General features: G+C 39.2%; 52 protein-coding genes and 1 tRNA gene. 33 read left to right on the top strand and 20 right to left on the bottom strand.

The window, feature by feature from the left end:
- The first annotated feature begins 5 nt into the window (after positions 1 to 5).
- Both pnuC and H5163_RS10920 read left to right on the top strand, forming a co-directional pair.
- A complete protein-coding gene (pnuC, locus tag H5163_RS10925; protein WP_145237027.1) occupies positions 6 to 629 on the top strand; it encodes a nicotinamide riboside transporter PnuC in 624 nt (207 codons plus the stop codon).
- An 8-nt stretch (positions 630 to 637) separates the two neighbouring features.
- Complete coding sequence (locus H5163_RS10920; RefSeq protein ID WP_182735130.1) at positions 638 to 1,444, top strand: phosphotransferase; 807 nt, start codon at positions 638 to 640, stop codon at positions 1,442 to 1,444.
- Here H5163_RS10920 and H5163_RS10915 read toward each other — a convergent pair.
- Positions 1,441 to 1,623, bottom strand: coding sequence for a helix-turn-helix domain-containing protein (locus H5163_RS10915; RefSeq protein WP_145237033.1), 183 nt, complete (start codon positions 1,621 to 1,623; stop codon positions 1,441 to 1,443). The two genes, H5163_RS10920 and H5163_RS10915, sit on opposite strands and share 4 nt — an antisense overlap.
- A gap of 255 nt (positions 1,624 to 1,878) precedes the next feature.
- Between H5163_RS10915 and H5163_RS10910 the strand changes: the two genes are divergently transcribed.
- Together H5163_RS10910 and H5163_RS10905 are read left to right on the top strand one after the other, a co-directional pair.
- A tRNA-Arg gene (locus tag H5163_RS10910) sits at positions 1,879 to 1,953 on the top strand.
- Positions 1,954 to 2,306: 353 nt separating this feature from the next.
- On the top strand, positions 2,307 to 4,412 hold the full coding sequence (locus H5163_RS10905; RefSeq protein ID WP_145237036.1) for an ATP-binding protein: 2,106 nt from the start codon (positions 2,307 to 2,309) through the stop codon (positions 4,410 to 4,412).
- Positions 4,413 to 4,418: 6 nt separating this feature from the next.
- On the opposite strand, the gene H5163_RS10900 is transcribed toward H5163_RS10905, so the two are convergent.
- On the bottom strand, positions 4,419 to 5,390 hold the full coding sequence (locus H5163_RS10900) for a zinc transporter ZntB (protein WP_182735129.1): 972 nt from the start codon (positions 5,388 to 5,390) through the stop codon (positions 4,419 to 4,421).
- A gap of 149 nt (positions 5,391 to 5,539) precedes the next feature.
- Between H5163_RS10900 and H5163_RS10895 the strand changes: the two genes are divergently transcribed.
- Genes H5163_RS10895 through H5163_RS10885 form a run of 3 tightly spaced genes read left to right on the top strand, consistent with a single transcriptional unit; the run spans position 5,540 to position 7,929 of the window.
- Positions 5,540 to 5,968 (top strand): ATP-dependent zinc protease, encoded by a 429-nt coding sequence (locus H5163_RS10895; RefSeq protein ID WP_145237042.1) that lies wholly within the window; start codon positions 5,540 to 5,542, stop codon positions 5,966 to 5,968.
- A gap of 10 nt (positions 5,969 to 5,978) precedes the next feature.
- Positions 5,979 to 6,884 carry a 30S ribosomal protein S6--L-glutamate ligase gene (gene rimK, locus H5163_RS10890; protein WP_145237045.1) on the top strand — a complete coding sequence of 302 codons (906 nt, stop codon included), beginning with the start codon at positions 5,979 to 5,981 and terminating at the stop codon, positions 6,882 to 6,884.
- Complete coding sequence (locus H5163_RS10885) at positions 6,871 to 7,929, top strand: succinylglutamate desuccinylase/aspartoacylase family protein (protein WP_145237048.1); 1,059 nt, start codon at positions 6,871 to 6,873, stop codon at positions 7,927 to 7,929. Before rimK ends, H5163_RS10885 begins: the two co-directional genes overlap by 14 nt.
- A gap of 72 nt (positions 7,930 to 8,001) precedes the next feature.
- Here the strand turns inward: H5163_RS10885 and H5163_RS10880 are convergent, their stop codons facing one another.
- The 4 genes from H5163_RS10880 to recQ form a co-directional block, all read right to left on the bottom strand.
- Complete coding sequence (locus H5163_RS10880; protein ID WP_145237051.1) at positions 8,002 to 8,568, bottom strand: mechanosensitive ion channel domain-containing protein; 567 nt, start codon at positions 8,566 to 8,568, stop codon at positions 8,002 to 8,004.
- 52 nt (positions 8,569 to 8,620) lie between these two features.
- Positions 8,621 to 10,327: a hypothetical protein gene (locus H5163_RS10875; RefSeq protein WP_404936311.1), complete on the bottom strand. Its 1,707-nt coding sequence runs from the start codon at positions 10,325 to 10,327 to the stop codon at positions 8,621 to 8,623.
- A gap of 69 nt (positions 10,328 to 10,396) precedes the next feature.
- A complete protein-coding gene (locus tag H5163_RS10870; protein WP_145237057.1) occupies positions 10,397 to 10,696 on the bottom strand; it encodes a DUF3630 family protein in 300 nt (99 codons plus the stop codon).
- Positions 10,697 to 10,711: 15 nt separating this feature from the next.
- The gene (gene recQ, locus H5163_RS10865) at positions 10,712 to 12,535 is read right to left on the bottom strand and encodes a DNA helicase RecQ (RefSeq protein ID WP_182735127.1); all 1,824 of its coding nucleotides are present in this window, start codon (positions 12,533 to 12,535) and stop codon (positions 10,712 to 10,714) included.
- Between the two features lie 110 nt (positions 12,536 to 12,645).
- Here recQ and H5163_RS10860 point away from each other — a divergent pair, with 110 nt between their 5' ends.
- Positions 12,646 to 13,101 carry a thioesterase family protein gene (locus H5163_RS10860; RefSeq protein WP_182731614.1) on the top strand — a complete coding sequence of 152 codons (456 nt, stop codon included), beginning with the start codon at positions 12,646 to 12,648 and terminating at the stop codon, positions 13,099 to 13,101.
- A gap of 52 nt (positions 13,102 to 13,153) precedes the next feature.
- Positions 13,154 to 14,077 carry an EamA family transporter RarD gene (gene rarD / locus H5163_RS10855; protein ID WP_182735126.1) on the top strand — a complete coding sequence of 308 codons (924 nt, stop codon included), beginning with the start codon at positions 13,154 to 13,156 and terminating at the stop codon, positions 14,075 to 14,077.
- Here the strand turns inward: rarD and H5163_RS10850 are convergent.
- Together H5163_RS10850 and H5163_RS10845 are read right to left on the bottom strand one after the other, a co-directional pair.
- The gene (locus tag H5163_RS10850; RefSeq protein WP_182735125.1) at positions 14,074 to 15,309 is read right to left on the bottom strand and encodes a response regulator; all 1,236 of its coding nucleotides are present in this window, start codon (positions 15,307 to 15,309) and stop codon (positions 14,074 to 14,076) included. The two genes, rarD and H5163_RS10850, sit on opposite strands and share 4 nt — an antisense overlap.
- 89 nt (positions 15,310 to 15,398) lie before the next feature.
- Positions 15,399 to 15,773, bottom strand: coding sequence for a DUF413 domain-containing protein (locus H5163_RS10845; RefSeq protein ID WP_145237075.1), 375 nt, complete (start codon positions 15,771 to 15,773; stop codon positions 15,399 to 15,401).
- Positions 15,774 to 15,864: 91 nt separating this feature from the next.
- Here H5163_RS10845 and H5163_RS10840 point away from each other — a divergent pair, with 91 nt between their 5' ends.
- Together H5163_RS10840 and H5163_RS10835 are read left to right on the top strand one after the other, a co-directional pair.
- Complete coding sequence (locus tag H5163_RS10840) at positions 15,865 to 16,740, top strand: LysR family transcriptional regulator (RefSeq protein ID WP_145237078.1); 876 nt, start codon at positions 15,865 to 15,867, stop codon at positions 16,738 to 16,740.
- Positions 16,741 to 16,899: 159 nt separating this feature from the next.
- Positions 16,900 to 17,817: a porin gene (locus tag H5163_RS10835; RefSeq protein ID WP_182735124.1), complete on the top strand. Its 918-nt coding sequence runs from the start codon at positions 16,900 to 16,902 to the stop codon at positions 17,815 to 17,817.
- Positions 17,818 to 17,867: 50 nt separating this feature from the next.
- On the opposite strand, the gene recG is transcribed toward H5163_RS10835, so the two are convergent.
- From recG to asnC, 3 genes are read right to left on the bottom strand one after another with little or no spacing between them, the layout of a single operon-like run.
- Positions 17,868 to 19,949, bottom strand: a complete 2,082-nt coding sequence (gene recG, locus H5163_RS10830; protein WP_182718081.1) for an ATP-dependent DNA helicase RecG — start codon at positions 19,947 to 19,949, stop codon at positions 17,868 to 17,870.
- Between the two features lie 60 nt (positions 19,950 to 20,009).
- Entirely contained in the window at positions 20,010 to 20,696 is a 687-nt protein-coding gene (trmH, locus tag H5163_RS10825; protein WP_182735123.1) for a tRNA (guanosine(18)-2'-O)-methyltransferase TrmH, read from the bottom strand.
- A 54-nt stretch (positions 20,697 to 20,750) separates the two neighbouring features.
- On the bottom strand, positions 20,751 to 21,209 hold the full coding sequence (asnC, locus tag H5163_RS10820) for a transcriptional regulator AsnC (RefSeq protein WP_145237092.1): 459 nt from the start codon (positions 21,207 to 21,209) through the stop codon (positions 20,751 to 20,753).
- Positions 21,210 to 21,407: 198 nt separating this feature from the next.
- Between asnC and asnA the strand changes: the two genes are divergently transcribed.
- Positions 21,408 to 22,403 (top strand): aspartate--ammonia ligase, encoded by a 996-nt coding sequence (gene asnA / locus H5163_RS10815; protein ID WP_145237095.1) that lies wholly within the window; start codon positions 21,408 to 21,410, stop codon positions 22,401 to 22,403.
- A 51-nt stretch (positions 22,404 to 22,454) separates the two neighbouring features.
- Here the strand turns inward: asnA and H5163_RS10810 are convergent, their stop codons facing one another.
- From H5163_RS10810 to gmk, 5 genes are all read right to left on the bottom strand, one after another.
- Positions 22,455 to 24,059, bottom strand: a complete 1,605-nt coding sequence (locus H5163_RS10810) for a DUF342 domain-containing protein (RefSeq protein ID WP_182735122.1) — start codon at positions 24,057 to 24,059, stop codon at positions 22,455 to 22,457.
- 153 nt (positions 24,060 to 24,212) lie between these two features.
- A complete protein-coding gene (locus H5163_RS10805) occupies positions 24,213 to 24,605 on the bottom strand; it encodes a RidA family protein (protein ID WP_145237101.1) in 393 nt (130 codons plus the stop codon).
- A gap of 12 nt (positions 24,606 to 24,617) precedes the next feature.
- Complete coding sequence (gene spoT, locus H5163_RS10800) at positions 24,618 to 26,723, bottom strand: bifunctional GTP diphosphokinase/guanosine-3',5'-bis pyrophosphate 3'-pyrophosphohydrolase (protein ID WP_145237104.1); 2,106 nt, start codon at positions 26,721 to 26,723, stop codon at positions 24,618 to 24,620.
- A gap of 128 nt (positions 26,724 to 26,851) precedes the next feature.
- Entirely contained in the window at positions 26,852 to 27,127 is a 276-nt protein-coding gene (gene rpoZ, locus H5163_RS10795; protein WP_064667923.1) for a DNA-directed RNA polymerase subunit omega, read from the bottom strand.
- A 117-nt stretch (positions 27,128 to 27,244) separates the two neighbouring features.
- Entirely contained in the window at positions 27,245 to 27,865 is a 621-nt protein-coding gene (gene gmk / locus H5163_RS10790; protein ID WP_182718084.1) for a guanylate kinase, read from the bottom strand.
- A gap of 342 nt (positions 27,866 to 28,207) precedes the next feature.
- Between gmk and H5163_RS10785 the strand changes: the two genes are divergently transcribed.
- From H5163_RS10785 to H5163_RS10775, 3 genes are all read left to right on the top strand, one after another.
- Positions 28,208 to 30,403, top strand: a complete 2,196-nt coding sequence (locus H5163_RS10785; RefSeq protein ID WP_182735121.1) for an LruC domain-containing protein — start codon at positions 28,208 to 28,210, stop codon at positions 30,401 to 30,403.
- Positions 30,403 to 30,867: a hypothetical protein gene (locus tag H5163_RS10780; RefSeq protein ID WP_182735120.1), complete on the top strand. Its 465-nt coding sequence runs from the start codon at positions 30,403 to 30,405 to the stop codon at positions 30,865 to 30,867. The genes H5163_RS10785 and H5163_RS10780 overlap by 1 nt, the downstream gene beginning before the upstream one ends.
- An 89-nt stretch (positions 30,868 to 30,956) precedes the next feature.
- A complete protein-coding gene (locus H5163_RS10775; RefSeq protein ID WP_259397372.1) occupies positions 30,957 to 31,919 on the top strand; it encodes an endonuclease/exonuclease/phosphatase family protein in 963 nt (320 codons plus the stop codon).
- An 81-nt stretch (positions 31,920 to 32,000) separates the two neighbouring features.
- Here H5163_RS10775 and H5163_RS10770 read toward each other — a convergent pair whose 3' ends face one another.
- Positions 32,001 to 32,927, bottom strand: a complete 927-nt coding sequence (locus H5163_RS10770; protein WP_149980658.1) for a glycosyltransferase family 2 protein — start codon at positions 32,925 to 32,927, stop codon at positions 32,001 to 32,003.
- Positions 32,928 to 33,137: 210 nt separating this feature from the next.
- On the opposite strand from H5163_RS10770, the gene H5163_RS10765 reads away from it, so the two are divergent.
- The 14 genes from H5163_RS10765 to H5163_RS10700 all read left to right on the top strand — a co-directional run bounded on the left by H5163_RS10765 (position 33,138) and on the right by H5163_RS10700 (position 50,528).
- Positions 33,138 to 34,289, top strand: a complete 1,152-nt coding sequence (locus H5163_RS10765; RefSeq protein WP_182732247.1) for a glycosyltransferase — start codon at positions 33,138 to 33,140, stop codon at positions 34,287 to 34,289.
- 9 nt (positions 34,290 to 34,298) lie between these two features.
- Positions 34,299 to 35,711 (top strand): lipopolysaccharide biosynthesis protein, encoded by a 1,413-nt coding sequence (locus tag H5163_RS10760; protein WP_182735119.1) that lies wholly within the window; start codon positions 34,299 to 34,301, stop codon positions 35,709 to 35,711.
- Positions 35,704 to 37,056, top strand: coding sequence for an O-antigen ligase (locus H5163_RS10755; RefSeq protein WP_182735118.1), 1,353 nt, complete (start codon positions 35,704 to 35,706; stop codon positions 37,054 to 37,056). The genes H5163_RS10760 and H5163_RS10755 overlap by 8 nt, the downstream gene beginning before the upstream one ends.
- 4 nt (positions 37,057 to 37,060) lie before the next feature.
- Positions 37,061 to 37,765 carry an acyltransferase gene (locus H5163_RS10750; protein WP_182718090.1) on the top strand — a complete coding sequence of 235 codons (705 nt, stop codon included), beginning with the start codon at positions 37,061 to 37,063 and terminating at the stop codon, positions 37,763 to 37,765.
- A 4-nt stretch (positions 37,766 to 37,769) separates the two neighbouring features.
- Positions 37,770 to 38,906 (top strand): glycosyltransferase, encoded by a 1,137-nt coding sequence (locus H5163_RS10745; protein ID WP_182735117.1) that lies wholly within the window; start codon positions 37,770 to 37,772, stop codon positions 38,904 to 38,906.
- 131 nt (positions 38,907 to 39,037) lie between these two features.
- A complete protein-coding gene (locus tag H5163_RS10740) occupies positions 39,038 to 40,531 on the top strand; it encodes a GNVR domain-containing protein (RefSeq protein WP_149980664.1) in 1,494 nt (497 codons plus the stop codon).
- Position 40,532: 1 nt separating this feature from the next.
- Positions 40,533 to 41,609 (top strand): glycosyltransferase, encoded by a 1,077-nt coding sequence (locus H5163_RS10735; protein ID WP_182735116.1) that lies wholly within the window; start codon positions 40,533 to 40,535, stop codon positions 41,607 to 41,609.
- 10 nt (positions 41,610 to 41,619) lie between these two features.
- Positions 41,620 to 43,419, top strand: a complete 1,800-nt coding sequence (locus H5163_RS10730; RefSeq protein WP_182735115.1) for a sugar transferase — start codon at positions 41,620 to 41,622, stop codon at positions 43,417 to 43,419.
- 166 nt (positions 43,420 to 43,585) lie between these two features.
- Entirely contained in the window at positions 43,586 to 43,894 is a 309-nt protein-coding gene (locus H5163_RS10725; RefSeq protein WP_182735114.1) for an STAS domain-containing protein, read from the top strand.
- A gap of 20 nt (positions 43,895 to 43,914) precedes the next feature.
- Positions 43,915 to 44,769, top strand: a complete 855-nt coding sequence (locus tag H5163_RS10720; protein ID WP_182732254.1) for an OmpA family protein — start codon at positions 43,915 to 43,917, stop codon at positions 44,767 to 44,769.
- Positions 44,770 to 44,773: 4 nt separating this feature from the next.
- Positions 44,774 to 46,858, top strand: a complete 2,085-nt coding sequence (locus H5163_RS10715; RefSeq protein ID WP_182735113.1) for an SLBB domain-containing protein — start codon at positions 44,774 to 44,776, stop codon at positions 46,856 to 46,858.
- Positions 46,855 to 47,559, top strand: coding sequence for an AAA family ATPase (locus H5163_RS10710; RefSeq protein ID WP_182732256.1), 705 nt, complete (start codon positions 46,855 to 46,857; stop codon positions 47,557 to 47,559). Before H5163_RS10715 ends, H5163_RS10710 begins: the two co-directional genes overlap by 4 nt.
- A 7-nt stretch (positions 47,560 to 47,566) precedes the next feature.
- Complete coding sequence (locus H5163_RS10705; RefSeq protein ID WP_149980671.1) at positions 47,567 to 49,027, top strand: SpoIIE family protein phosphatase; 1,461 nt, start codon at positions 47,567 to 47,569, stop codon at positions 49,025 to 49,027.
- Between the two features lie 97 nt (positions 49,028 to 49,124).
- Positions 49,125 to 50,528 carry a sigma-54 dependent transcriptional regulator gene (locus tag H5163_RS10700; protein ID WP_182718099.1) on the top strand — a complete coding sequence of 468 codons (1,404 nt, stop codon included), beginning with the start codon at positions 49,125 to 49,127 and terminating at the stop codon, positions 50,526 to 50,528.
- On the opposite strand, the gene H5163_RS10695 is transcribed toward H5163_RS10700, so the two are convergent.
- A complete protein-coding gene (locus H5163_RS10695; protein WP_149980673.1) occupies positions 50,523 to 51,548 on the bottom strand; it encodes a glycosyltransferase family 4 protein in 1,026 nt (341 codons plus the stop codon). The genes H5163_RS10700 and H5163_RS10695 overlap by 6 nt on opposite strands.
- 21 nt (positions 51,549 to 51,569) lie before the next feature.
- Here H5163_RS10695 and H5163_RS10690 point away from each other — a divergent pair, with 21 nt between their 5' ends.
- Positions 51,570 to 51,902: an Hpt domain-containing protein gene (locus H5163_RS10690; RefSeq protein WP_149980674.1), complete on the top strand. Its 333-nt coding sequence runs from the start codon at positions 51,570 to 51,572 to the stop codon at positions 51,900 to 51,902.
- Here the strand turns inward: H5163_RS10690 and yvcK are convergent.
- Positions 51,899 to 52,771 (bottom strand): uridine diphosphate-N-acetylglucosamine-binding protein YvcK, encoded by an 873-nt coding sequence (yvcK, locus tag H5163_RS10685; RefSeq protein ID WP_182735112.1) that lies wholly within the window; start codon positions 52,769 to 52,771, stop codon positions 51,899 to 51,901. The genes H5163_RS10690 and yvcK overlap by 4 nt on opposite strands.
- Positions 52,772 to 52,939: 168 nt before the next feature.
- On the opposite strand from yvcK, the gene H5163_RS10680 reads away from it, so the two are divergent.
- A complete protein-coding gene (locus H5163_RS10680; RefSeq protein WP_182735111.1) occupies positions 52,940 to 54,937 on the top strand; it encodes a response regulator in 1,998 nt (665 codons plus the stop codon).
- 66 nt (positions 54,938 to 55,003) lie between these two features.
- Here H5163_RS10680 and H5163_RS10675 read toward each other — a convergent pair whose 3' ends face one another.
- The gene (locus tag H5163_RS10675; RefSeq protein WP_182735110.1) at positions 55,004 to 55,864 is read right to left on the bottom strand and encodes a YicC/YloC family endoribonuclease; all 861 of its coding nucleotides are present in this window, start codon (positions 55,862 to 55,864) and stop codon (positions 55,004 to 55,006) included.
- A gap of 178 nt (positions 55,865 to 56,042) precedes the next feature.
- Between H5163_RS10675 and rph the strand changes: the two genes are divergently transcribed.
- Both rph and pyrE read left to right on the top strand, forming a co-directional pair.
- Positions 56,043 to 56,756 carry a ribonuclease PH gene (gene rph, locus H5163_RS10670; protein ID WP_145237114.1) on the top strand — a complete coding sequence of 238 codons (714 nt, stop codon included), beginning with the start codon at positions 56,043 to 56,045 and terminating at the stop codon, positions 56,754 to 56,756.
- Between the two features lie 20 nt (positions 56,757 to 56,776).
- The gene (gene pyrE / locus H5163_RS10665; protein ID WP_182735109.1) at positions 56,777 to 57,421 is read left to right on the top strand and encodes an orotate phosphoribosyltransferase; all 645 of its coding nucleotides are present in this window, start codon (positions 56,777 to 56,779) and stop codon (positions 57,419 to 57,421) included.
- Positions 57,422 to 57,671 lie beyond the last annotated feature (250 nt).

Below are 57,671 nucleotides of genomic sequence, written 5' to 3'. Positions count from 1 at the left end.
CAATTATGGAATTTATTACAGAAACTCTCGCAGGGTTTACTGCAATGTCGCACTGGGAATATATCGCAGTGGCGCTCTCTATGGCATATTTGCTATTAGCAATAAAAGAAAATCTGTGGTGTTGGCCTGCGGCATTTTTTAGCACCCTTATTTATACCATAATGTATTGGAATGGTGCTTTATTAATGGAATCGCTATTGCATTTTTACTATATGTATATGGCGGTTTATGGGTGGGTAATATGGCGAAAAGGCGACGCTAATAAACATCAATTAGTGATTACCTCATGGTGCTTGCATCAACACTTATTCATTATTATTGCGACTTCGATTGTGGCATTAATATTTGGTTATGTGATGAACAATCACACCCATGCAGACTTTGCTTATTTAGATAGTTTTACAACCTGTTTTGCTGTTGTTACAACGTATTTAGTTGCGAAAAAAGTACTGGAAAATTGGCTGTATTGGATTGTTATTGATGCGGCTTCGATGTATTTGTATTACGAGAAAGGCTACTACCCAACATTAGCGCTGTTTATTTTCTACACCATAATGGCAGCATGGGGGTTTAAAACCTGGTATGAAGAGTATGAGCAAAATCAAGCTAAGCCTTTGGCGCAATTATAAGAAGCAGTATGACAGGTAAAGAAATTAGCGGCATTTTTGCCGCTTTTGATCCACAACTAAAGGTATTGAGCAATGAGCGGCTATTTAGCGGTTTAAGTAACGATAACTTTTTAGTGCGTACTGCACAGCAGGCTTTTTTATTAAAGTGCTATCGCGAGCATTGGCCAGCGCAAGGCTTGGCAGCACAAACTGTATTTGCACAGCAGCAGGTATGCCCCAAACCACTGTGGACTGATGAAGTTAACAAGCTGGCGATTTTTGAATACCTAGAGGGGGATATTGCACAAGGGGATTACACTTTAGAGTTGTTGCAAAAGTTGATTGCTTTTCATTGCCATGATGTTGTTACTGAGGCGATGGATATAAAGTATGAGCTGGATTTTTATAAAAAAACTCGCTTATACCAGCAATATCAAGCAAGCGTTGAGGATGCATTAAAGCAAATCGCGTTATTACCCCGTGATGAAGGTTTTTGCCATAATGATTTAGTAAAAGAAAACATTATTGTGAATAGCGAAGGCATGTTTTTAATTGACTTTGAGTACGCTAAAAGTAATGACGTATACTTCGATTTAGCAGCACTAACTGTTAGCTTTGCGTTGAATGATAAGCAAAAAAATAGCTTACTTTCAAACTACCAACAGCAATTGCCTGCTATTCAAAAATTTCACTATTCACTGCAAAAGCTTGAATGCTATCAGTTGGTGTTTTTAGTGTTGTGTATTTGTTGGTATAGCGCACGCTCAGTCGATAATAAAGTGACTGAGTTGCGTACGCAGTTGGATTGTTTGATTAGCTCAATGGAGCATCGTTAAAGACCACCAAAACGCGCCGCAAGTTCTTTGTATTTTGCAACTTCATCTGCATCAAATAGTGGTTCGCCGTTTTCATCAACAGATTTCGATATTAATAAACTTTCCCGGGCAAGACGCTTTACACGTTCAACTTTAACCCCTAAAAACTCCGCTACTTGCTCGGTTGACATTAAACTCATAGATACTTCCTCATGTTAAACCTTTTACAAGCGCCTTAAAAGTCGTTAAACGGGCATTTATATGTTGCAAAATGGTTAGTGATTTTTATTAAGTATAATTTAATAGCTGTTTTTTGCTTGCTTGTGAAGTAATTTATTATAATTTGCTGAATTATTAAGCATCTAAGCGATAGAAGCTAGCATTTAATTGCATATGCCTTTATTATTGCTCGGCCTAAGCACTGATATCGCGAGTTGGTGTGGTGGCACAAATGTGCTCTCGTGGTGAAATGGATATCACGTGGCCCTCCGGAGGCTGAGTTGTAGGTTCGATCCCTACCGAGAGCGCCATTTGCAATAATGCCCAGCCTTTCATCAAAGGCCATCAATAATAACTCTCTATCTTACTCCACTGTGTTTGCCCTCAATCACACTCTTTTAGTACTCATGATGTAAATAAACCCCTACTAATATTTTGAATTAAATAAATTGCACAAGTGGTAAAACTGACAACTGGGCTATACTCATAATTCATTATCTTAGGGAATTGTATTATGCACTACAGCTCGCCTCCATTAAAAATGGGGGGATTACAGTTTCATGTCCTTTTGCATACTAAGTAAGTCGAGCACAGTTGTTATTAGGCAATGCCTGTGAGTGTTGTGTTAAATGAGCTCTTTAGCAAAGGGTACTCTGGAGATTGAATGAATATTAAAACCCGTATTCTGGTGTTTGTCATTTTGTTTGAGATATTGGCTTATTCAACCCTACAGTTATTCAACACGCTAATTTACAAAGAATCTTTGGATGAATTTAAGCAAAATGAAATTCAGGCTGTGTTTAATGGCACTATTTCCCGTATCAATCATCTTACAGAACAAATGCAAGGTCATGCGATCGATCTGGCTCTAAGTGGTGAACAGTTATACTTTCTGCGTCATCAAAAATCTACTCCCATGGCTGATATCAAGGAACTGGCTCAGCGCACGTTACAAAACAAGTTTACTAGTTTTGAGCAAGCTATGGGCGGAGGGCTTTGGTATCAACCGCAGGTACTGGATGAGCAGTATCGTTATTTTGGCCCATATGTATATAAAGAAAATAAACAGCTGCAATTTACGTGGGATCTCAATACACCACAGTACGATTATTTTTCTCAGGATTGGTACCAGCTTGCTGTACAGCAAGGGTGGGGATTAAACCAATCAAGCTATCGTCCTATATTTTGGACTAACCCTTATTACGATGATGCAGGCTCATTCTCGTTGATGATGACCATAGATGCGGTGATGCTTGACGATAACCGCAGTCCGATTGGTATGGCTACGCTCGACTGGTCTTTAGCTGAGTTAAGTGAGTTTTTAGTCAGCATTAAAGTGACCGAAAATGCACAATCATTTTTATTTCACCGGGATTCTGAGTTAATTATTGGCTTTACAGACAAGCCTCAAACGGTACAGCAGTTGACCGATGACTTTCCTTGGGCGGCAACATTAGTAGCTCAAAGTCGGTTAAGTAAGGTCAATAGCTTTGGGTTTGAGCAGCTAGCAATTGAAGATAAGTATATTTTTTATCAGCTTAGTGAGAGCGGTTTTATCTTTGGCTCATTAGTTCCTAAAAATGATTTAAGTAAACAAGTTGATAAAGTGTCTTCTTGGGCTTTAATCACAGGCAGTGGCATAGGGCTCGGCTTTATTATACTGATGATTTTTATCCTCAAAGCTTTGTTTAGCCCTTTTGATCAGGTATTAAATATCATAAAAAGCTCTATTCGTTATGGTAGTAATAAGCAAGTTAATCTACTGCCAGTTGAGTATGCTAAACGCAATGAGTTTACCCCAATTATTACTGCTTTAAATGATGTGTACTTACAAGTAAAAAGCTACGTCAGTGAGATTGAAGATGCGAATACCAAGTTGATGTCTTCACAGCAACAAGTAAAACAGTTAAATGCGGTACTTGAGCGTAAAGTGGCTCTGCGTACTGCTGAGCTTGAGACTAAGACCAAAGAAGCAACATTATCGCTGGAACAGCTAAAACGTACTCAGCAACAGTTAATTGAAAATGAAAAGCATGCGTCGTTAGGACGATTAGTTGCTGGAGTTGCTCATCAAATAAATACCCCATTGGGCATTTGCGTCACGGCTGCATCAGTACTGGAAAGCACCTCGAAAACTATTCATGGCAAAGCGGCTGCGGGTAACATGTCGAGAGAGGAGTTTAATCAGGCCTATGATCATATAATACAAAGCACAGAGTTATTGAGCGTTAATCTCCACAGAGCTACAAATCTAATCAATAACTTTAAACAAGTTGCGGTAGACAACGATACACAGGAAAATCGCTGGTTTAACTTAGGTGAGTATATCGATAATATTCTGCTGTCAATCCACTCACGTGTTGACCAAACCCCTCATAAAGTTAAATGCCAATACCAGCAAGAAATTCGTTTTTTTGCCTCACCAAGTGCATTCTCGCAAATTTTAGGGCAGCTAGTGGAAAATGCCTTAGTTTACGCTTTTGATGATTCAACGCCTGGGGAGGTGAACATTACAGTGAGTAAACATGATGAACAACTTCAGCTGATAATCAGCGATAATGGTAAAGGCATGCCAGAAGATGTCCGCAAGCAAGTATTTGACCCGTTCTTTTCTACGAATAACGCACAACTGAGCTTAGGTTTGGGGTTGCACATTGTTTATAATTTAGTAATACATAAACTAGCCGGTACGATAGAGTGCCAGAGTCAATTAGGTACTGGCACTACTTTTATCATTACTATACCAATTAATGTAATTGAACAACCGTGAGTATTTTTAAAGCCACTTTTTATTTTTGAAGTAAACGCCGATGGCACCGGTGATCACGACTAAAAATATAACAAAAAAACTAAATGCGTAAGGGCTCTCTGTACCAGGGATACCGCCTACATTTACGCCAAGTAAACCGGTTAAAAATCCTAGCGGTAAAAACAGTGCCGCAACCACCGACATCACATACATACGCTGATTTAATTGTTCAGAAACCTGATTAGTAATGGTTTGTTGAATAATTTGCGCACGTTCAATAGAGCTGTCTAATTCTTCAATAAAGCGGATCAGTAGATTGGTGGTTTCGTTTAACTTGGCTTTGTCGTTTTCACTAAGCCAGCTGTATTTGTTTGCCATTAAAGTACTGAGCGCTTCTTTTTGTGGCCTTAAGTAGCGTTTTAAACCAATTGATTGACGGCGTAACTGCGACAGTCCTTGGTTATCAAAGCGCTTGGTCGGCTCGTCAATTTCATCTTCAAAAATATCTAGAGTGTCATCTAAACCATCAATTACCCCTTGCATACGTGAGGTAAGATTTTGTGTAAGTTGGCAAACTAATTCAGAAATGCTAACTGGCCCATTTTTTTCTTCCAGTGCAGCTAAAATATCTTGGACTGAAAGTAAACGGCGTTTTCGGGTAGTGACCACTACATTTTCATTGATAAATAAACGAATTGAGACCATGTCTTCAGGGCTCTGCGCAGGATTTAAATTCACGCCTCGTAAAAACAACATACAACCGTTAGTTACTTTGGTGATACGAGGGCGTGTTTCATCGGCTGTTAATGATGCAAGTTCATAATCAGTCAACAATTCACTGTTTTGTAACCAATCTATGGCTTCACTTTGGCTATAATCAAGATGAACCCACAATTTACCTTGCTCAGGCTGCCAGTTATGTAGGTCTGCGCTATTATCAATTGTGCGTGCGCCGCCTTGTTCATCAAGTATAAGTGCGTGTAGTAAACCATTGAACATAGTAAATTCTCATTAATCCTGTATGTTAATATAGTTGACTATTGAGTGACTTAGGTCAATTAAATTAGCTTATCATTTGGATAAAATTATTTCATTTGTGTTTTTATCCGTGTAGCGTATAAGACAGTTTTTTATTAAAGGGCACATTTATGACGGCAAAGATAATTGTTGGTTGGCGTGAGTGGTTAAGTTTACCTGAGCTTGGCATTAATCAAATTAAGGCTAAGATTGATACGGGCGCCCGTACGTCATGTATTCATGCTCTTAATATTGAAGAATATGAGCGAGAAGGCGAAAAGTGGGTTAAATTTATTGCTCAGCCTTTGCAAGAAGATGAGCACACTCAAATTGAGTGTGATGCTAAAGTAAAAAAGATGAAATATGTAACCAGCTCAAGTGGGCAGCGTGAGTTACGGTATTTTATTGAGACTAAGCTCTGCGCTGGTGATAAAAGTTGGCCAATAGAAGTCACTTTGACCAGCCGAGCGAGTATGAAGTTTAGAATGTTATTAGGGCGCACAGCCATGGAAAATCGTATAGTCGTTGATCCGGCTTTATCTCATTTATTAGATAGTTAAGGTTTTAACTATGAAAATTGGTATTTTATCTCGTAACAAGAATTTATATTCAACGCGTCGTTTAATTGAAGCAGCTGAGATGCGTGGTCATGAAGTAAAAGTGATCGATGCATTACGTTGTTACATGAACATTAACTCTGAGCAACCAGAGATCCATTATCGCGGTGAAAATTTAAAAGATTTTGATACCATAATCCCGCGTATTGGTGCTTCAGTTACTTTTTATGGTTGTGCAGTACTGCGTCAGTTTGAAATGATGAATGTATTTCCTGTTAATGAATCAGTTGCTATTTCACGTTCGCGAGATAAATTACGTTCGTTACAGTTGTTATCACGTAAAGGCGTTGGTATGCCGGTAACCGGTTTTGCTAGCAAGCCAGATGACGTTAAAGACTTACTTGAAATGGTTGGCGGTGCACCTGTAGTTATTAAGCTGTTAGAGGGTACTCAAGGCATTGGTGTGGTGTTAGCTGAAACACGTAAAGCTGCTGAGAGTGTTATTGAAGCCTTTATGGGCTTAAAAGCTAATATCATGGTACAAGAGTATATTAAAGAAGCTGGTGGTGCTGATATCCGCTGTTTCGTACTTGGTGACAAAGTGATTGCCGCAATGAAGCGTCAAGCACAAGATGGTGAGTTCCGTTCTAATTTACACCGCGGTGGCAGTGCAACATTAGTGCGTATTACGCCAGAAGAACGTAGAACAGCAGTAGCTGCAGCTAAAGCAATGGGCTTGAACGTAGCTGGGGTTGATTTACTTCGTTCATCTCGCGGACCTTTGGTAATGGAAGTTAACTCTTCACCAGGTCTTGAAGGTATCGAAGTAGCAACAGGAAAAGATATTGCAGGTATGGTGATCGAATTTATCGAAAAAACCGCTGCAACCAAAAGGACCGCAACGCGTGGCAAAGGTTAGAATCAATAGTGCGTTTACTTTATTAGGTGAAACGGTGGGTGTCGGTGAGCGTAAGACGCTGGCCCTAGAAGCAGCTAAGCTGTACACCCATTCGCCGTTGAATATCCCAATAGAGGTAGTGAATGGAGTTCAAGCAGGGCCTGTTTTAATGGTCTGTGCGGCTATTCATGGTGATGAACTCAATGGCGTAGAGGTCGTACGCCAATTATTAGCAAAAATAGATGCTAACCAGCTGCGTGGTACGCTGATTGCTGTACCGATTGTTAACGTATTTGGTTTTATTCATAAGTCACGTTATTTACCTGATCGCCGTGATATGAATCGCAGCTTTCCAGGTTCTATTCGTGGATCGCTTGCTGGACGTATGGCACATATGTTTTTTTCGCAAGTGGCCATTCATTGTACGCATATTATTGATTTACATACTGGCGCAATACATCGCACCAATTTACCGCAAATTCGCGCAGATTTGAGTGATGAAGCAACGGCACAAATGGCGAATGCATTTGGTACACCAGCCGTTATTGATGCCTCACTTCGTAATGGTTCACTGCGAAGTGAGGCCGCGAACTTAGGTATTCCGGTGATCACATACGAAGCTGGAGAAGCGCTGCGGTTTGATCCAATTGCAATAGCGGCTGGTATGCAAGGCGTTGATTATGTCATGCGTCATTTAAAAATGATCCGTGGCAAGCGCGCTAAAAAGTTACCTGAGCCAATTATTGCCAGCTCAACCAGTTGGGTGCGTGCTGAAGTCGATGGCATTGTGCGTGCGCAAGTATCATTGGGTGAGCGAGTAATGAAAGGGCAAATATTAGCTTATATCAGTAGCCCGCTCGGTGATTCTGAGCTGGAATTATTAGCGCCAAGAAGTGGTATAGTGATTGGTCAACAAACTATGCCACTGGTTAATGAAGGTGATGCAGTGTTTCATTTAGCATATTTTGCTCACGCAAACAGCTTGGTAGAACAACAGCTTGAAACCTTTATTGATGAAATAAGTGATATTGAAGATGAGTTAAAAACAGCGGAATTAAATAATTAATTGCTGATTGTAACTGATCAAAAAAGCCGTTTAAGGATATTCTTAAACGGCTTTTTGTTATGTGCTTTTCGTTTATTGCAGCTTTTTAGGTCCAATAGCGCGCTTAACCGCGATTGCTTTAGTAGGTTTCGGCTCTTTATTTAAAACCATCACCGGGCGAGTAACAAATAGGTTATTAGGATAAATAACTCGGTGCCCATCAACATGTTCTAATACCACATTCATCAAGCCCATCTCGACAATACGCCCCTCAACAAAGTTCGCGCCGTCAATAACTCTAACCCAATAACCAACACGACAGTCATTTTGAATAAACATTAGCAAAAACGAGGTTAGATTGCTTAATAGCGACCAAGCTGCAAATAGTGCAACACCTAGCATGGCAAACAAAGATGAGCCAAGTACCAGTAAACCCCGTAATTCAATACCCCAAAAAACTAACACTAAGCACAGCATTACAAATGCGAGAATAATTTTCAGTAATAGTTCGGCACGATATTTACGGTGAATATCGACTTTGCCCTTAATAGTTTTTTCGAGTAATTTTTTAGTCAGTTTTAATAGTACAGGAAAAAGTAACAGAGCAACTAAAGTGACGACGAGTTTATACTGCGTGCTAAGAATATCTAACAGTTCCACAATCAATCCAAATGCGGTTTAGGAGCAACTAGTTTAGCGTTTTTAGCACACTTTAAAAGGAATTTTTTACAGTGACTAGCCATTGAATAGAATCAACATCATCACTTTTATCAAGTGGAGCGGCGATATCTAAATGGATCACAGTTCCTGCATTTGCTCTGCTTGGAGCGAGCCGTAACCCGATACCTATATTTTTCAATACTTGGCCATTTTTACCGTTATTTTGGTCATTAAACCAAGCGCGACCAATATCAAAAAATGCAGCTCCACCAACTTTAAACAGCTGAAGCAGGTCGTATTCCCAATAATAGCGTTTTTCAAGATTAACTAAAAAACTACGATCGCCTTGTTGGTAGTCTAGCGGATAGCCACGTAGGCCATTTTCGCCGCCTAAGATTAGCTGTTTGTCGGGAGTTAGGTTTTTAGCATAGTCTAAGCGTATTTTGGCATACCACGATTGTTCAAAACTGGTGTTTAAATAATACTGCACTTGAGTGCTCGCGAGTAAGTTCTCTACTTTGCTTTGTTGTTCGTTCCAATTACCATCTAGGCTAGCATGAAAGCGCCAAAGGGTATTATCGCCACTAAAATGAGCTTTTTTCGCATCAAAAGAGTAAATAGCGCGGCTATCGTCATTGCTTAGTTCTTCACTTGCATAGCCTAATAAACCTTGCACATTCCAACCAAGATTTAAATCTTCAGTACGATAAATACTGTCGAAATTACGCACTTTTATGTAGTGATCCTCAAACCAATGACCATTGATATATGGATAGCTTAGCTCCCGTTTTTCAGCCAATGGTGTGACGGTATTTACTGTGCTCTCAAAAGCTTGCTGTTCATGGGTATAACCGACGCTAATGCGTTGAGTCCAATTATTAGCAAGCTGTTTAGAGTGGCCAAAGTGAATGCGATTATAGTCTGTTTTCTGGATAAATTGACTGAATACTTCACCACGTTTGTAAAGAGATTCAGTTCGTTGATCAGAAAAGCTTAATAAACCATAGCTGTAAGGTGTCTCAATAGAGTAAAAAGGGTAGCTAAGCTCGAATAAATGGCGTTTACCATCGTCGTTATCAGAGTATTCTATGCGACCACGGTAGCGGCTAGAAAGTATATTAGGATCATCATAAACAAACAGGTAACCATTTCGTTCAGCATCAGTAGTGCGAGCGAGTGATAAACGTTTACCCCAGCCAAATAAATTGGATTCACGAAAACCAATACTCGATTTATTTTCGCCACCGCTGCGGCTAAAGCTAATTTCTGGTAGTAACGTCCATAAGTCGCGGGTGATCACTTTCACATCTATGTCACCATTGCAGTTAGTTTCTGCTTTTATTCTGGCATCGTATAGATAACTTTGGCGACGTAATAAGCGCTCTGATTCGGCGAGTTTTTTCGGCTCATAGTGATCACCAGGTTCGAACAATAAAATACTTTTTATAACATTAGGCTCTGTGGTCATATGAACGCGATTAGCAAAGCGAAATAATGCGTTATTTTCTGCTTCTAAATTGGTATTGAAAACGTTGAGTTGCTCAAGTTCGACCTGGGCTATTTTTGCATTATTAGTTTTTTCTGGCAGCTGTATATCAACATCAAGTTGGCGACGTAGATTTTTTTCAGTGGGTGTAGTTGTGCGCTGATTACTGCAACTTTGCTGCCCGTCATTAAACGATTGCGCTAAGCCATAGGATGAATAGAGCAAAGTGCTGCAACAGCTAGACAATAAAAGTGCATAAGCGTTATTTATCACCATTGAAATCCTTGATTATGGGTTTTTAGCGTTTACCCACTACACACTAAGTTAGTGTATAAGTCTACCTCATTGTTGCAATAGTGTAAGAAAATAGTGTGCTAAAGCTGCTAATAAATGCTCAGCTTCAATGCCTTCGCCATTAATCCAAATGCTGTTACTGTAATGTTCAAAGTTTAAATTAAAGCTCTGCTGCGCATACGTAAAGCGGCATTGGTGGCGATCCGCTCCCGCTGCAAATTCACCAATTACTATTTCTGGGCCATGTAAAAATAACTGCGCCCAAAGCTCGAAATCATCATCGTTGGGCATTTCGCTGGGGATAATAATAATAGCATTATGTTGATTATCTAGTTGCAGCTGAGTCATCAATTTTCTCTTTATTTAAGACTGGGCTAAGTAGTCGCGTATGGCGTGTAAAAAAGGGCTGCCGTACTTATTGAGTTTAGTAAAGCCAACTCCTGACACTTTGAGAAATTCACTGTCATTGGTTGGCATTAGTTGCGCCATTTCTGCGAGGGTTTTATCGTTAAACACCACATATGGTGGCACATCATCCGCATCGGCAAGCTCTTTACGTAAGGCACGTAGTTTGGCAAATAGCTTTTTATCGTAATTAAACTGAGCGAGCTTGTCTTGGTATACGTGCTTCGCTTGCAGACGTGGTTCAGCCATTTGCAGCGCGTATTGACCTTTCAAAATAGCGCGAGCTCCTTCGGTTAAGCGCAGTGCTGAGCCTTGGGTGATATCTTGACTCAGTAAGCCTTGGTGAATCAGTTGGCGTAAAATACTGAGCCAAAATTCACTACTGTGGTCTTTACCAATGCCATAAGTGCTGAGTTGGTGGTGATTGTTATCCCTAATGCGGCTGGTATTTGCTCCGCGCAGTAGCTCAACTATGTAGCCTAAACCAAACCGTTGTTCGGCACGATACACACACGAAAGGGCTTGTTTTGCCACTAAAGTACCATCAAAACTTTTTGGTGGATTTAGGCAAATATCGCAGTTACCGCACGGTTCGCGTTGATATTCACTAAAATAGTTAAGAAGTATTTGTCGACGACATGTTTGTGCTTCTGCGAAGCTGGCCATGGCGTTAAAACGTTGCTCTTCGACACGACGACGTTGTTCATCTTCAATGTCTTCAAAAAATCGCCTAACACGGCCAATATCGGCCGGATCAAAATACATAATAGCTTCAGCGGCCAAGCCATCACGGCCAGCACGGCCAGTTTCTTGATAGTAAGACTCGATACTTTTGGGAATATCATAATGCAGTACAAAACGGACGTTGGGTTTATTGATGCCCATGCCAAAGGCTACAGTAGCCACCACAATTTGGATATCATCACGGGCGAAACCGGTTTGTACAAATTGGCGTTGCTCGTTACTCATACCAGCATGGTAAGCCGCTGCGTTCATTCCCGCATCAGCGATCTTTTCAGCTATTTCATCAACTCGTTTTCGACTGGTGCAATAAATAATACCACTTTGATTTTGTTGTTCTTTTAAGTAGCGAAGTAATTGCGCCAGCGGTTTGAATTTTTCTTCAATGGTGTAACGAATATTTGGTCGATCGAAACTACCAGTGTGTATATAGGGGGCATTTAAACCAAGCTGCTGGACGATATCAAACCGCGTGGCTTTATCAGCTGTCGCTGTGAGCGCCATCATAGGCACATCTGCAAAGCGTTGTTTTAGTTCGCTTAAGCGGCAGTAGTGAGGGCGAAAATCATGACCCCAATGTGATACACAGTGAGCTTCGTCAATCGCAAATAAACTAATATTAAGGTGACTTAAGCGCTCTTTAAATTCATGTTGCAGCACTTTTTCAGGTGCAACATACAGTAGCTTAAGCAAACCACTGTGCAGTTGTTGATATATTTGCTGCTGTTCGTCGCGGTTTAAACTGTTATTGATATACGCCGCTTTCACCCCGAGCGCTTGCAATTGTGATACTTGATCTTGCATAAGGGAAATTAATGGCGAAATAACGACTGTCAGACCGCTTAAGGCAAGCGCGGGCACTTGGTAGCATACTGATTTACCGCCGCCAGTTGGCAGCAATACTAGCGAATCTTGGCCGTTAAGGGCTGCATTGATCACCGTTTCTTGGCCATCACGAAATTCGCTATAGCCAAACACTTGTTTGAGTATAGCTGCGGGACTGCGCACTACGGTGCTTGCTGTGGGATTTGGTGTATTCATCGCGGACATTTTAGAGCTTTTAGGCGACCTTGCATAGGTGCTTTTTATCGCACTTTCTTTTTAGTTGTGCTTTACTCATCTTACCAGTTATAAAGTTGCGGATAATAATAATGAATAAAGCCCAATTAATTGACCAAGTTGCTAAAGTTTTTGTAGAGCAAATGCCGTTTAACCAGTTTTTACAAATAAAAGTTAAATCACTAGATGCGGAACAAGCGCAAATAAGCTTTCCTTGGCAGGATGTCTTTATCGGTAATCCCGCTCAAAAAATTCTCCACGGTGGTGTGATCTCTGCGGTGCTTGATAATGTGGGGGGGATGCTCGCTGCGGCGGCGATGATAGATAAGCTCACTGAGCTTAATATAGTTAGTATTCAAACCAAGCTAGCGACGCTCGGCACCATCGATTTGCGCACTGATTACTTGCGTCCAGGCAAAGGACTTGAATTTACCGCTAGTGCCAAGCTAATTCGCTCCGGTAATAAAGTATGCGTATGTCGGATGGAGCTCCATAACGAACAAGGTACTCAAATAGCTTTTGGCACGGCAACTTATTTAGTTGGATAAAGCGTAGCTGGCAGGTAAACTAGCGGCCTTTCATCTACATCAGAAACAATCTATGCCAACTAATCCTGAACAGCGTAAAGGTGTTATCTTAGCCTGTATGGCTTTTTTTATGTGGGGCTTAGCACCTATTTATTTTAAATTACTACAGCATATATCAGCTTTTGAAATACTGATGCATCGTGTGGTTTGGTCGGTATTATTCATCGTCATCATTGTTGCAGTAATGAAGCAATGGCATAAAGTGCAGCATGTGCTTAAACACCCTAAACTAATTGCTATGCTGGTTATTACGGCCACCTTACTTGGCTTTAACTGGGGGCTATTTATTTGGGCGGTTAATAATGATCATATGCTTGATGCAAGTCTTGGTTATTATATCAATCCGTTATTAAACGTACTGCTAGGTATGCTTTTTTTAAGTGAAAAACTACGCAAATGGCAAGCGCTAGCGGTTGCTCTGGCGTTATGTGGTGTGGTGATCCAAGTTATTAGTTTTGGCTCATTTCCGGTGGTCGCACTTTCATTAGCAGGGTCATTTGCGGTGTATGGCTTACTTCGTAAAAAGTTACCTATCGAATCATTGCCGGGGTTACTACTAGAGGCATTAATATTATTGCCAGTTGCTTTAGTATATTGGTGGTTAATGGCGCCATCGAATAGCTCTGATTTCGTAGCGAATGATTGGCATACTAATGTATTGTTGATCAGTGCAGGCGTTATTACCACACTGCCACTACTTTGCTTTACAGGTGCTGCCAAGCGATTGCAGTATACTACCTTAGGGTTTTTCCAATATATTGGGCCAAGTTTAATGTTTGTGTTGGCGGTGGTATTTTATGGTGAAGTATTTAGTGCTGAACGAATAGTAACATTTGCTTGTATTTGGAGTGCGCTGGCTATCTTTAGTTGGGATTCCTATCGACAATCACAAAAGCGTAAACGTGAAAATATCCCTGCACCCACTAAGCCTGTTTAAGCAATGACTTTATTGCGGCCAGTTGCTTTAGCCTCATAAAGCTTAATATCGGCCTGTTTTAATAATTCATCAATTTGATAAACAGGCCCGTGTGCGTAACCAATAGAAAGCGTGAATTGAATTTTTTCTTTGCTAAATTCAGGGCTATTGAGCTCAACAAAGTGACGAAAATTATTCAGACGTTTTAATACTTCATCTTTATTTGTGTCATTAAAATACACAGCAAACTCTTCACCGCCTAAACGAGCCGCCAAGTCTTTTGTAAAGTATTTTGCGAAACAAATTGAAAGCCCTTTTAGTACTTCATCACCAGCATCATGGCCGTAGGTATCGTTGATTGCTTTGAAATGGTCAATATCGAGCATCGCCAAAGAGGGAATTAACTCTTTTTTCTGCATTTGCTTTAATGATTTTGTGGTTTCTTCAAAGAAGTAGCGACGATTAGGTAGTTTAGTTAAATAGTCAGTGTTCGCTTGCAAGCGAATGGTGGCAATTTGTTCCAGCATGTCAACGTTCTGGCTCAAACGGCAATAAAATTCTTCGTTATTAAATGGTTTGCGTAAATAGTCGTTTGCGCCATTTTTCAAAAAACGCGCCGAAAGATGCGCTGCATTTGAGCCGGAAATACCGATTATTGCTTTTTCATCATTACTGTATAAGCGACGAATTTCACCGCATAACTCATCACCATTCATGTTAGGCATTTCGTTATCTGCAATTATAACGGCTATATCGGGTGTTTGTTCGAGCACAGCAAGTGCTTCAATGCCATCACAGGCTTGTAATATTTGATATTTATGACGTTTAAGCAAGCTGCATATATGCAGTCGTGCTGATGGTGAGTCATCGACGACTAATACTTTAACGTTTTCGTTGCGAGGTAAGCGCTGTAGTTGCTTTTCTAAATAATGGTAGGCTTGCTTGTTCTCTTTAGTGATGTAATCAATTATTGGATATTTTTCGACGATATCACGGGTCTTTTCATCTATATTGCCGGTCATTACTATGGTAGGAATTTGAGCTTCAATAGTGCAGGGTACAGCCTCTCCTTGTGGTGCGTCAGGTAGAATAAAGTCTACTACAGCGCAAAAATAGTTATTTTTACTAATTAACTCTTTTGCTTGCGCTAAAGAACAGGCTATATCTGCATCATAGCCAACTTTAATTGCAATGTGTTTTTGCACTCGCGCTATAGTTGGCGTATCTTCAATGATGAGTATTTTTCGTGTCACGTAACACCTTGTTTTTGGCATAACCAAGTTTATTCAGTTATACAAGTTGTAACTGTTAAAACACGAAAAAGCAAATAACACCATTACTTTTATAAACTATCAGACTCCGAATAGTAGTCTGGATTTTGTGGTGCAGGACTTGAAATTTTAGAACGCCCAAACAGAGTATGAAACTTTGCTTTACAGGTCGTTAGCTTTAGGTATTTAATCCACGCACGTTCAATTGCGTTGGTTGGTTCTTGATTACCAGAGACAACGGCAAAAAATTGTTCTTGGATTTCATTTTGTGGTTCAAGGGTTTTATTATATAACCCTTTTAGAACAACACCGTGTTGTTCAAGGATACTGGCTTCTAGTAAGGTGAAATTACCGCTGCGGCCGAATCCGCGCGGAAAGTTTTGATCATCATAAAACTGACGTTGGCTTACAAATGCTTGGCGAAGTAGTGAAATATCATTGCTCATTGCTGTTTCCTCATACCCTATTTTCAAGCTGGAGTATGGATCAAGTTGCGCAATTTATTAAACAAAAAATTTTTATCGTGAGGATAAATAATTGGATATAGATTTATTGAAAACCTTTGTCGAAGTGGTACGTACTCGTCACTTTGGTAAAGCGGCTGAAAACCTTTACATTACGCAGTCTGCGGTGAGTTTTCGAATTCGTCAATTAGAACAAGGACTAGGGGTTAATTTATTTATCCGCCAACGTAATAACATCCAATTGACTGCACCAGGGGAGCGCTTATTACCCCATGCGCAAATGATTATTACTGGTATGCAACGAGCTAAAGTCGATGTTGCTCTTGCTGATAATATGCATAAGCAAGTAAGTTTAGCAGGGACGCCCAATATTTGGGATGCTTTTTTACAGTTTGGTATCACTAATATTGTTTCTGCAATGCCAGGGGTATCGCTGGTGGCTGAAGTTAAAGCACAGCAAGAAAGTACAAGGTTATTATTAGAGCGCACCTTAGATCTAGCGATTTTATTTGATCCACCAAAAGTGGATGAATTAGTAGTTGAGCGTATTTGCACCTTGCCAATTATACCTATCAGTGCATTTGAAGGAGCTGCTAATGATAACTTTTTTGATAATCAATATGTCTATGTTGACTGGGGAACTACCTTCTCACTTTGGCATGCACGGCAATTTACTGGCCACACTCCACCATATTTTCGTACCAGCACAGGACGCATTGCATTAGATTTGATACTACAATGTGGAGGTAGTGCATTTATTCCTGAAGTTTTAGCGAAAAGCCATATAGATAAAGGGGAGCTACATCGAGTGTCTGATGTGGAACATACTTCTCGGGATATTTTTGTCGCTTATCACAGAGATAATGAACAAAAACCCTTGCTTGAGACGTTGGTTAATTTATTACTGGAATTAACACCAACAATAAGCAGTGAATTTAGTGCTAAGTAAGCTATATATGACAGTTTTGTGTTGATTTGATGTCTTTTGTTGTTCCTTTTTATGAATAATATGAGTCATAAATATTTCTGTTGTAATATTTCTGTCATTTACCGCAGGCAAAATGCAGCGAATTAAAAATTAGTCTGTTGCGTTTATTGAGGAAATAATATGAAATTTGCAAAGTCGAGCCTATTACTAGCTGTGTTAAGTGGTTTATCTTTTTCTGCATTTGCTGATGTTGATGTGTATGGTAAAGCAAATGTCTCTGTGCAATCTTCGGATGACGGTGAAGGGTCATTCAGCGAAATTAAAAGCAATGCATCGCGAATCGGTTTTAAAGGTTCTGAAAACATCAGTGATGGCTTAGAAGCTATTTATAAGTTCGAATTTCAAGTTAATGTTTCTGATGATTCAAAAGACACGGTTACATCACGTAATCAATACGTTGGTTTAAAAGGTGGATTTGGTCAACTAGTGATTGGCCGTAATGATACTGCTTTAAAGCAATCACAAGGAAAGTTGGATTTATTTGATAACCTTGAAGGTGATATCAAAAATTTATTTAAAGGTGAAAACCGTCTTAGTGATACAGTTACTTATTCATCGAAGGATTTAAGTGGCTTTAAAGTGCTTGCAACTTACGTTGCAGAAAAAGACAGTGATGGCGATAGCGGTTATTCATTAGCACTTACTTATGGCGATGCTGGACTGAAGAAAAGCAATGTTTATGCATCAGTTGCTGCCGACAGTGAAGTTAATGGTTATGATGTTGTACGCGCTACCGTGCAAGGGAAGGTAGCTGATTTTAAATTAGGTGCAATGTACCAAAGCCAAGAAAAAGTGGATGGTAGCGGTGATGCCGATGGTTATTTAGTTAATGCGGCTTACACTCTTGATAGCAATACATTTAAAGTTCAATACCAAGTAATGGATTTTGATGCGGGTGATAAAAAGTCTGCCATCTCTGCAGGTGTTGATCACTCCTTGAGCAAAAACACCAAGTTATTTGCCTTCTACACTAATTTTGATATGGACAGCAATGTTGATCAAGATTACTTAGGTGTTGGCATGGAATACAAGTTTTAGTCTTTAGACTGTTGAAAAAGCCTTACTTATTACAGTAAGGCTTTTTACTATTAAGCTTGTGCATACACTGATTTACCCGCAAGCCAGCGATTGATTAGTTGTTCTACTTGTTCAGGATACTGGCGGAGCATTTGTAGTGCGATAGGTCTGACTAAGTTGAGTGTGTGCTTATCTCTGGTTAAGTCAGCAATTTTAAATTCCGCTAAACCTGTTTGTTTTGTGCCGAGCACTTCACCTGGACCACGAATTTCCAAATCACGTTCTGCAATTACAAAACCATCATTGCTATCTCTTAGAACAGCCAAACGTTTTTGTGCAGTATGAGACAGCGGTGCGTGGTATAAAAGCACACAATGGGATGCGATTGCACCACGACCAACTCGACCACGTAACTGATGTAATTGTGCAAGGCCAAGCCGTTCAGGATTTTCAATGATGATCAAACTGGCATTCGGCACATCTACACCGACTTCAATGACCGTTGTCGCCACTAATATATGAATTTTTCCAGCTTTGAACTCGCTCATAATAGCTTGCTTTTCTGCTGCTTTCATACGGCCATGAACTAATCCTATAGTTAACTCTGGCAGTGCATGAGTTAATTGCAGTGCGCTATCTTCTGCTGCTTGGCATTGCAATGCTTCCGATTCATCAATTAAGGTGCATACCCAATATACTTGACGACCTTGCTCGGTACAGGCTGTTTTTACACGAGCAATAATTTCATCACGACGCGTATCAGGTAGTGCAATGGTTTTAATTGGGGTACGTCCTGGTGGCAACTCATCAATCACGGACGTTTCTAAATCGGCATAAGCTGTCATCGCCAGTGTACGTGGGATCGGTGTTGCTGTCATAACCAGTTGATGGGGATAGCAATCACCAAAACGGCCTTTTTCTCGTAGCGATAAGCGCTGATGGACGCCAAAGCGGTGTTGTTCGTCAATAATAATAAGCACTAGGTTATTAAATGTTACTTGTTCTTGAAATAACGCATGAGTCCCAACAATCATTTGCGCTTCACCTGATGCTATTTTTTCAAGCGTTGCGCTGCGTTCTTTTCCTTTGGTTTTACCACCGAGCCATGCTGTAGTTATACCTAAAGCCGTAAACCAATTTTCGAAAGTAATGCCATGTTGTTCTGACAGAATTTCGGTGGGTGCCATTAATGCCACCTGATAGCCCTGTGCGATAGCTGTTAAGGCGCTCAGTGCCGCAACCAGGGTTTTACCTGAGCCAACATCGCCTTGTACTAAGCGCATCATTGGATAAGGAGACTGCAAATCGTTTTTTATTTCAGCGACGACTTTGTTTTGCGCGTTGGTTGGAGCAAAGGGGAGCTGCGCTAAAAAATCATGCTCCAGATGATTAATAGGGTTCAGAGCAACTGCTTTTACTTGCTGTCCTTGTTGACGTAATTTTAATAAGCTCAAATTTTGCGCCAGTAACTCTTCAAACACTAAACGTTGTTGAGCCGGGTGCAGGCCTTGCTCTAATGCGGTGATATCTACATCATTAGCGGGGCGATGTAAAAGTAGCAGTGCTTGAGTTAAATCCATACCAGCGTGTTGGAATTGCACTGGCAATAACTCTTCTACCTGATATTTTTCAAGTAATGCAATCGCCTGATCACTTAATGCACGGATCGACAGTTGTTTTAACCCTTCCGTTGTCGAGTAAACAGGCGTTAGTGTGGTTGCTGTTGGTTGTTCGCTCGGTGTATCGCTGAGGCTGTATTCAGGATGAGTCATTTCATAACCGACTCTGCCACGTCGTACCTCGCCAAAACAGCGGATCACCTTACCGCTACTTAAGGTATTCTTTTGTGCTGCAGTAAAATTAAAAAATCGCAGGGTGAGTCGTCCAGTACCATCGTTAACTTGGCAAACGAGCATTTTACGTTTACCAAAGGTAATTTGGCTGGTTTCTATGGTGGCTTCAATACTGACATGACTATGCACAGCTAAATCACTGATAGCATAAATACGGGTGCGGTCTTCATATCGAAGCGGTAGATGAAAGAGCATATCTTGCACTGTGCTAATGCCGAGTTTTTTTAGCCGCTCGGCCATCTTTGGACCAACGCCTTTGAGGTCAGTGATTGGGTAGCGGCTTAAAGTTGGCTTTGACACAATACGCTCAAATCTTTCATTTTTAGATACTTTTTAGTTTACGTGCGAACAGGCCTGTCATCAAGCATGTTTTAATTTGTGCCAAAACTCATCATCAGCGATGATTTCACCATTTGCATCGAGGGCTGGATAGGGTTGCGATTTTTCTTTGCATTTTTGTGCAATGATTGGATGGCAACCTTCAAATAGCATCTTATGTTTTATGCTCTCATCCAGCATAGTGCGCTCATATAAGCCGGCTTGCAGGCGTTGGTTTTGTGCCTCAAATAATATCAGTGCAGCGGCCACAGACACATTCAGAGACTGCGCCATACCTTGCATTGGAATAATAATGTTTTTATCTGCGTGGGCAAGTGCTTGTGGAGAGATCCCGGTTTTTTCTTGGCCGACAATAATGGCTGTTGGTAGAGTATAATCAATCTCACGGTAGTCAACAGCATCAGGGCATAAGTTAGTAGCGAGTATTTGTACTTGCGGATTATGCAGGCGCATCATAGCCACAGCGCTGTCGATATCTTTATGTAAGTGAGTTGCGATCCAATTTTTACTGCCCCCAGAGGTATTATTGGTGAGCCATTTTTGGTTTTGTGGCCATACTGCATGAACATTATGGCAACCCACAGCATCAGCGCTGCGAACAATTGCAGACAAGTTATGGTGTTTGTGCACATCTTCTAAGCACACGGTTAAATCGGTTTGACGACGATCTAGTACGTGTTTAATGCGATGATAGCGGGTGTTTTCCATTTTTAGCCTTGTCTGAACTCATAAAATTGCCGCTATTATACGGGAATTACCGTCTTAAGGCATTACTGAGCGGCTAATTGGGTTTTGCAGTGATATTAGCGTTTCGGTTGACTGAATAGCTTCGATAGCTTGAATCTTATTGATCAATACATCTTGTAAATGATCAATTGAACGGGTCATTACCTTAATAAAAATACTGTAGTTACCGGTTGTGTAATAAGCCTCAACGACTTCTTCAAGTTCCTTTAGGTGCAATAAGGTTTGTGGGTAGTCTCGAGCATTATTGAGGTTGATGCCAATAAAACAACATACATCGTAGCCTAACTGCTTCGCATTGACGCTAACTTGGGTGCCTGTAATGATCCCGGCTTGTTTCATTTTTTCAATCCGTACATGAATTGTACCTGCGCTAACGGCGAACCGTTTGGCTAATTCTGCATAGGCTGTGCGGGCATTATCCATTAATGCGTGGAGGATCTGTTTATCAAGATTATCGATTTGATAATTTTCCATATAAATATCATCTTTAAATTATTGAATCATCATTTTTTATACCACTAAATTAATCAAATTAATATGGTAAAGGTGTTTTTGTTATTGGTTATTGAATTAAAGTGCAAAATGATTGAGGATTGCTTTAACGACATGGTTGCTCATAGTGCAATCATGCATTTATGCAAGTAACAATAACTGGGAATGAGGCCAATTATTATGAGTTCACACTTTGTCCAGCAACAGCTGCAAATTAGTAAAGTTAAACAGTATTTTTCACACCAGCTAGAACAACAGCTAGGGTTAATTGAAGTACAAGCGCCTATTTTGGCTAAAGTAGGCGATGGTATCCAAGATAACCTAAGTGGCACTGAAAATGCGGTTGCGGTAAAAGTTAAAACTATTCCAGCGAGTCAATTTGAAGTGGTTCACTCTTTGGCAAAATGGAAGCGAAAAACACTAGCTGAGCACGGCTTTGCAATTGGTGAAGGTTTATACACACATATGAAAGCGTTGCGCCCGGATGAAGAGTCATTAAGCCCCATCCATTCTGTTTATGTTGATCAGTGGGATTGGGAGAAAGTAATTTGTGCCAGTTCTGAGCGCTCTCTTGATAAGTTAAAAGAAACAGTACAAGCCTTGTATAAAGGCTTAAAAGCAACCGAGCAATTTGTTGCTGATGAATTTGGTATATCACCATTTTTACCCGCTGATATTACTTTTGTACACAGTGAACAGTTACGTCAAATGTACCCTGATTTTACCGCCAAGCAGCGCGAAAAAGCGATTACACAAGAATATGGTGCGGTGTTTTTGATAGGCATTGGTGGGGCATTAGCCGATGGTAAGATTCATGATGTACGCGCACCTGACTACGATGATTGGTCGACTCAGACCTGCGAGCAATACAGTGGCTTAAATGGTGATATTTTACTGTGGAACCCTGTGCTTGAAGATGCTTTTGAAATTTCATCAATGGGTATTCGCGTATCACCAGAAGCATTAGTTGCACAGCTTGCAATTACCGGTGACCAAGCTCGTTTAGAATTTGATTGGCATAAGCAACTACTAGCTAAACAATTACCACAGACAATAGGTGGTGGCATTGGTCAATCTCGATTGGCGATGTTGTTATTACAAAAACCTCACATCGGTCAAGTACAAGTAAGTGTATGGCCGGAGGAGTTAAAACAGCAAGTGGCTGGTATTTTATAACGTAGACGAGAGAATAGAGACTATCTGCTGTTAGTCTCTATCTGCTTGCGATCAACTGGTTTTAAATTCAATCTCTATTTTTCCTTCTTGCAGTTTTACGTTACAAGGAGGGTAGCTGCGATTTGTTCTTAATACTTTATCGAAAATGTGGATTTCTACCCCAGAATGCAATTTTTTATTGACCGCTAAATTAGCATTATCAAGTAGTTCATATAGACTTTGTTCTAGCGTTGTTAGGCGTTTTTCTAGCTGCTCTGCTTGTTGGCAATAATGTTGCTGAGTAGCTCCTATTTTAGCGAGCAATAGTTTTTTCTTATCTAAATCTTTTACTAAATCGGCCTTTTCTAGCGTTGCTTGCAGGGTGTCTAATTGCTCATCGGTTTTAGCTAATTCTTTAAGGCATTCATCGGTTTCAGTAGTAACAGACTTTCCTGAGGCAACCATGTTTATGAGCATTTTAGCGCCAGATTCATTACCAATTTCACCAGCGATAATCATTCCGGCATCCAGGATCTCGCCACCAAATAACTTCCCTTGTGGATTGTCTGCTTGGCCTATCTGTAAAAGCTTAGTCGCTTTCATTGCGCAGTGGCTAGCTTGGCGCTCAATAAAAATATTATTACCTTCAAGGTAGCTATATTGGGCGTGAGATAAATGAATATCACCGTTACAAATAATTTTGCACGAAAGTGTTTTATCATCTAGCTGGTGGCCAATCACACCTTGTTTAATGGTGATATTACCTTGCGCTGTCAGTTCTCCGGATTCAACCGTCCCCATCACAGTTATATCGCCTTTCGCGGTTACTTTCATGCCTGGCTCTATATTATGAGTGACAATAATGCTGCCATCAAAGTTTATATGGCCGCTTTTAACTGTGACATCGCCAATCGTAAAAATATCATCAACGCGCATGCCATTTTGTATTTCGACTGGTACGCCCGCAATACTTGAGATTAATTCAAGAGGATTAGTTTTTGATATTTCACTGCCCTCACCAGCAACTAGCGGGCTACTTTCTCCTGCTTTTGCCGGAAGTACATCGCCTTTTACGGTAAAACCTTCTTTACCAGGGGTTGCGGGTTGCTGTCGAACTAACAATGTACCGGGTTCAACACTTGCTAACTTGCCAAAGTCGCGCATATCGACAGTGCCATCTTCGCGCAGTTTCGGGGTATGCAAACGCTCTTTTAAAGTTAATACTTGAGGGAGTAATTTTGATGATTTGCCGTCTTCTGGTAAGCGACCTTTAGCGAGGATACCTTTAACGGCAGTGCCAGCGGGTAATTCAAATTGTTTTTGTAGCAGCTGCTCTAAAAATGCTTGTTTGTAGCCCCGAGCAACCCCAGCTTTGATCAGCTGCTGTTTCGCTTGATCAAGGGCTAAAACTTTGCCACCTTGTGCGAGTGTGAGTTCGCCTGTTGCTAACATTTTATCATCACTGAGTGTAACAGTTAGTGTGGCGTCATGCTTACTGGCAACCACTAAACTACGTTCGCTACTAGGCTCTTTAAAAAAAGCATTGATAGCATCATAGTCTATGCGACATTCACAGAATGTTGATTTTTCTAGAGCCTCAATAACAAAAGCGGCACTAGGCGGCGAATGTTCTATAACATCGAGTAGTACATTACCGTTATGAGCAAGCTTAAACACGGATCATCCTTTTACAACACTTAAGTTAAAGGTTTTTATAATTATATAAGGATAGAGTGCTAGAGATTTGAATAACTGTCAAGAAAATCGAGGAAAAGGGGACTGATGAGTTAATACACCTAAGCATAAATGCTTAGGTGTATTGCTGTAAGCTTAATTTGTTGAAGGCAATTCCATAATACCGTCAATTTCAACTTGCACGTTTTTTGGTAATGCGCGCACGCCAATTGCTGCTCGGGCAGGATAAGGTGCTTTGAAGTATTGGCTCATTACTTCATTTACCGTCGCAAAGTTAGATAGATCAGTTAAATAGATATTAACTTTTACCAAGTCTTGGATGTTGCCACCGGCTTCTTCACATACCGCACTAATATTTTTAAATACTTGATGTGTTTGTTCTGCGAAATCTTCAGAGATCACTTCCATCGTTGCGGGAACTAATGGAATTTGACCCGATAAGTAAACTGCTGTACCAACTTTTACTGCTTGGCTATAAGTGCCGATGGCAGCAGGTGCTAGATCCGTAGAAATAAATGCTTTATTCATGATTTTCCTATGTTATTTTTTACGATAGACTTTTTGCACATCAGGCATTACGCGAATGCGGCGCATGATATTTGCAACATGGACACGATTTTTCACGGTGATCCCTAAATCTATCACGTATAAATTACTTTCTTTTTCATCTGTGGCAATTTCCACTATGTTTGCTTGGGTTGTAGCAATTACATTGGTTAGTTTTGCGAGTGCGCCTTGGTGGTTTATGATTTCCACACGCAGTGCTGCAATATATTCTTTTTCTGGATTATCATCCCATTTAACAACCAAGTACTTGGAGCGTTCAGTTTCCCAGCCGCGAATATTTTTACATTCTTGGCGGTGAACCGTGATGCCTTTACCTTGGCTTATATGTGCGGTGATAGCATCCCCAGGCACTGGTCGACAACATTTAGAATAATTAACTAGCATGCCTTCAGTGCCAATAATGGTCGCTTTAGCATTTTTAGTCATATCGCCTAAATCATCATTGTCATTTTGCAGTAAGCGGCGTGCGATCAGCATGCTCATTAAATTACCGCAGCCAATTTCAACTAATAGCTCTAATACAGTATTGAGTTCATGTTCTGCTAATACGCGACTAATATTTTCGTCAGGCAGATCATCGAACTTCGTTTCACCTAAAGCTGAGTCGAGTAAGCGACGGCCAAGTAATAAAGCTTCTTCATGATGTTGGCTCCTCAGGTAATTGCGAATTCCTAAACGTGCTTTACCGGTAACAATAAAGTTTAACCACGTTGCGTTAGGGTGCGCACCTGAGCTGGTAATCACTTCAACTGTTTGACCCGTATCTAATGCTTTACTTAACGGATGAGGTTTACGGTTAACGCGTGCACCCACACAGGTATTACCAACATCGGTATGGACCGCGTATGCAAAATCAACGGCGGTTGCACCCATAGGTAACTCGACTATGCGACCATCAGGAGTGAACACGTAAATTTCTTCTGGGAATAGCTCTGTTTTAACGTTTTCAACAAATTCAAATGATGAGCCTGCGCTTTGTTGTAATTCCAACAAACTTTGCATCCACTGACGTGCACGTTGTTGTGCAGTGTGGCCTGCGCTATCACCGGATTTTTTATACATCCAATGAGCAGCAACTCCTTTATCTGCCATGTGATCCATATCGTGAGTACGGATCTGGATCTCAACAGGGATCCCATGTGGACCAACTAATGAGGTATGCAACGATTGATAACCATTAGTTTTAGGTACTGCTATATAGTCTTTAAAGCGAGTTTCGATTGGTTTATATAAATTATGGGCAACGCCAAGTACCCGATAGCAGATATCCATTGAATCAACTGCAATTCTAAATGCGTAGATATCCATGACTTCATTAAACAGTAACTCTTTATTAAGCATTTTTTTATAAATACTATATAAGTGTTTTTCGCGCCCAGAAACAGTGGCTGTAATGCCAGCTTCTTCAAGGCGTGCTGTTATCTCGGTTTGGATATTTGAAATGACTTCTTTGCGATTGCCGCGCGCTTTGGCAACTTCTGACTTTAAAGCGCGATGACGCATCGGGTAGAGGGCTTGAAAACCTAAATCCTCTAACTCATTTTTAATATCGTGAATACCTAAACGATTAGCAATCGGCGCATAAATCTCTAACGTTTCGCGGGCAATACGTCGACGTTTGTCAGGACGTAATGCTCCAAGAGTGCGCATATTATGAGTACGATCAGCAAGTTTGATTAAAATAACACGAATATCTTGTGTCATTGCCATAATCATTTTTCGATAGTTTTCAGCTTGGAATTCTTTTTTATCTTTAAAGCTGAGCTTATCAAGCTTGCTTACGCCCTCAACTAATTCGGCGACTGTCTCGCCAAAAATTTCGGCTAAATCTTGTTGGCTAAAGTCGGTGTCTTCAATCACATCATGCATTAATGCAGCCATTAACGTTTCGTGATCTAAATGCATACCAGCCAGAATTTGGCTTACTTCAACAGGGTGAGTAATGTAAGGTTCGCCACTTGAGCGAGTTTGACCCTCATGGGCCTCTCGGGCTACCACATAGGCTTTTTGTACCAGCTCTACATCAGCAGCAGGTAAGTATTCTGATATTTTCTTTTTTAGACCTTCAAAAAGATACATTCACACTCCAATGTTCTCGTGAAGCAAATAGGTAACGGTATGTTAAGAATATACGATGAAAAGAAGGGATTGCCAACGGCTAGAATAGAAATACTATACCGTTGGCTAAATCAGACAAGGAAGTCAGATTATTGGTTGCCGCCTACAATAGCTGCAACTGCAGCCATTTCAGCCGCCTCTTGATGTTGTTGCTCTTCACGATCAATAAGATCCATTGATGAGCTATCTACTAAACCAAGTTCAATTTCACGTAAAGCAACAACCGTTGGTTTATCGTTTTCAGGATCAACCAGTGGCTTTTTACCACCGACCGCGATTTGACGGGCACGACGGGCCGCAACTAAAATTAAATCAAAACGATTACCAATTGCATCTACTGCATCTTCAACAGTTACGCGAGCCATCTTAGCACTCCAAATAAATTTTTAAGCAAAGACGTAGTTTACTGCACCGAGTCAGATTCGCCAATAGCTTGTGGTTAATTTAAACAAATAAAATACTTACTGAACCCAAATTAGGATTTAACGCAGTAAGTCTACGAGTAAATCTTGATGGCGAATAGCTTGGCTTTGTAGCGATAAGCGTTTTGCCAATACGATCGTCTCAATTTCCTTCAGCGCAGTTGCAAAATCATCGTTAACCACGACATAGTCATATTCATTGTAATGAGACGTTTCAGATTGTGCTTTTGCCATGCGACCAGCAATGATTTCTTGTGAATCTTGGCCGCGATTATTTAAGCGCGCTTCAAGCTCAACTTTTGACGGTGGTAGGATAAAAATGGTTTCAACATCAGCGACCAGATCACGAACTTGACGTGCACCTTGCCAATCAATATCTAAAAATACATCAATACCTGCTGCAAGCTGCTCTTCAATTGCTTGCTTTGATGTACCGTAGTAATTATCGAACACTTGCGCCCATTCAAAAAAATCATTCTTTTCAATTAATGATTTGAATTCATCAACATTTACAAAGTGGTAATGCACGCCATTTGCTTCGCCCGGACGAGGCGAGCGAGTAGTATGCGATACAGATACTTTCATATCATTATACTTAGTTAACAATGCATTGATTAAGCTGGATTTACCCGCACCAGATGGTGCCGATAAAATAAATAAGTTTCCGCGAGAGTGTGCCATGGGTTTTTACCTAAAATAAACCGACTAGAGCTGCTAATAAGCTCCGCCTTAATTTTGGTATTGTACTTTATTTAGTGAAGTTTACTCAACTGCCGAAAGTATCCTAGTGAGGTGATTAAATTTTAACGTATTAATAACCGTATTTTTGTTACGGCAATGATGACTGTTTAAAAAACTCCCGCATTTTAACGATTATTTGTACTTAGTTGCATAATGCAAAAATGATCGTTGCAAGTTGCATCTTTCATATTCAACTTTATTTTATTTTGTTTTATTTCAATGTTTTATTTTTTGGAATGATGCCTGCATTGGTACAGTTACTTAATGATTGAGGGCTTACTAATGAGATTAACCCATTTAGCCACAGCGTGTTTAGTTTCACTTCCTTGTGCTGTATTTAGCCAGCCATTCGATAATTGCCCTAGTCAGGCATTTTTGATGCAGGATGCAAAGGCACAGCTTTACGGTATAGATTTAGTGTCGGCTAAACCTACGATTTTATCATCGGCTTTGACGTTTGCTAGCGAGGCAAATAATGAAAGTGTGAATGCCGTCGGTTTTAATTACAAAGACCAATACTTATACGGTTTTAGCCGACAATCGCCTAAAAGCGTGGTGCAAATTGGTAGCAACTACGAAATGAAGCGGTTAAATGTTACTGGCCTACCCGATACTAATTTTTATGTAGGTGATATTCAAGTGACTGGTGAGCAAGCAAATCAAAGTGCGATGTATTATGTATATACTCCCAATTTTGGTTTATATGAAATCAATCTAGAGGGTGATCTAGATGCCCCCATAACTGCTCGGCTACTACCTGCAACCGACACATGGAACTTAGGTATATTTGATTTTGCATTTCATCCGCAAAGTAACCTGTTATACGCAGTTGAATCAAATGGTGATTTGCATGAAATTAACGTTGCAGAAAATACTACCAAGTTTATTACTCAAGTTGATATTGGTGATGATACGGGCGCATTTGGTGCTGCCTATTTTGATATCAATGGTCAGTTTTATTTTAGTAATAATAAAAGCGGAAAAATTCACAAAGTTGATTTAAGTATTAGTCCTGTTGTTGGTTATACGCCTGTTGCTAATGTGTTTACATCGGGCCCTAAGTCAAGTCAGAACGATGGGGCTCGTTGTGCTATTGCCGAAGTTGAGGTAACAGATAGTTCGATTGATTTTGGTGATGCTCCTCTACCTTATAACACCAGTTTAGAGCAAAGCGGAGCCAGGCATTTATTCGATCCTAACAGCACTGGCAGTAATCTGATTTATTTAGGCGATACAGTCGATGGTGAAAATATCAATACTGATGCCGACTTAATCAATAACCCAGTTGATGCATCAGATGATGGGGTGAGCTTTGTGACGGCAATATCGGCGGGTCAAGATAGCCAAATTATTATAAACGCCTCTGCGAGTAGCTTTTTATATGCATGGTTTGATTGGGATCAAAATGGCGGCTTTAGTGAAAGTGAGCGCATAATAACTAAATATCAACTTAATCAAGGCGATAACAGTATTTTAATTAATGTACCTAGTAATGTTAAAGCTGGACAGACATGGGCTCGTTTTAGGGTAACTGATGGCTCGGAAGCTTCGCTTATTACTGCCACTGGAGGTGTTTTAGGTGGTGAGGTGGAAGATTATGAAATAACAACATTTGCTAGTGCTGTATACCCAGGAGAAAACGATTGGGTGACACTTGCTTATGAAGATAAATGGCCGTTTGCAGGTGATTATGACTTTAATGACGTGGTCGTAAATTACCGTACTACTCAGCTCATTGAGGGCACTAATGTTGTTGGTTATAAAATTGATGGCCAGTTAATTGGTGTAGGAGCAACCTATCATAATGGCTTTGCGGTAAGCCTTAAAGAGACGGTAAATAATACAACTTACTCAATTTTAAGTAGAGAAGTCGATGCCGATAACATTCGGTTTGTGATTAATGGCGAACTACAAACAGGCTCATTTTTGGAAGCAAACACAGAGCAGGCTATTTTAATTTTTATGCAAGACACTTGGCTGCATGTGAATAAGCAATCAGGGTGCGAGTATTTTAGAACGGAAAGTAATTGCGACGTCAACAGCAAAGTAACTTTTAGTATGACTATCCCATTAAAAGTCCCTAAAGCGAAAATATTATCCCCCGGAACATTATTAGACCCTTTTATTTTTGCTACAGAGGGCTTTTATCATGGCGATTTTTTAGTTGGTAAAAATGCGCGCAGCTGGGAAGTACACATGAAAAATCAAGCGCCCACAGAAGTATTTGACGCGACTTTGTTTGATCTCAGTGGTGCAGATGATGTGAGCCAGCAAGAAAGTGGTTTGTTTTTCTTAACTGAAAACGGCCTACCATGGGCGATTGAAGTAGGAGTGCAATGGTTACATCCACTTGAAGGTGTAGATATAACCGATGCCTACGATAGCTTTGCTAATTTTGCTCAGTCGTCAGGAAAGCAAAATCCACAATGGTTCAATCACTACAACAGCAATAATGTGGCAGTTAGAGGAGAACAGTAATGAAAAAATTAACCGTTATTTTATGCTTATCATCATTTTTAGTTGCGTGTGGTGGTGGTGAAAGCGAAAGTACTGCGGCAGTACCTGCAGCTGTTGAATCACTACCATCGAGTGTCGTTCCTATCACCATCGACTCAGCCGGAATGGCCAGTTTAGTGATAGATGATCGTTTTGATTTATCAACGAAATTTAAACTAAAGATTGATGTAGCTCTCTCTATAGGTGACGTAAGAGCTTACTTAAATATTTGCCAAAAAAAGGCCAATAGCCTACGTGCTGATTATGGAAACTGCTTAGTTAGAGCTCCTTTATCGCAAGGATCTATAAAAACTACGCTTGCAATGAGTAGACAAGATATCGAGCTGATTGCAGAAATTTGGTTTTACGATACCAGCACTCAACCCCTTTCATTCGCATGGCAGTTTGATACACAAGTAGAACATCAGATGTTTGAAATAAGGTAGTAAAAGTCAAAGGTAAGCAGTAACGGTAAAGTGATCAAGCTAAAGAATACACCTAGGTATATTCTTTATACTAGTTAGGGTAGTGATTTATGTTGAAGTTTCTTAATGATAACAATGGCGATCTTTTGCAAAAAAAGAGGCTAGTAAAATTTTTTGTCGCAGCAGCTGCGTTTATGCTAATTGCGATTGCCTATAATCCTTCGCAATATTATTACGCTGATCTTTTAGTATCATTGCGTATGCCATTACTAGTTATTGCCTTATGCTTTGCCATGTTGCTTTTAATTATAAAAGCAACATATTTAGGTGGGTCGCTATCAATTATATGCTTGATAAGTTTGAGTTCATTATTACCATTGCATTCGTTACCAAGTGAGCAAACCAAAAATGCGATTTCGATAAAACAAATAAACTTAAATTATAGTAACCCGTTTATTGAATCGCACTTAGTTCGCTTACAAAAACAATCTTGGGATGTATTAATTCTGCAAGAGTTTAGTGATTTAAATCGGCATTTGCTCTCTCGTTTTTTAACCAAGGCTAGTTTATTTGGTTATCGTGAAGTAGAGGGGATCCCTTACGGCATCGTTGTTATTTCGCGTTTACCTATAATTTATAGACAACAAGTAAAACTTCAAGGGGATAGGTTAGGTTACATTAAACTGCGCTTGTTATTTAATAATGAAGTTATCACTACGTATATTGCCCACCCACCATCACCAAGAACCAAGCAGCACTGGGAAAATAGAAATATTTTACTCGCGGCGCTGCATGCAGCAACAATACAAGAGCAAACACCATGGCTAATTGCAGGTGATTTAAATATTGTCCCTTGGTCACGTTATTTTAGTTGGCAAAGTACACAAAGTTGTTATGGAGCAAGTCCTTATAGTAGTTTTATGCCCTTAAATATTAAGCCGACACTGCTAACCGGGTTACCCATAGATCACTGTGTTTTTGACGAGCAATTTACGTTAAACAGCTTAATAGTGAGTAATTTTGCAGGAAGTGATCATAAGATGCTTAGTTATAGTTTGAGCCTTCATGATTAACCAAAGTTCAGCTTAGTTAGTTAATAAAAATAGCATGCAGGATTAACTACATGCTATTTGATTAAATAAACCAATGCGGATTTATTTTACTGTAATGGCAAAGGTCATTTTTAAGTCATGTAGTAAATGACGTAGGTTTCGCTTATGTGGAAAAAGTGTGAATGCAGCAGTTGCAATCGATAGGGCTTTAAATTTAGAACCTATTTCTCGATAGTACTCACCATAGCATTCTAAAATGCGTGCTTGTGCTTTTATTTTTGCCATAACGCCAGCATCATGTTTACAACGCGAGACAATTTCTTTCATTGCATTGAGTCTATTTTTACGATTTGCAGTAATAGAACCCGCTCTCATCAAGTAATCCATTGCGATACGCGGTGAAAACGCAACATCACCGATCCTTGCAAGTTTTAACCAGCAATCCCAGTCGCTAGCGCTATTTAATTGGTTATCAAATCGGCCAATATAATTAATCGCTGAACGCTTAACTACAACCGAAGATGTGCCAATTACATTAGCAAAAATCAGTAAATCCATTGGGCATTTTAAATTTTGATAACCCATATTATTTTTATCAACAAATTTTGAAAATTCAGGCCAAAAAGAAAAACAATCGACAATGGGTTCATATTCTTCGTTAATATGCATATAGTTTGTGAAACTTAAAACGCACTCTGAGTGCTCTTTCATATAGCTTAATTGTTCGTATAACTTATCATCACTCCAGTAATCATCAGCGTCTAAAAAAGCAATGTAATCACCTTTTGCTGAGGCAATAGCGCGATTTCTTACATTGACAACGCCAGTGTTTTCTTGCTCTATAACAATTAACTGGGGAATTGTTATTTGGGCGGTTTTTAACCACTCAACACTACCATCTGTTGAACCATCATCAACCACAATAATTTCTAAATTCACGTTTTTTTGTTTAACAACACTACTAATGGCTTTGGCTAAATATTGCTTACAATTGTAGTTAGGGATAATAACGCTTATTTCTATACTCATGATCCGCATCCTAGTTCTATAAATTAACTAACTAAGTACTACGCAAGTTCAGCGCCAATTATTTTAATAGGTTTGCGAGGGGGTTTTTGTCTAATGCTTTGCATTTTGCAACAGATGTTCGCAAATTGACTTTTTAATCATGTTTTTGGTGTGTTTTAACTGGGCATGCTTCTTGCGAAATAACCATAAGTTATATTTGGAGTGTTGAGCATGAAACATATTGGCATTGTGGTACCGAGTTTCCATATCCCCTCAGAAACCTTTGTGGTAACTGAGATAAACGCATTAGTAAGAGCTGGGCACAAGGTCAGTGTTATCACCTTTGCAAATTTAAATAGTTGTACCAATCTTGATAGCAGTGTAAACGTCATTACTATTGAAAAATCGTTGTTATATGCGGCTAAGTTTGCCATGAAAAAACCGCTGGCAGCATTGAAAGCGGCATTAACAGCAACAAGGTTTACCTCAATCTCGGTCACTTCACTGCTTGGCTACGGATTAAATATTGCTGACATAATCAAACAACATGGTATTTCCCACATACACTGCCACTTTATGCATGCGCCTCTGGCGTACTCAATTATAGCCAGCAAAATTGCAGGCATTAGTATCTCCTCGATTGGCCACGGGCATGACGTATACGTTAATGATACTGATCTTAGGCTGAAACTCTCATTGTGTAATTTCTCCGTGGCCGTGTGCAAAGATATGGCTGAAAAGTTAGGTAAATACAAAGCGGGTAAAGTTGAGTTGCTGCATTGTGGAGTTGATCTAAGTTTATTTAACGCAACGCCTAACCGACTTAATGAGTCTGTGAAACTATTATTTATTGGCCGTTTAGTTGAAAAAAAGGGACTACAATTTTTACTACCCGCAATAAAAAAATTAAATAAAAAATACTCAATATTTTTAGATGTTGTTGGTGAAGGCCCTTTGATGAACGACCTAAAGTTTTTATGTGAAAAGTTAGGCATTGAAAAAGAAGTTAGATTTTTAGGCAAGCAAACGCCACTGTGGCTATCAAAAAACACCAGTAATTACTCTGCGTTAGTTGCGCCATTTTGCATTTCAAGTAACGGAGATAGAGATACTGGTCCGGTGGTTTTAAAAGAGGCTATGGCTAGTGGTATTCCAGTGCTCACAACTCAATTAATGGGAGCCAAAGAAATTGTTAATGACTCGGTGGGTTTTAAGTGTGAGCCGTCGAGTATTTCAGGGTTGGAGAAAATTTTAACGGAGTTTTGTGAATTAAATCCCTATGAGAGATACGCCAAAGGAATTAACGCCAAACGCTTAGTTGCAAATAAGTTTAACGCCAGCTCACAAGCTAAAAAATTGTCATCTTGGGTGCAAAACTCTTAAGGAATAAAGATGAATGGATTAAAGCAAATCGCCTATTTTGGACTATCAACCTTGTTACTTAAGGGGCTTGGCTTTGCTTTGTTGCCTATATCTACTCGTCTTTTAAGCCAAGCTCAATTTGGTGAGCTAAACTTTTTAGTTTCTATTTCCGCTGTTATGTCTTTGTTGTTGTGTTTAGGGTTACCCGAATTATTGTTCAAGCAACAAATGAAAAATGCGGTTTATAAACAAGCTTTGTTTAGAGACGCGATTATTTTATGTAGTGTTTTGAGTGCGTTGTTTGTTGTTATTATGGTGTTATTTACCAGCTCATTTAGTGTGTTATTACCCATCTCCATTAATAAACTTGATCTGCAGTTATTAGCGGTTAATTTAGCATTTTCTGCTGTGCTATCCATTGTGTTTTGCTTTTTAAGATATTACGAAATGGCTAAGCAGTTCTGCTTTTTAGCTATTTTACAAGGAGTGGGGCAAACGCTACTCACCATTATATTACTTTACTTAGGCTATGGAGTAACGGGGGTTATGGTGTCGGGTGCTGTGTCGAGCTTTATTGTGCTGATGATTTCGTTATGCGTCATTGGCCGCACAATTACGATTAGTTTTAACTATGTTCCTTGGAATATAAGTTATAAAAATAGTTTGTTTTTATTAAGTATTATTGCTTCATCGCTGTTTGTGTATGCAAATAATGGCGCTGAAAACTGGTTTATTGCAGCCAGTGTCGGAAAAGAAAAGCTTGCCCAATATTATGTGGCAATGCAATTTGCAGTTATGACTTCGTTTACCTTTGAACCGATCAGAATGTGGTGGTTTTCTCGTCGTTTTAATGAATTAACTTCTTGTCGCACTCGTTATGTTTCTTTATGTGAGCTAAGTTTAGAAATCGCAATTGCGTTGTGTGCAGTAATGCTTATTGTTGCGCCTCATTTATTTATCTTGGTTTTACCACAAGGTTACTTACTAAATTCTTGGCTTTTACCCAGTTTAATATTTATTGTTGTACTTAGGCATCACAGCGATCTACTCAATATTGGTTGTTATATTCATTTTAACGCACTATTTGTCACTATTATTAATGCTGTTAGTGCAGCTTGCGTACTAATAGCATTGGGTATTTTAGTGCCTAAATGGGGAGTGCTTGGCGCAGTGGTCAGCTTAGTATTTGCACAAACTCTTAAAACAGTGTTGTTTGTTGTTGTTAGCCAAAAGCTCGAAAATCTGGCATTTAGTATTCAGCGATTAGTACCTAGCTGGCTCTGTTTTATTAGTGTTTTTGCCCTGGGCGTAAGTGAAATTACTCATTATGTAATTTGGCAAATCGCGGCTTTAGTTTGCCTAATAGGCGTTTTATTTAATAAGTATCAAAACAGAATGATGGCAATACTGAATCAGTATGTAACAAGGAAAGCGCATGGTTAATTGGTATAAAGCGCATTGCCACTTAATAAATGGCTTGGTGATTACTGTGCTCATTTTAGGTTTGTATTCGCTATTTGGCCCCATAGCTGCTTTTGCCTTGTTGCTATTACCGTTTGCGGGTTTTTTGGCGATACGTATTAGCACCGTGTTTATTATATTATTTATTTTGTTTAGCTATTTTAGAATCCACGAGGCGTTTGTTTTTCTAATGCCGCTTAAAATTCCTAAATTACTTGCTTTAGCATCTTTACTGGCCATTGCATGGCATTTATTTGTATCTAAAACTTTAAAACCACATTGGAGCTCTACGCATCTTATTTTTGTAATTTGGTTCGCTTGGCTCACGGTATGCGTATTTTCAGCTTCAAATAGAGGCGTTGCTATTGAGTATTGGTCTGGTGTGTTGGTTAAAGTATTTATTATGGTATTTGCTATTAGCTGGTGGTTAACGCGGTTTTCGCATTTTAGTTACGTTAGGCTGGGTATTATGATCTCAGGTGTCACTATCGCTTTAGTGGCGTTGAATAACAAAATAAACGGTGTGGGGTTAGTTGAAGGAACTAGAGTGACTATTTCACGGGAATATCGCTCGCAATTAGGTGATCCCAATGATTTATCTTTGGTGTTGATGTTTCCTGTTTCATTTTTAGCAGCTGAACTTTTTGATACAAATAGTAATAAGTATCGACGTACTTTTGCCGGAGTTGGTTTGATCTTGGCTATTTCCGGTGTTATTGCCACTCAAAGTCGTGGTGGTTTATTAGGAATAGCCGCTATTTTAAGTTTCTTTTTATATCAAAAAGTCAAAAATCCCTTCGTAGTGGCTATGTGCGGTGGTGTCGCTATGCTTGCCATGATGATTTTTGCTGGTATTTCTGACCGACAAAGCGGTGGTGCGGCAGAAGGAGGTGTCGATGAATCAGCAATGGGTAGGCTCTATGCTTGGCAGGCTGCAATCAATATGGCGTTGTCTAATCCATTAACTGGCGTTGGAGTTAATAATTTTTTTGTAAATTACTATTTTTACAGTCCTCATTGGGATGGCAAGAATCATGCAGTACATAGCACATGGTTTCAAGTGTTAGGTGAAACTGGCTTTGTTGGCTTTTGTATTTTTTTACTCGTGATAGCCAGTATTTATCGAAGTCTGTCACGGGTTTATTCTATTAATAAACTTAGTTTTAATCCTGAAGTGATGGTGAACGCTAACGCATTAAAGGCCGGTTTAATTGGCTTTATGGTTGCTGGCACTTTTTTAACTCAAGCTTTTACATGGCCACTGTATATTATTCTGGCTCTGACTATTGCACTAGAAAAGCTTACTATAGAAAGTAATAAGGAATAACAATATGTTGATACAGCTTAAACTTTGGCTAAAAAATAGTAATAATCCATTAGCGACATGGTTGTTTCAATTTGCAAAGTCGCTTCGCAATCCGCAAATCATCGTAATCCCTGTGCTACATGCTTCACTTTACTATTTGCACTATTTTATAAAAGAGTTATGCCATGAGCTAGTTCGGATTTTTTATTATACGCCTTTATTTAAAAGCCAAATTAAGGGCAGCAAAAAGCGCTTATATTTATATTCAGGTATGCCGCAAATACTTGGCAAGTTAAAAATTGAATGCAAAGACGATGTGAGAATTTCAGGGATCAGCACCTTATGCGGGCGGGTGAGTAATGAGCGAGAGCCGCTACTAAGTATTGGCAATAATGTTGATATTGGTTGGCAAAATGCTTTTTCTGTAGGGCGCACCATTATTCTTGAAGACGATGTCAGGCTGGCAGGACGAGTTTTTTTAGCCGGTTTTCCTGGGCATCCAATTGACTGTGATCGCCGCGCTAACTCTGAAAGCGATGATGAATCTCAAATTGGTGACATTATAATAAAACGCGGTGCTTGGCTGGGCACTGGAGTGACTGTACTAGGCGGTGTCACAATCGGTGAGGGAGCGATAATTGGTGCAGGAAGTGTGGTTACTAAAGATATTCCTGATTTTACTATTGCTGCGGGAAACCCTGCCAAAGTAGTTAAAAAAATTAAGGAGTAAGTGTATGAAATTTATTGTATTTGGTGAAGACTGGGCGAGTCATCCAAGCAGTACTCAACATTTATTTTCAGAGCTTGCTAAGCAGCATGAAGTACATTGGATAAACTCCATTGGTATGCGAAAACCAAGCGCTAAATTTCATGATATTAAACGTATGCTCAGCAAGTTAAAGCAGTTATTTCGACAGTCTAAAACTGCTGCAATAGCCACACCCAACAATATGACTGTTTATAAGCTGCCTGTATTACCTTGGCACGATAATCGACTCATTCGATGTTTTAACCGCTGGATTTTTTCTCGTTACCTTGCACCCTCAACTTGTAGTGAGCCCATTATGTATTGGTTAAGTGTGCCAACTGCACACTATCTATTTGATAAAAAAACCACGGATAAATTAATTTATTATTGCGGCGATGATTTTTCTGCATTGGCAGGGGTTGATGCTAAACTCGTTGCCCCCTTTGAGCAGCAGCTTATTAATAGCGCAGATCTTATCTATGTGATCAGTGAGTTATTGCTGGCAAAGATGCCCGCTACAAAAACAAAAATGCTGACCCACGGCGTAAGTTATGAGCTATTTACAAGCGACGTTGAAAAAGCCGATGAAATACAAACTATAAAAGAACCTATTATTGGCTTTTACGGCAGTATTAATGCTTGGTTAGATATTGCGTTATTAACCGCCTTGGTGGCTGCAAGGCCGCATTATCAACTCGTGCTTATCGGAGATATTGTGACTCCTGTTACACAGCTATTGCAGTTTAAAAATGTTACGCATATTGGCGCAGTTAGCCACGACCGTTTAGTATCGTTTTCTGCTCATTGGGATGTGTCGATTTTACCTTTTGTGAATAATGAGCAAATCAAAGCGTGCGATCCGCTAAAACTTAAAGAATATTTAGCGACAGGTAAACCGATTGTCGCAACTGATTTTCCTGCAGTTAGTAATTATACGCCGCATATTTTTATTGCTCACTCTAGTCATGACTTTATTAACAAGGTCGATGAGGCGCTTTCGTTAACTCAGCCACAATTAACATTATTAAACAGCGTACAAAAGAATCTAGCAAAAGCGCACAGCTGGCAGGCAAAGGCGCTTATTGTTAACGAAGACCTGCTGCGACTAAATCCTCCACATTGAGCATTAAAATGTAATCTTGGCGCGCCCTGTGCAACTACCTTATTAAACTAGGCTATTTACAGTGTAAATTTTTATTATGCAAATAGCCGTTAAATTTCGCATTGCAATATGCAAATTAATAGGTAGGGATTATGTTAGTTAGAGAGCAAATAAAAAGGTTACTTTATTTAGCTTTGTATGCAGTTTATACAAGGGCGAAACTATTTGTTTTGCCTCTGTTCATCGTACCTGTTGTGGTTATTTTACTCGCTGCAACGGCGCAAAAGCAGTACACAAACCATGCAACAATCTTAATAGAAGAATCTGCATTACTAAACCCATATTTAGATGACTTGTCTTTTTCGTTTGATTTATCAAATCGTATGGCTGCATTACGCACGCTTGTAATAAGTCGAAAGGTGTTGATAGCTGTTGCGAAAGAAACAAACTTAGTTGCTAAAGATGCAAGCCCTGCTGTTATTGAAAAAATTCATCAAGAACTCTCACAAGCGCTTTCTTTATCACTGGTTGGTGATGAATTGGTGCGAGTTAACTTTACTTGGCATGACCAAACTCAAATGAAAGCAGTATTAGAAAAAGTGGTTGAGAAATTTATAGAGAGTTTATTAGCACCAACCAAGGCCTCGCTTGATACGTCTGAGCAATTTTTTTATCAACAGTTAGTCAGTTTACGAGAAGAACTCGAGGTTTCTGAAGAGTCGCTAGCTAATTTTAAAGCTAAAAATAGCAACACTTTACCTGCTGTTTTACATAGCAATAGACAAACGTTCGATAAGTTACTGAGTGATCAACAACAAAAGTCTATCGTCTTATCAGGTGCAAAAGCCAAGCTTGAAGCGCTAACAACAAAAATGGGCCAAGCAAACCCAATTTTAGGACGCATAGAAGAAAAAATCATTAATGCCGAATCACAGTTGAGCTTTTTAAAAACCCGTTATACCGAAAAGCACAGTAAAGTCGTGTCGAAAAAACGTGAACTGCTGAGTATTCGAGCTCGCCAACAGGCTTTAATAGAAAGTGGCAAAAATCTAGATGCAACAAACATAGATCAACTTTGGCAAATGGCCAATACACTTCCTGATGGCAAAGACAATGAAAGTAATGTGCTTGTTTCACAGATACTTGCATTAGAAGAAGCAAAAAACACTGTGCTCCAACATCAACAAGAGTTTGCCATGTTGGAGCAGCAAGTTAATACGGTGAGTGAAAGATTATTAGTTACAAGCGATATAGAGAAACAATTAAGAAAGCTAGAGCGGGATTACGACGTTAAGCAATCACTTTATAAAGATATGCTGGGACGTTACGAAATGGCAAAAGTAACGGGTAAATTAGTTAAATATGAAGGGCCTGACAAAGTAAAAACCATAGAACGAGCTTACAGCCCAACCCAGCCAATCAATACCTCTTTAGTAGTGGCGATTATTTTGGGGATTGTTTTAGGCATATTTACAAGTACCACCTGTGTATTTGTAGCGACATTATTTGATAGTCACTTAAAAGATATTCAAACCATTGAAAAACTATCTGCTTTGGAAGTAGTTACTATTTTACCTATTGTTGGCAAAGGTTCATTACATGTTCCTGCTAGCCCATCAATGCACTTTATCAATAAGGGGAGTTAGCATGAACGTCCTACATTTAGTTCAGCACTTTAAAATAGGCGGCCTTGAAAAAATGGCTGTGACCTTAATGCAAAAAAGCCAATTCGCAAGCACCAGTATTATTGTTTCGCTAGAGGGTAATGAGCAAGAAGCAGTTAGTGAGTGGCCTGCTTTAGCTTTATTTGAACAAAAACTGATTAGCTTAGATAAAGCGCCTAGGTTTGATCTAAGTATTATCAAAAAGCTCACTGAAATAATTAAAACACACGAGATTAAAGTGATTCATAGTCATCACATTGGTCCTATGTTGTACGCGAGTCTAGCCTGTCTTACAAATACTCAGGTAAAGCATGTCTCTACTATTCATGATGCTTGGTATTTAAAGAGCTTTAAACAGCGTTTAATTACCAAAACACTTAATAAGTTAACTAAAATTCACTGGGTTGCAGATGCACAAGTGGTCGCGAATGAATTTTATAATGAAACAGCGATCACGGCAGATAAAACCATTCTGAACGGTATCGACTTGCAGCAGTTTAATCACATAAATGAAGCAACCGCACGGCTCAAACTTGATCTTCCTGCTGATAAAAAGTTAATTGGTTGCTCTGCACGATTAGAGCCGGGAAAAGGGCATTTGGATCTCATTAAACTACTGCCTTTGCTGCCTAAAGACATCGAATTAGTGTTTGCTGGTAATGGTAGCTTACGCTTTTCGTTATTCAGTGCGGCAGTATCGCTTGGGGTGGTAGAACGAGTGCATTTTTTAGGAAATGTACAGCATATGCAGCTATTTTACTCAGCTATTAACGTTATGTGTCTTTATTCACAAAGAGAAGGACTGCCCTTATCAATTTTAGAGTCAATGGCGTGTGGCAAAGTAATTGTGGCGACTGATGTTGGCGGTATCAGCGAGGTCGTTACAGAAGAGCAAGGCATATTAGTCAAGCCAAATGACTCTTTTGGCCTAAAAATTGCGCTATTGAAAGCATTAGACATGAAATATGGGCTGTGTATTCGAGAGCATATTCTCTCAATTGCAGATGCAAACAAAATGAGTGAAGCGTATGACCACTTCTATAATGGCTTAGCTTCATAAGGGGAATGCAATGACTTTTCTACTGATCACATTGGCTGTTTTAATTACACTGGCTTTATATCATCATGTTGGTTACTTACTGTTATTAAAGCTATTTAGTAACAGTAAACCGATTGAGATGACTGAAAATACCCAACCCAGTACTCACTTTGGTATTTTAATGTGTGCTTATAACGAACAAGAACACATAGCAGAGAAGCTTTATAACTTAGGCTCAATGTTATATAGCACTGAGCTATACACCATTCATGTTTATCTTGATGGCTGCACCGATAAAACTTATGACGAAGCGATGCTAGCGCAGTCGCATCTTGCAAAGCAAAATGTAGTTTGTCATTTGCATTTTAGTAAAGTGAATAAAGGCAAATCATTTGGCATCAATGAACTGATAAAGCTGAGTAAGCCAAATTATGATGTTTTACTCTTTACCGATGTTAGTGCGCTACTGAGTATTGATGTGCTCAATAAAATTGATGCCGATTTTAAAGATCCTAATATTAATGTGATCACCGGCGTATATATTTTAGATGATTTAGCCACTGCTGAGCAGCAACAGTACTGGCAATATCAAAATAAAGTAAAGAGTATGGAGTCGTCTTTAGGGGCTGTTATTGGCGTGCCAGGTGCTATGTTTGCGATACGCTCAGCTCATGCGGCTTTATTAGATGAAAACACCATAAATGACGATTTTATTATCTCTATGAAAGCGTTAAACCAAGGTGGGAAAGCCGTTGTAAACAGTGAAATAAATATCGTTGAGCGTGAATGTGATGAACAAAGTCATGATTATGCCAGAAGAGTAAGATTAGGTGCGGGTAACTGGCAGCAAATAAAAATGTTGTTTGAATTATTAAATCCGAAATTAGGCTGGGTAAGTTTTAACTATTTTTCACATAAAGTATTGCGTGGGATCATGCCTATTATTCTGCTGCTGATTTACGCGTTACTTTTTTCACTTGCACTATCTTCAAGCTTGTTAATACCTAAAGTGGTATGTGTTGCGATAGTCTGTACTCATGGCTTAGGAGTAGCAAAAAAAGCTTTTAATATCAGGGCTAAGTTACCAATTGTGGATAGTGTAAATTATATTATCAGCGCTTATTTTATGGCTCTGTGGGGGATTGTTAAGTTTGAGCGTGGTGATTATAACCAGCATTGGCAGCGCGTTCATCAAACCCAAGAATCAAATAAAATATTCATCAAAACCATTAAGCGCACTATTGATGTAGTTGGCTCTGCGGTTGGATTAATATTACTTTCACCAGTTATGTTAGCTGTTGCATTAGTGATTAAACTGACTTCAAAGGGCCCGGTGTTATTTAAACAGCTGAGAGTGGGACAAAGTGATGATGATTTTGTCGCTTTATTCAATGTTTTAAAATTTCGTTCTATGGTTGTTGATGCAGAAGCAAAAAGTGGCGCGGTGTGGGCAAGTAAAGATGATCCTCGTATAACTGCAGTTGGACGATTTATTCGCAAAACACGCTTGGACGAATTACCACAACTTTGGAATGTATTGATCGGTGAAATGTCTCTTATTGGCCCACGGCCTGAGCGACCAGTGTTTTATTCAAAGCTTGAGAAAGACATCCCGTACTTTTGTCAGCGTACTTATGGGATCAAGCCCGGTATATCGGGACTCGCGCAGGTGATGAATGGTTACGATGAGAGCATTGACGATGCGCGCAACAAAATAGGCTGGGATTACGCCTACATGCTAAGTACTTCATCTGCACGCAGTTGGTGTTATATGGAGTTTACTATTTTCTTTAAAACGTTGGCTGTTATATTCACTGGTAAAGGTCAGTAACGTCGTTTCGCATAATGCAATTGTGCACTCAAAAAGCAATTGCATTATGCATCCCTCCTCTAAAAAATAGTATAAAATAATTTAAAACCCTTAAATATCAGTTTGTTAATTCTGGCATTCTTCTTGTAATAGTCTATTTGTATTTATATTTTAATAGGTAATTCAGATGAAAAATTTAGCCAATAAAGTAGAACAAACAGTTGTCGTACTTCCTAATGATTTCTCCGGCTTTGCTGTCGATGAGTTAAAAGATCAGTTTGAACAGCTAGTCGAGCAAGGCACACACTTCGTGATTCTCGATTTTACTAAGACCGACTTTATCGACTCTTCAGGAATAGGTGCTATTGTTTTTCTATACAAAAGAATTGAAAAACAAAGTAATAAGCTATCTTTACTTAATGTAACGGGGCAGCCGTTTAAGCTAATGAACTTATTAAGAGTCGATAAAACCATTCCATTTATTGACTCAATATAAAAGGTATCAGGGAGAGTACAATGAAGGCACGCATAGTAATTGTTATTATAATGTTTTTAGGCGGCTGTGCTTCTTGGCCTGATGACGGCCAAGGTGGCTTAGCTGAAAAGTATCAAAACTATCCATTAGCCGATGAGCAGTACGATGAAAACTTCACTCAGCCCGAGGACGTTGTTAAGAGTGAATTTGAACACCTTGTACTTAAACTTGAGTTATTAAAATCGCAAGATATTAAAGCTTGTATGCCTGCGCAACTATTAAAAGCACAAATTTATGAAAATCGTATTCGTAGATTAATCGCTGGGCAAATGTGGGAAGATGCTGAGCATGATTTACTGATTCATTATCATGGGCTTAATCAGTTAACGAATCACTTTGATACGGTTAGAAAAGTTACGGATTGTGCCTCTACGACTAATGAACAACCTGCGTCATTTAGTATCAAAAAACAAATTGCACAGCTATTGAATAGCGATAACCAATTTGCATTTAATGCGTTTGAAATAACCCCTAAATATGCCGTACGAGTTGCTCAAGCTGCAGATTTAGCGAAGCAACTAGGCAGTATTAGTATTTTACTTGTGGGTCACACCGACGCGGTTGGAGATTCAGGGAGTAATTATGAGTTGGCACTTAAGCGTGCCGATACGGTGAAACATTGGCTTGGCGTTTATGGCGTGCCACAGCAAAATATTACAACCCTAACGCAAGGAAGTTTGCAGTCTTACAGTGATGCCGCAGAAACTGAGAGTACACGTCATTCAGATCGCAGAGTTGAAGCAATAATTCTAGACGCAAACACGCAAGGCTTAGAAAGCAATAAAGCTAAAGCGCTGATGAACTGGACTAAAATAATACAAAGCAAAAAGGAGTAAAATAATGAAATATTTTTTCACAATGTTTGTTTTGTTTTTTTTAGCGACCAACAGCTTTGCGGCAAATGAAGCGGATAACTCAATTGTGCAAGCGGGTAATAAACTCTTTTTATATGTGCCTGGCGAGGTTGAATTTGATGGTACGTTTGAAGTAGATAAAAAAGGCCAGATCAACATACCTGAAGTAGGGCAATTTAATGTTGCCAATAAAACAGTGGCGCAAATCGAACTTGAGTTAAAACCGGTTTTGGCTGAGTTGTTTGTTGCGATAGATGACTTTTATGTCGAGATCCGCAGCCGAGATATATTTATTAATGTGATGGGTTATGTCATTACGCCTTCCCAAGTCAGTATTCCTGATGATGGTAATATTCAAATGGTAATAGCTAAAGCGAATGGTTTAAAGCCTGGCGCTCAGCTCGATCGTTTGCAAATAAGACGAGGCGATGAGGTGATTGAGTTTAATTATAAAGCCTATTTAGATACAGGTAATATTAGCTTACTTCCAACCCTTAAAAGTGAAGATACGGTGTTTGTACCGGTATCTCCTTTACTTGGTAATGTACAAATAGACTTTGATGCACAAACACTTAGCGCAACGGGAGATGCCAGTGACAATAGCGCTATTACAATTTTGGGCGAAGTACATAATCCTGGTAGCTTTTCGTTTAAAGAAAATATGACCATCTTAGATGCATTAATGCGTGCCGAGGGAGTAACACGCTATGCTGATGTGACTAAAATTAGAGTCATTGTCGATAAGTCCCCAGTGATATTTGATTTAAAAGCATATTTAGATAAACCCACTGATAAGAATATGCCGCTTCTCAAAGCTGGTTCAACCATATATGTGCCAATAATGGTCGATGATGTAAACACCACTTCTCGGACTGTTTATATCATGGGGGAAGTGCAAAAGCCTGGAGCTTACGAGGCTGCAGATAGTACCAATTTTCTAGATATTTTAGCTAATGCAGGGGGGCCAACACGCTTTGCAGAAACACGACAGATAAAAATATTAACCCCGCAAGGTGAAAGTATTTTATTTGATTTACAAGGTTATAGTGAAGGTAGCATTACGACAAAAGTACCTGATTTAAATCCTGGTGATGTTATTTTCGTGCCCGAAAAAACAGATGTAAACGAAAAAAGCTGGTTAAAAATTCCGACTAAACGTGCGATTAAAATTATTGGTGCCATTCAATCTCCTGGACGTTATGAATGGAGTGATGAAATGGATTTTACCGATTTATTAGCTCATGCGGGCGGGCCAACCAAAGGGGCCAATATTAATGATATTAAAATATTACGTAATGGTGATGTCACTCAGCGTTTCGACCTCGAAAAGTACACTATTACTGATGGAAAAACAGCGCTGCCAAATTTGATCGCAGGCGATACAGTGATTGTAGAGGAGTTGCCAGTTGACCCAGGCGATAATAAATCACAATGGATACGCCAAGCGTCGAGTAAGTCTATTTATATTATGGGTCAAGTGGGCTCACCTGGGCGCTATGCGTTTAATGATAATATGCATTTTATTGATATTTTAGCCGCTGCAGATGGCCCTAATGGCAATGCTGACATTCGCAATATAAGAGTAACGCACCGTAATGGTAATAGTGCCAAGGTTAGCAAGCTTGATTTAGCTCTGTACTTTGAAACCGGAGATGAAACTCTCTTTCCACATGTGTTGCCCGGAGACACTATTTTTATTCCTGAAAAAGATAAAGACTGGTTACGTACACCTAAAGAGAGAGTGGTTCGTATTATGGGGGCAGTGCAAAAGCCGGGTCGCTATAACTTTGATGACACTATGTCTATTTTAGATGTATTAGCTGAAGCGGGTGGGCCATCAAGTTCCGCACTCATTGATAAAATTGTTGTGGTTAATCATTCTTGTTGTAAAGAGCAGTCTCGAGTATTCGATCTTGAAGCATTTATAAAATCACCAAACTCGGCAAATATTCCGGTATTAAGGGCTGGCGATACTTTATATGTACCAGATAAGGGGCAAGATCTATTAAGTCAATTTAAAGATAACTTCTTAGATTTTATAACAATAATTGCTTTAGTGGTGAGTTTATGAAGTTAATTCCAGAGCAGTATCATGAGCTTGAAACGATTTGTAATACCCTCGTTGATAGTGATGCACGATGCGTTACATTTATTTCGCTGTATGGTGGCGAAGGTTCATCAACGGCGTGTAGCAGTGTTGCCCAGCGATTAGTTAGTCAACATAAGTCAGTATTGGTGATTGATCTTAACCCCATTAGTTCGTTTCGCTTAGATAAGCAGTTATCTAGCTTAACTAAGCTATGGCGATTTGATGATATTTCTTGCCAGTTAAGTGTATTACCTTATCAGGGGATAGATATTTTGAGCATACATAATTTAGAGTCCATTGATTCGGCTAAAAATAAACATGTACTCAATGAGGCTGTGATCCGTTTAAAACAAGAATATGATTATGTGTTACTTGATATGTCTCCTGCGTTAAAGCTCAATCGCAATAATATTCCGCTACACTCTTTGAGTTTATGTAGCGAACTGACTTTAGTAACAGTTGGTTTAGGTGTTAATGATGAAGAGTCTTTGTGTAACGGCGTTGCAGAGCTTAAACAAGCTGGCCATAGCAATATTAAATTATTAGTGAGCCAATATAGTTTTGCACCTTTGGGTGAACGAATGCTATTACTTTTACAAAGATATAGACCTCAATGGCCAAGAGTGTGTACGTTTTTAACAAACAAAATCAACAGGCAAAAGTGGCTGTTTAAGCATTATTGAGGTCTTTATGGATATATTATTTGAACGACGCTTTGAATTGTTATGGCCAACGTTAACCGAGATACGCCAAGTGTTAAAACATGTGTTGGGTGCATTGTCAGTAAAACGGGATGAAGCGGATGCTGCAGGTTTAGTTGCAACGGAGTACCTCACTAATTTGATTAGGCATAATCAGGGGGATGAGCACGTTATTATGTTGCGCATCAGCCAAACGAATACTGATACATATCATTTAACGTTTGTAGATGAATTGAAGCCTTATAATTTATTCAAAAAAAATGACTCATCTTGGACAATCGAATCGCATGAATTAGTTGAAGGTGGAATGGGGGTTGAGTTAATTCGTCATTATTTTGCAGATGCAACGTATGAAACAATAGCCTCTAAAAATTATTTTTCCTTTCCTTTAATTAACATAGATAAAAGGCCAAGTATTATTTATGTTGATGATGATGTTGTCCAGCTTGCATTAATGAGCGCCTATCTTCAAGACAAGTTTCAAGTGATCACCTGCGAAAATATTGAGGCGGGTTGGCAGGCTATTTTAACCTCTGATGCCAGTATTTTATTACTTGATCACCAACTAAAAAAAGGCACTTGTGAGCCATTATTAGAAAAACTAAATAAATCTAATCTCAAATCACAATTATCGGTAGTGATGTTAACCGGTGATGACAGCGAAGAAGTGATCAGTAAAATTAATCGCTTAGGAGTCGATGATTACTTAATTAAACCAGTGAAAAAAAATAAGCTTTTGCAAAGTATTGAAAGGGTAACGCACCGGTTCGCTTACTTATCGTATCAGAGCACATTTGGCTTAACACCATCAAAAGTGTTATTAGCTAATAATAAAACAGCGCATATTTTTGGTTCAATTGCGGTCGGTAACGGTGGTGACTTTTTTATGCCGATTAATGATGAAGGGACTGCTTTTATCCTCGGTGATATGATGGGGCACGGCTTGCAAGCACTTAAAGAAAGCTTTGCGATTAAAGGCTTTATCAGTGGCTTTTTAGCAACTGGATTGGCATATCAAGACATGCTGGTGGCGCTTAATAATGCGCTTTATAAGCAGCAACTATGCAAATCGAGTTTAGTTACACTGGTAATTTGTTTTTTAGAAAATAATAAATTGTATTGGCTTAATGCCGGACATCCACCGCCAGTTATTATTGATAAAGATGGAAAAATATCTCAATTAAAGGGAACAGGTCCATTGTTAGGCCTTTCTAATGATCATCAATACACCCTTTATGAAGCTGAATTAGAAAATATTGAACATATTTTACTTTATACGGATGGTTGGACCGATAATCGCTTTACTGACAAAGATGAAATGGCTGAGTTAAAAACAATAATCCCAACACAGAGCAACTCTGCTGAGGACTTTGCCCACTCATTATGGAAAAACTCGCAAGTGACACTCTCCAAAGAAATTGATGATGCATCACTAATAATAATTAATTGAATTTGATTTAATGAGGTAACTATAGTTAACTTAACATTCATAAGTTAATATTTTTTATCTAAATAATTCTTAGCGGGCTGCTAAAAGGAAAGGGATTATGCCACCAACAATACTCATTGTAGAAGACACCCAGTCGCTCGCTATGTTGTATCAATCTTATCTAGTTCCTACAGGTGTTAATACTCTGGTGGCAAATGATGGTGCAAGTGCTTTAGCGATTATTGATAAAATAAAGCCTGATCTAATCGTATTAGATGTCATGTTACCAGACATGAATGGTTTAGATATTTTAGCCAAGTTAGCTCCTGATAATTTTCCTCAGGTTGTTGTTTTAACTGGTCATGCGACAAAAGAAATGGCCATTCAAGCGATCAAGCTCGGTGCCAGTGACTTTTTAGAAAAGCCCGTTGAGGCAGAGCGCTTTCGTATTACAATAAACAATGCGCTAAAAATAAAAGACCTAAAACAAACCGTCACGAAATATAAAAATACCTACGAAAATGGTCGATATTTTGATTTGATTGGTAGCTCAAAGCAGATGCAATCTGTCTATCAAATAATTAGCTCGGCATCGGTAAGTAAAGCTACGGTGTTCATTACCGGTGAAAGTGGCACAGGAAAAGAGCTCTGTGCACGAGCGGTACATCAAGCATCGAATCGCGCTGATAAGCCTTTTGTTGCGTTAAATTGTGCTGCGATCCCTAAAGATTTAATTGAAAGTGAAATTTTTGGTCACTTAAAGGGCGCATTTACAGGAGCTATTGCGAATCGTCTCGGGGCTGCGGGTCAAGCTGATGGCGGTACCTTATTTTTAGATGAGCTATGCGAAATGGACGTCAACTTACAAAGTAAGCTGTTGCGTTTTATTCAAACCGGCACTTATCAGCAAGTAGGCAGTGAAAAAGTTGTTAAAGTTGATGTGCGATTTGTGTGTGCAACCAACAGAGATCCACTTGTTGAGGTCGAAGCCGGACGGTTTCGAGAAGACTTATATTATAGATTGCATGTGATCCCTATTGAGTTGCCACCATTAAGGGAGCGCAGTACAGACATTATTGAGATAGCAGAAGCTTTGTTTATCAAAATAGCTCGCGAAGAACAACATCCGTACAAAGGCATTACAGAGGATGTAAAGCGCTTACTGGCTCAATATGATTGGCCTGGTAACGTGAGACAGTTAGAAAATGTGATCCGCAATATTTTAGTGCTCAATGCCCAAGAGTGGATTGATGTAAATATGTTGCCCAGCTTGCCACAAAGCTCTCAGAAAGAAATACCAAATTACAAGCCAAACGAAAGCTTTACTCATACTAAAATACAAGAATTTGAAGAGTTACCGCAAATTGAAAGTGATATAAAAGCACTTTGGTTAGCAGAAAAAGACTATATAGAACGTGTTATAAAAATATGTTCAACAAATATTCCCAAAGCAGCAGCATTACTTGAAGTTAGCCCTTCTACCCTTTATAGAAAAATTAAAAGCTGGGAAGAAAACTTATAAGCGTAAGCGTGATTTTGCGGTGTACGCATTTTGTAATAACAAAAATTGGTTTTTACCAGAAAACCTTTCTTTAAGCATGACGTAAGCGGCTTGTGCCATAGCGCTTTTTTGATCAGGAGACTGTATTAAAAGTGCGTTAATACAATTTTGACACTCTTGTGCATCACCTGTTTTCATTAATAAGCCATTCGTATTATTTTTTATGATATTTGGGATGGCGCCAACAGGACTGCTAATTACGATTTTATGGTGCGCCATGCTCTCAAGTAATGTCATGGGTAAACCTTCCTCTCTTGAGCAGATAAGCAACACATCGATTTGATGCCAAATATCGTCGCGATTGGTTAAACCATGATAGTGTAAGTTTTCCAGTTGCGGGATGGTATTGCGCATCGGACCGTCGCCAAAAAGGTGAAACATCACATTGTTACTGTTTTGCATACTTTCGGCTAAGGTATAAAAAATATCAGGAGCTTTTTCATACGATAACCGGCCAACAAATCCAATTCTAAGAGGGGATGAGGAAAAGTTAACCGTAGGTGGTTCTTTAATATCAATAAAGTTTTCTAGTAATGTGGCATTCTTAATTGTTTTGCTGATTTGCTCTGAGACTGCAAAGTTGGTCGATAAACATGAAAGCCACAGGTCTAGTTTGTTATATAGCCACATTTTACCTGTCCCAGCATCACCTGCGTGGTAAGTGCTGATACAATGTTTATGAGTAAGTTTACAGGCTAAACGGCCTAAAATACCCGCTTTATAACCATGGGTATGAATAACTGTATTATCATCGTAGCGGCGCAATTGCTTAATTAAACTCGAAGGTGTGCCTTGCAGAAAATCATAGCGTATGCTTTGCTTATCAAGTAACGTATAAAAATCATTATTGCCATGATTTTTATAAAATAAAACAGAGCAAGAAACGTTATTTTTACTGAGTAGTTTGTGTAGTTCCACGATGTGGGTTTCTATACCACCGATCATGGAAGAGTCAACAAACAAAATAATCTGGCAATTCATAACGAACCTCAAAAGAAAAATATGATAGATATATCTGTAATAGAACAGCTAAAATATGATGTTGGCGACAGCATGGCTATTGAGTTACTCAAAGTGTTTGTTGACGAGTCTAAAAAATTAGTAGAACAAATGCTTAACTCAACCAACACTAATGATATAGAGCTTCATGCACATAGCTTAAAAAGCAGTAGCTATAGCTTTGGTGCAATACATCTAGCACAAACATGTCAGCTGATTGAGCAAAAAGTTAAGACCAATGGCTTAAACCCAGAGGTTAGGACTTTGTTAAAATTAGCTGACTCGCAAAGTAAAAAAACTTTTCAACAAATTAATCAATTAGTTAATAACGCTTAAGCGTGTTTTTCTGCATTAAAAGAGCTTTTTAATAATTCTGAAAATACATTATTTAACTCATCGATATTATGTAAATGTTTACCCGTTTTATTGCATTTATTCCCGTGTTGCAAAATTTCCATAATCGCTGGAGGAGAAATACTTAAATCGTATATTTTAGCGCCGAGCTTTTTTTGTAACCAATCAATACCTGCACTATGAGTGTATTGCATTACACTGTTCTCTTGCGCTGTATTTTCAATAAATACACGACACGCAGAGGTTTTTTGAATAGCGAGTGCAATATCGTCGATTAAAAAAGCGGGCATAATACTGGTTATGATACTGCCAGGGCCAATAATCACTAAGTCAGCATTTAAAATAGCTTCAACAGCGCCTGGTGATGCAGGTACTTTTTTAGATAAATATACTTTCTCAGGTAGTAAATTTAAGGCATCTATCGCACACTCACCAAACACTTTTTCACCGTTATCAAGCTCAGCGACTAAGTCTGTTGGTATATCAGACATGGGTAAAACGGTTTCACAATTACCAAGTAGTTTATTAAAGCATGCAATAGCCTGAGTAGGAGAGGCCATAACTTGAGTCAAACCTAAAAGAGTTAAATTACCTAAGCTGTGACCTTCAATATCGCCACTCGTAAATCTGTGTTCATACACAGAATGAGCAATTGAACCTTCACCCGCTAGTTGAACACAGCAACGGCGAATATCACCAAGGGCGATGCAATTTTGTGCTTCTCTAATCCTACCCGTACTGCCGCCATTATCGGTGGTTGCAACGATTGCTGTTAAGTTATTACACAAAGGTTTTATTGCGCTTAAAACTTGTGCCAATCCGTGCCCACCGCCTATGCAAACTATTTTCATCGTTTTGCCTTGGTGTTTGTTATTTACATTAATTAAGCAGAAATCATTCCACTCTAGCAAAAAAATAACTCAATGATTTATATTGAATTTTGTTCTATATTAAATAGTCATGTCATCGGCTTAAGTTTTTTTTGCAAAACGCGATGCATTTTAAGTGGGGAAACCGGTATGCAAAATAGTGATTTAATTACTGTTAGTGAATTACAAAGGCAGTTAGAGTCATTATCTCAATGTAATGATGAAATTGATATTTTAGCGACTATCTCCGCTTTTTTGCAGCCGTTGCTTCATTATCAAGATTGTATAATCCTACAAAAAATTGATAAGCATTATCAAACTATAGGCACTAGCAATATTGATTTTTATGATCAGAAATGGCCGCATTGCAGATTGTTTTTACAGGTATTAAAAAATAGCTATGCGTTTTGTAACAATCCGTCAGAAGATCTCGAATTTAATTTTTTAGAGGGCAATGCCAAAACTGCACTTAAAACGTCTTTATTGATCAGTGTTAGCACCTCCAATCAGCAAGGCATATTTATTTTTACTAATGTAGACATAAATGGGGTCAGTGACGTTGTAGGTTCAGATCTTATAAAGCTGTTTTTTCAACAGGCGTTCTATGCTTTTTTGAACTTAATGAAGTTACACGCTCAAACTCACCAATCTATTTTACTGCTTGATAAATTTTCTCAACTCTCTAGTTTATTTAAAGAGCTTGCTAGTGAGTGGTTTTGGCGCACAGATCTTAATATGACGTTTATTAGCGTTAATAATATTGAAAGCGAAAATAACACTTACGCCCAACTTTTTATTAATAAAAAAATTGATAATTTACTCACTATTAATGAGCGAAAAAACACACTGAAATGGCAGCAATTCTCAGCTTTACTTGCAGAGTATGACGATTTTAGTGGTTTTGAATTTGAAGTTTATGCAGCTAAGCCCCTTTGGGTATCTCTTAATGGCAAATCACAGTTTGACGATCAGGGAAATTTTATTGGTTATTTAGGGATTGCCAAAGATATTACTTTTTCAAAAGAGCGAGAGGCCGCACTTGAAAGTGAAAAATTAAAAGCTGAAGAGGCCAGTCAAACCAAGTCAAAGTTTTTAACGATCATGTCACACGAGATCCGTACTCCAATGAATGCGATTATGGGGATGATAGAGTTATTACTGGATACTGAGCTCACTAAAGAACAACGACAGTGGCTGGACTATGCTAATTCAAGTGCTGATATTCTATATGGCTTAATCACTGATGTGCTTGATTTTTCAAAAATCGAATCAGGAACAATTTTATTGGTTAATAAACCTCTTAATGTAAAATTATTAATAGAGAATATAGTAGGGCAGTTACACATAATAGAAGACAGTGACGATATAATCTTCTCAGTATCAATAAGTGACGACATACCTACCTTTATAATGGGAGATGAGTTTAGATTAGGGCAAATACTCTTTAATATTATTGGAAATGCATTCAAATTTACGCGCTCTGGACGTATTTTATTATGCGTAAGTATTGTTGATGGAAAGCTTAACTTTACTGTCCAAGACTCTGGTGTTGGTATCGCAAAAAAAGATTTGGTTTTTATATTTCAGCCTTTCAGGCAAGTTAACGATGGCATTAACAGAAAGAATGAAGGAGTTGGTCTTGGGTTAAGTATTTCAAAAAACCTAATTGAGTTAATGGGGGGCTCAATTACTGTTGATACGCAACTTGGGCTTGGCAGTACTTTTACTATTTTAATTCCATTTGCAGAAGCACCTATTAGTGAAATGAAGCCTGAACTATCTGCAGAGCATCCTGTTTTATCGATCCTCGTTGCTGAAGACAACAAAACCAATCAGGTATTAATTAAAGCGTTCTTACAAAAATTAAATCATAAAGTGACAATAGCTAATGATGGCGCCGAAGCGATTGAATTTATGAAGCTCAAAAAGTTTGATTTAATTTTAATGGATATTATGATGCCAACGATGGATGGGTTAACTGCTACACAATACATACGTAATGAATTATTAAGCGATATTCCTATTTACGCACTCACCGCCAATGCTGCAACCGACGATAAAGCATCGTGCTTTAAAGTCGGTATAAATAAAGTACTGACCAAACCAATTAAGTTTGAGACTCTAAAAGCATCTTTAAACTCGCTGTAATGCGCATAAATAACAACAGATTAAAAAAGGCCGTAATGAGTTAAATTACGGCCTTTTTTAATTTTATTATTCTATATTCTGGATCTGTTCACGCATTTGCTCTATCAATACTTTAAGCTCAACAGCAGCATTGGTGATGTCGCTATTGATTGATTTAGAGGCGAGGGTGTTTGCTTCGCGGTTAAACTCTTGCATCATAAAATCTAAACGACGACCACATGCGCCACCTTTTTTAAGGATTTTTTTAGTTTCTTTGACATGAGATTTTAAACGGTCTAGTTCTTCAGCTACGTCTTGTTTTTGTGCAAGGTAGATGAGCTCTTGCTCAAGGCGAGCTTCGTCAATATTTGCAGTTAAATCTTCTAATTTTTGTGCTAATTTTTCACGCTGCCATTTGGCAATTTCTGGCATGTGAGTTTCAACAATCGCTACTTGCTCTAAAATAGCATCAAGACGAGTGGCTATCATTTCTTCAAGATTAGCGCCTTCATCACCACGTGCAGATTTAAAATCTTCAACCACTTGATCAAAACCAGCAATGAGTGCGGTGTTAACACTATCCATATCTAGCTCTTCAGCTTCCATAACACCAGGCCAACGTAAGATGTCGACAGGATTAATATCGCCATTACTTTGTTGTTGCACCCATTTGGCGCTATTGATCAGTTGTGCAGCTAAAGCCTCATTAATTGAAAGCTCACCAACATGGGCTGGGTTTGCCACAAACTTTAAGAACACTTCAACCTTGCCGCGTTGTAAATGTTTACGTAGGCGCTCACGGATCACCGGCTCCATGCCACGAAATTGCTCAGGTGCGCGAATAAAGGTTTCAAGGTAGCGTTGGTTAACTGAACGAACTTCCCACGTGCCAGTGCCCCAATCGCCTTTTATTTCGCGACGCGCGTAAGCAGTCATACTGTGGATCATGGATGGTTTCCTAGTTTTATTAAACAATTTTAAAAGTGATTATACCGTAACACTGGTTAAGCTCTAGCGGAAATTTTTGTTGCTGTGAATTTTACAATTTGCTTTTGTTCAAATCAGCATGGCATCTACAGCTATATATACATATAATGTGGGAAATTCTGAATTAAGGGGATCGTGAATGCGTCCAAGCGAAAGAACACCTAACCAAATTAGACCGGTTACATTTACACGTAATTACACTTTGCATGCTGAAGGCTCTGTGTTGGTTGAGTTTGGTAACACAAAAGTACTTTGTACAGCCACTGTTGAATCAGGTGTACCGCGTTTTATGAAAGGCCAAGGTAAAGGCTGGATCACAGCTGAGTACGGTATGTTACCGCGCTCTACCCATACCCGAAATGGTCGTGAAGCGGCGCGAGGCAAGCAAAGCGGTCGTACTATGGAAATTCAACGTTTAATTGCACGCGCACTTCGTGCCGCAGTTGATTTAAAAGCGTTAGGCGAAAATACCATTACTATTGATTGTGATGTTATCCAAGCTGATGGCGGAACTCGTACTGCATCAATCAGTGGTGCTTGTGTTGCTCTAGTCGATGCGTTAACACATATGCGTAGCAAGGGTATGATCAATTCAAATCCTCTTAAGTTTATGATTGCAGCTATTTCGGTAGGTATTTATAAAGGCCAAGCTATTAGCGATTTAGAATATTTAGAAGATTCTGACGCTGAAACAGATATGAACGTAATTTTGACCGAAACAGGTAAAATTATTGAAGTGCAGGGTACAGCCGAGGGCGAACCTTTCTCGTTTGATGAGCTTGATGAATTACTCACTCTTGCGAAGCATTCAATCCGCGAAATCATTGACGTTCAGAAGCAAGCATTAGCTTAATAAGTAATAGGTTTATAGTAATGAAAGATTATCAAATAGAGTTTATTGAATTCGCCTTAGAAAAACAGGTGTTAAAGTTTGGTGAGTTTACTTTAAAGTCTGGCCGTACTAGCCCTTACTTCTTTAATGCGGGGTTGTTTAATACAGGTCGTGACCTTGCACGTCTTGGTCGTTTTTATGCTGCCGCCCTTGAAGATGCAGGCATTGAATATGATGTTTTATTCGGTCCTGCTTATAAAGGTATTCCAATTGCAACAACTACCGCAGTAGCACTTGCAGATCATCACAATAAAGATGTGCCTTATTGCTTTAACCGTAAAGAGAAGAAAGCACACGGTGAAGGCGGCACATTAGTAGGCTCTGAGCTAAAAGGCAAAATCATGTTAGTAGATGACGTGATCACTGCTGGCACAGCAATTCGTGAGTCTATGGAAATTATTGCAGAAAATGGTGCGGATCTAAGTGGTGTCTTGATAGCTCTTGATCGTCAAGAAAAAGGCAAAGCTGAACTGTCTGCAATTCAAGAAGTAGAACGTGACTTTAATACTAAAGTAGTTTCAATAGTAAAACTTGCAGATTTAATTAGCTACCTTGAAACTAAAGGTACTATGAACGGGCATCTTGCATCAGTAAAAGCTTATCGTGAGCAATATGGTATAGCTTAATCTAAGTATACTTAAAGCTATTCAACAAAAGCCCGATGATTTTCATCGGGCTTTTGCGTTTTATAACCGTATAAAGTTATTTTGAAGTTAAAAAAGTATCTCTTTTGTAGGGTTTGGCTTGAATTTTGAACGAACAGCACTTTATTTCAAGTTTTCTTTAAAAAACGCTTGCGTAAAATTCGCCGCGCCCTATAATGCGACCCCACTGAGACGGCAGACAGCAACGCTTAGCGAGGCAAGAGTTAATCAG

The sequence above is a fragment of the Pseudoalteromonas sp. SG44-8 genome (assembly GCF_014164125.1).
Classification (GTDB): domain Bacteria; phylum Pseudomonadota; class Gammaproteobacteria; order Enterobacterales; family Alteromonadaceae; genus Pseudoalteromonas; species Pseudoalteromonas rhizosphaerae.
The sequence above is the reverse complement of the archived record's forward strand: the minus strand, read 5'-3'. Positions and strand labels throughout refer to the sequence as shown.

Excerpts from the sequence above, each read along its gene's own strand:
- pnuC (WP_145237027.1), top strand. The coding sequence starts at position 6 with ATGGAATTTATTACAGAAACTCTCGCAGGGTTTACTGCAATGTCGCAC.
- H5163_RS10920 (WP_182735130.1), top strand. The coding sequence starts at position 638 with ATGACAGGTAAAGAAATTAGCGGCATTTTTGCCGCTTTTGATCCACAA.
- H5163_RS10915 (WP_145237033.1), bottom strand. The coding sequence starts at position 1,623 with ATGAGTTTAATGTCAACCGAGCAAGTAGCGGAGTTTTTAGGGGTTAAA.
- H5163_RS10905 (WP_145237036.1), top strand. The coding sequence starts at position 2,307 with ATGAATATTAAAACCCGTATTCTGGTGTTTGTCATTTTGTTTGAGATA.
- H5163_RS10900 (WP_182735129.1), bottom strand. The coding sequence starts at position 5,390 with ATGTTCAATGGTTTACTACACGCACTTATACTTGATGAACAAGGCGGC.
- H5163_RS10895 (WP_145237042.1), top strand. The coding sequence starts at position 5,540 with ATGACGGCAAAGATAATTGTTGGTTGGCGTGAGTGGTTAAGTTTACCT.
- rimK (WP_145237045.1), top strand. The coding sequence starts at position 5,979 with ATGAAAATTGGTATTTTATCTCGTAACAAGAATTTATATTCAACGCGT.
- H5163_RS10870 (WP_145237057.1), bottom strand. The coding sequence starts at position 10,696 with ATGACTCAGCTGCAACTAGATAATCAACATAATGCTATTATTATTATC.
- recQ (WP_182735127.1), bottom strand. The coding sequence starts at position 12,535 with ATGAATACACCAAATCCCACAGCAAGCACCGTAGTGCGCAGTCCCGCA.
- H5163_RS10860 (WP_182731614.1), top strand. The coding sequence starts at position 12,646 with ATGAATAAAGCCCAATTAATTGACCAAGTTGCTAAAGTTTTTGTAGAG.
- rarD (WP_182735126.1), top strand. The coding sequence starts at position 13,154 with ATGCCAACTAATCCTGAACAGCGTAAAGGTGTTATCTTAGCCTGTATG.
- H5163_RS10845 (WP_145237075.1), bottom strand. The coding sequence starts at position 15,773 with ATGAGCAATGATATTTCACTACTTCGCCAAGCATTTGTAAGCCAACGT.
- H5163_RS10835 (WP_182735124.1), top strand. The coding sequence starts at position 16,900 with ATGAAATTTGCAAAGTCGAGCCTATTACTAGCTGTGTTAAGTGGTTTA.
- trmH (WP_182735123.1), bottom strand. The coding sequence starts at position 20,696 with ATGGAAAACACCCGCTATCATCGCATTAAACACGTACTAGATCGTCGT.
- asnC (WP_145237092.1), bottom strand. The coding sequence starts at position 21,209 with ATGGAAAATTATCAAATCGATAATCTTGATAAACAGATCCTCCACGCA.
- asnA (WP_145237095.1), top strand. The coding sequence starts at position 21,408 with ATGAGTTCACACTTTGTCCAGCAACAGCTGCAAATTAGTAAAGTTAAA.
- H5163_RS10805 (WP_145237101.1), bottom strand. The coding sequence starts at position 24,605 with ATGAATAAAGCATTTATTTCTACGGATCTAGCACCTGCTGCCATCGGC.
- spoT (WP_145237104.1), bottom strand. The coding sequence starts at position 26,723 with ATGTATCTTTTTGAAGGTCTAAAAAAGAAAATATCAGAATACTTACCT.
- rpoZ (WP_064667923.1), bottom strand. The coding sequence starts at position 27,127 with ATGGCTCGCGTAACTGTTGAAGATGCAGTAGATGCAATTGGTAATCGT.
- gmk (WP_182718084.1), bottom strand. The coding sequence starts at position 27,865 with ATGGCACACTCTCGCGGAAACTTATTTATTTTATCGGCACCATCTGGT.
- H5163_RS10785 (WP_182735121.1), top strand. The coding sequence starts at position 28,208 with ATGAGATTAACCCATTTAGCCACAGCGTGTTTAGTTTCACTTCCTTGT.
- H5163_RS10780 (WP_182735120.1), top strand. The coding sequence starts at position 30,403 with ATGAAAAAATTAACCGTTATTTTATGCTTATCATCATTTTTAGTTGCG.
- H5163_RS10775 (WP_259397372.1), top strand. The coding sequence starts at position 30,957 with ATGTTGAAGTTTCTTAATGATAACAATGGCGATCTTTTGCAAAAAAAG.
- H5163_RS10770 (WP_149980658.1), bottom strand. The coding sequence starts at position 32,927 with ATGAGTATAGAAATAAGCGTTATTATCCCTAACTACAATTGTAAGCAA.
- H5163_RS10765 (WP_182732247.1), top strand. The coding sequence starts at position 33,138 with ATGAAACATATTGGCATTGTGGTACCGAGTTTCCATATCCCCTCAGAA.
- H5163_RS10760 (WP_182735119.1), top strand. The coding sequence starts at position 34,299 with ATGAATGGATTAAAGCAAATCGCCTATTTTGGACTATCAACCTTGTTA.
- H5163_RS10755 (WP_182735118.1), top strand. The coding sequence starts at position 35,704 with ATGGTTAATTGGTATAAAGCGCATTGCCACTTAATAAATGGCTTGGTG.
- H5163_RS10750 (WP_182718090.1), top strand. The coding sequence starts at position 37,061 with ATGTTGATACAGCTTAAACTTTGGCTAAAAAATAGTAATAATCCATTA.
- H5163_RS10745 (WP_182735117.1), top strand. The coding sequence starts at position 37,770 with ATGAAATTTATTGTATTTGGTGAAGACTGGGCGAGTCATCCAAGCAGT.
- H5163_RS10740 (WP_149980664.1), top strand. The coding sequence starts at position 39,038 with ATGTTAGTTAGAGAGCAAATAAAAAGGTTACTTTATTTAGCTTTGTAT.
- H5163_RS10735 (WP_182735116.1), top strand. The coding sequence starts at position 40,533 with ATGAACGTCCTACATTTAGTTCAGCACTTTAAAATAGGCGGCCTTGAA.
- H5163_RS10730 (WP_182735115.1), top strand. The coding sequence starts at position 41,620 with ATGACTTTTCTACTGATCACATTGGCTGTTTTAATTACACTGGCTTTA.
- H5163_RS10725 (WP_182735114.1), top strand. The coding sequence starts at position 43,586 with ATGAAAAATTTAGCCAATAAAGTAGAACAAACAGTTGTCGTACTTCCT.
- H5163_RS10720 (WP_182732254.1), top strand. The coding sequence starts at position 43,915 with ATGAAGGCACGCATAGTAATTGTTATTATAATGTTTTTAGGCGGCTGT.
- H5163_RS10715 (WP_182735113.1), top strand. The coding sequence starts at position 44,774 with ATGAAATATTTTTTCACAATGTTTGTTTTGTTTTTTTTAGCGACCAAC.
- H5163_RS10710 (WP_182732256.1), top strand. The coding sequence starts at position 46,855 with ATGAAGTTAATTCCAGAGCAGTATCATGAGCTTGAAACGATTTGTAAT.
- H5163_RS10705 (WP_149980671.1), top strand. The coding sequence starts at position 47,567 with ATGGATATATTATTTGAACGACGCTTTGAATTGTTATGGCCAACGTTA.
- H5163_RS10700 (WP_182718099.1), top strand. The coding sequence starts at position 49,125 with ATGCCACCAACAATACTCATTGTAGAAGACACCCAGTCGCTCGCTATG.
- H5163_RS10695 (WP_149980673.1), bottom strand. The coding sequence starts at position 51,548 with ATGAATTGCCAGATTATTTTGTTTGTTGACTCTTCCATGATCGGTGGT.
- H5163_RS10690 (WP_149980674.1), top strand. The coding sequence starts at position 51,570 with ATGATAGATATATCTGTAATAGAACAGCTAAAATATGATGTTGGCGAC.
- yvcK (WP_182735112.1), bottom strand. The coding sequence starts at position 52,771 with ATGAAAATAGTTTGCATAGGCGGTGGGCACGGATTGGCACAAGTTTTA.
- H5163_RS10680 (WP_182735111.1), top strand. The coding sequence starts at position 52,940 with ATGCAAAATAGTGATTTAATTACTGTTAGTGAATTACAAAGGCAGTTA.
- H5163_RS10675 (WP_182735110.1), bottom strand. The coding sequence starts at position 55,864 with ATGATCCACAGTATGACTGCTTACGCGCGTCGCGAAATAAAAGGCGAT.
- rph (WP_145237114.1), top strand. The coding sequence starts at position 56,043 with ATGCGTCCAAGCGAAAGAACACCTAACCAAATTAGACCGGTTACATTT.
- pyrE (WP_182735109.1), top strand. The coding sequence starts at position 56,777 with ATGAAAGATTATCAAATAGAGTTTATTGAATTCGCCTTAGAAAAACAG.